The organism is Psychrobacter sp. UBA3480 (genome assembly GCF_002377945.1).
Lineage (GTDB): Bacteria > Pseudomonadota > Gammaproteobacteria > Pseudomonadales > Moraxellaceae > Psychrobacter.
Genome location: NZ_DFQV01000009.1, coordinates 1 through 57,671, shown reverse-complemented (window position 1 = coordinate 57,671; position 57,671 = coordinate 1). Strand labels below are relative to the sequence as shown.

The 57,671-nt window shown below is 43.5% G+C and carries 46 protein-coding genes, 2 tRNA genes and 1 rRNA gene (1 of these 49 running past the window's edge); 17 read left to right on the top strand and 32 right to left on the bottom strand.

What is annotated here, in order from left to right; all coding sequences use genetic code 11:
- Positions 1–962: the start of an alpha/beta fold hydrolase gene (locus B2863_RS02950; protein ID WP_296207397.1), read on the bottom strand. The gene continues 1,810 nt to the left of window position 1, outside the view; only the first 962 of its 2,772 coding nucleotides appear in the window; its start codon is at positions 960–962; its stop codon lies off the left edge, out of view.
- Between the two features lie 264 nt (positions 963–1,226).
- Between B2863_RS02950 and B2863_RS02945 the strand changes: the two genes are divergently transcribed.
- Complete coding sequence (locus tag B2863_RS02945; protein WP_296207396.1) at positions 1,227–2,138, top strand: lysine exporter LysO family protein; 912 nt, start codon at positions 1,227–1,229, stop codon at positions 2,136–2,138.
- A gap of 1 nt (position 2,139) precedes the next feature.
- Here B2863_RS02945 and B2863_RS02940 read toward each other — a convergent pair whose 3' ends face one another.
- The 3 genes from B2863_RS02940 to B2863_RS02930 form a co-directional block, all read right to left on the bottom strand.
- Positions 2,140–3,372, bottom strand: a complete 1,233-nt coding sequence (locus B2863_RS02940) for a PIN domain-containing protein (RefSeq protein WP_296207395.1) — start codon at positions 3,370–3,372, stop codon at positions 2,140–2,142.
- A 37-nt stretch (positions 3,373–3,409) separates the two neighbouring features.
- Positions 3,410–4,693: an FAD-dependent monooxygenase gene (locus B2863_RS02935; RefSeq protein ID WP_296207393.1), complete on the bottom strand. Its 1,284-nt coding sequence runs from the start codon at positions 4,691–4,693 to the stop codon at positions 3,410–3,412.
- A gap of 165 nt (positions 4,694–4,858) precedes the next feature.
- Positions 4,859–6,187: a UbiH/UbiF/VisC/COQ6 family ubiquinone biosynthesis hydroxylase gene (locus B2863_RS02930; protein ID WP_296207390.1), complete on the bottom strand. Its 1,329-nt coding sequence runs from the start codon at positions 6,185–6,187 to the stop codon at positions 4,859–4,861.
- 611 nt (positions 6,188–6,798) lie between these two features.
- Between B2863_RS02930 and B2863_RS02925 the strand changes: the two genes are divergently transcribed.
- Together B2863_RS02925 and ybeY are read left to right on the top strand one after the other, a co-directional pair.
- Complete coding sequence (locus B2863_RS02925; RefSeq protein ID WP_296207564.1) at positions 6,799–7,890, top strand: PhoH family protein; 1,092 nt, start codon at positions 6,799–6,801, stop codon at positions 7,888–7,890.
- 312 nt (positions 7,891–8,202) lie between these two features.
- Entirely contained in the window at positions 8,203–8,802 is a 600-nt protein-coding gene (gene ybeY, locus B2863_RS02920; protein WP_296207388.1) for an rRNA maturation RNase YbeY, read from the top strand.
- A gap of 45 nt (positions 8,803–8,847) precedes the next feature.
- On the opposite strand, the gene B2863_RS02915 is transcribed toward ybeY, so the two are convergent.
- Both B2863_RS02915 and B2863_RS02910 read right to left on the bottom strand, forming a co-directional pair.
- The gene (locus tag B2863_RS02915; protein ID WP_102092965.1) at positions 8,848–9,723 is read right to left on the bottom strand and encodes a mechanosensitive ion channel family protein; all 876 of its coding nucleotides are present in this window, start codon (positions 9,721–9,723) and stop codon (positions 8,848–8,850) included.
- A gap of 190 nt (positions 9,724–9,913) precedes the next feature.
- On the bottom strand, positions 9,914–10,801 hold the full coding sequence (locus tag B2863_RS02910; protein WP_296207385.1) for a TonB family protein: 888 nt from the start codon (positions 10,799–10,801) through the stop codon (positions 9,914–9,916).
- Between the two features lie 581 nt (positions 10,802–11,382).
- On the opposite strand from B2863_RS02910, the gene B2863_RS02905 reads away from it, so the two are divergent.
- Positions 11,383–12,162 carry a hypothetical protein gene (locus B2863_RS02905; RefSeq protein ID WP_296207383.1) on the top strand — a complete coding sequence of 260 codons (780 nt, stop codon included), beginning with the start codon at positions 11,383–11,385 and terminating at the stop codon, positions 12,160–12,162.
- Positions 12,163–12,250: 88 nt separating this feature from the next.
- Here the strand turns inward: B2863_RS02905 and B2863_RS02900 are convergent, their stop codons facing one another.
- The 14 genes from B2863_RS02900 to ndhC all read right to left on the bottom strand — a co-directional run bounded on the left by B2863_RS02900 (position 12,251) and on the right by ndhC (position 29,610).
- Positions 12,251–13,078 (bottom strand): ferredoxin--NADP reductase, encoded by an 828-nt coding sequence (locus tag B2863_RS02900; RefSeq protein WP_296207382.1) that lies wholly within the window; start codon positions 13,076–13,078, stop codon positions 12,251–12,253.
- A gap of 194 nt (positions 13,079–13,272) precedes the next feature.
- Positions 13,273–14,751 carry an NADH-quinone oxidoreductase subunit N gene (locus B2863_RS02895; protein WP_102091037.1) on the bottom strand — a complete coding sequence of 493 codons (1,479 nt, stop codon included), beginning with the start codon at positions 14,749–14,751 and terminating at the stop codon, positions 13,273–13,275.
- A gap of 3 nt (positions 14,752–14,754) precedes the next feature.
- Positions 14,755–16,380, bottom strand: a complete 1,626-nt coding sequence (nuoM, locus tag B2863_RS02890) for an NADH-quinone oxidoreductase subunit M (RefSeq protein ID WP_296207381.1) — start codon at positions 16,378–16,380, stop codon at positions 14,755–14,757.
- 3 nt (positions 16,381–16,383) lie between these two features.
- Positions 16,384–18,258, bottom strand: coding sequence for an NADH-quinone oxidoreductase subunit L (gene nuoL / locus B2863_RS02885; RefSeq protein WP_296207380.1), 1,875 nt, complete (start codon positions 18,256–18,258; stop codon positions 16,384–16,386).
- 4 nt (positions 18,259–18,262) lie between these two features.
- Positions 18,263–18,571, bottom strand: a complete 309-nt coding sequence (gene nuoK, locus B2863_RS02880) for an NADH-quinone oxidoreductase subunit NuoK (RefSeq protein ID WP_025653102.1) — start codon at positions 18,569–18,571, stop codon at positions 18,263–18,265.
- A gap of 98 nt (positions 18,572–18,669) precedes the next feature.
- Complete coding sequence (gene nuoJ / locus B2863_RS02875; protein ID WP_296207378.1) at positions 18,670–19,413, bottom strand: NADH-quinone oxidoreductase subunit J; 744 nt, start codon at positions 19,411–19,413, stop codon at positions 18,670–18,672.
- Positions 19,410–19,958, bottom strand: coding sequence for an NADH-quinone oxidoreductase subunit NuoI (gene nuoI / locus B2863_RS02870; RefSeq protein ID WP_010198902.1), 549 nt, complete (start codon positions 19,956–19,958; stop codon positions 19,410–19,412). The genes nuoJ and nuoI overlap by 4 nt, the downstream gene beginning before the upstream one ends.
- Positions 19,959–20,013: 55 nt before the next feature.
- Complete coding sequence (nuoH, locus tag B2863_RS02865) at positions 20,014–21,006, bottom strand: NADH-quinone oxidoreductase subunit NuoH (RefSeq protein ID WP_179798733.1); 993 nt, start codon at positions 21,004–21,006, stop codon at positions 20,014–20,016.
- A gap of 52 nt (positions 21,007–21,058) precedes the next feature.
- Positions 21,059–24,127 carry an NADH-quinone oxidoreductase subunit NuoG gene (nuoG, locus tag B2863_RS02860; protein ID WP_296207376.1) on the bottom strand — a complete coding sequence of 1,023 codons (3,069 nt, stop codon included), beginning with the start codon at positions 24,125–24,127 and terminating at the stop codon, positions 21,059–21,061.
- Positions 24,128–24,137: 10 nt separating this feature from the next.
- Positions 24,138–25,562 (bottom strand): NADH-quinone oxidoreductase subunit NuoF, encoded by a 1,425-nt coding sequence (gene nuoF, locus B2863_RS02855; protein ID WP_296207375.1) that lies wholly within the window; start codon positions 25,560–25,562, stop codon positions 24,138–24,140.
- Positions 25,559–26,068 carry an NADH-quinone oxidoreductase subunit NuoE gene (gene nuoE, locus B2863_RS02850; protein WP_057758927.1) on the bottom strand — a complete coding sequence of 170 codons (510 nt, stop codon included), beginning with the start codon at positions 26,066–26,068 and terminating at the stop codon, positions 25,559–25,561. Before nuoE ends, nuoF begins: the two co-directional genes overlap by 4 nt.
- Before the next feature lie 147 nt (positions 26,069–26,215).
- Positions 26,216–27,991, bottom strand: a complete 1,776-nt coding sequence (gene nuoC, locus B2863_RS02845) for an NADH-quinone oxidoreductase subunit C/D (RefSeq protein ID WP_057758925.1) — start codon at positions 27,989–27,991, stop codon at positions 26,216–26,218.
- Between the two features lie 152 nt (positions 27,992–28,143).
- Entirely contained in the window at positions 28,144–28,812 is a 669-nt protein-coding gene (locus B2863_RS02840) for a NuoB/complex I 20 kDa subunit family protein (RefSeq protein WP_101206265.1), read from the bottom strand.
- A 174-nt stretch (positions 28,813–28,986) separates the two neighbouring features.
- Positions 28,987–29,610 (bottom strand): NADH-quinone oxidoreductase subunit A, encoded by a 624-nt coding sequence (gene ndhC / locus B2863_RS02835; protein ID WP_102091044.1) that lies wholly within the window; start codon positions 29,608–29,610, stop codon positions 28,987–28,989.
- Between the two features lie 828 nt (positions 29,611–30,438).
- On the opposite strand from ndhC, the gene B2863_RS02830 reads away from it, so the two are divergent.
- The 5 genes from B2863_RS02830 to argB all read left to right on the top strand — a co-directional run bounded on the left by B2863_RS02830 (position 30,439) and on the right by argB (position 37,629).
- Complete coding sequence (locus tag B2863_RS02830) at positions 30,439–32,472, top strand: UvrD-helicase domain-containing protein (RefSeq protein WP_114700718.1); 2,034 nt, start codon at positions 30,439–30,441, stop codon at positions 32,470–32,472.
- A 156-nt stretch (positions 32,473–32,628) separates the two neighbouring features.
- Entirely contained in the window at positions 32,629–34,032 is a 1,404-nt protein-coding gene (mgtE, locus tag B2863_RS02825; protein ID WP_101206268.1) for a magnesium transporter, read from the top strand.
- 198 nt (positions 34,033–34,230) lie between these two features.
- Positions 34,231–34,695, top strand: coding sequence for a dUTP diphosphatase (gene dut / locus B2863_RS02820; RefSeq protein WP_296207370.1), 465 nt, complete (start codon positions 34,231–34,233; stop codon positions 34,693–34,695).
- Between the two features lie 136 nt (positions 34,696–34,831).
- Positions 34,832–36,640, top strand: a complete 1,809-nt coding sequence (locus B2863_RS02815) for a phosphomannomutase (protein ID WP_296207368.1) — start codon at positions 34,832–34,834, stop codon at positions 36,638–36,640.
- A 77-nt stretch (positions 36,641–36,717) separates the two neighbouring features.
- Positions 36,718–37,629 carry an acetylglutamate kinase gene (gene argB / locus B2863_RS02810; protein WP_057758912.1) on the top strand — a complete coding sequence of 304 codons (912 nt, stop codon included), beginning with the start codon at positions 36,718–36,720 and terminating at the stop codon, positions 37,627–37,629.
- Positions 37,630–37,742: 113 nt separating this feature from the next.
- On the opposite strand, the gene B2863_RS02805 is transcribed toward argB, so the two are convergent.
- Complete coding sequence (locus tag B2863_RS02805; protein ID WP_296207366.1) at positions 37,743–38,114, bottom strand: Spx/MgsR family RNA polymerase-binding regulatory protein; 372 nt, start codon at positions 38,112–38,114, stop codon at positions 37,743–37,745.
- A 226-nt stretch (positions 38,115–38,340) separates the two neighbouring features.
- Between B2863_RS02805 and leuS the strand changes: the two genes are divergently transcribed.
- From leuS to B2863_RS02770, 7 genes are all read left to right on the top strand, one after another.
- Entirely contained in the window at positions 38,341–41,028 is a 2,688-nt protein-coding gene (leuS, locus tag B2863_RS02800) for a leucine--tRNA ligase (protein ID WP_296207365.1), read from the top strand.
- A gap of 66 nt (positions 41,029–41,094) precedes the next feature.
- Positions 41,095–41,808 carry a hypothetical protein gene (locus tag B2863_RS02795; protein WP_296207362.1) on the top strand — a complete coding sequence of 238 codons (714 nt, stop codon included), beginning with the start codon at positions 41,095–41,097 and terminating at the stop codon, positions 41,806–41,808.
- Between the two features lie 162 nt (positions 41,809–41,970).
- Positions 41,971–43,071, top strand: a complete 1,101-nt coding sequence (gene holA / locus B2863_RS02790) for a DNA polymerase III subunit delta (protein WP_296207361.1) — start codon at positions 41,971–41,973, stop codon at positions 43,069–43,071.
- 302 nt (positions 43,072–43,373) lie between these two features.
- Positions 43,374–44,699: an efflux RND transporter periplasmic adaptor subunit gene (locus B2863_RS02785; protein ID WP_296207359.1), complete on the top strand. Its 1,326-nt coding sequence runs from the start codon at positions 43,374–43,376 to the stop codon at positions 44,697–44,699.
- Positions 44,700–44,986: 287 nt separating this feature from the next.
- Positions 44,987–46,936: a MacB family efflux pump subunit gene (locus B2863_RS02780; protein ID WP_198327634.1), complete on the top strand. Its 1,950-nt coding sequence runs from the start codon at positions 44,987–44,989 to the stop codon at positions 46,934–46,936.
- A gap of 194 nt (positions 46,937–47,130) precedes the next feature.
- Positions 47,131–47,206 (top strand) — tRNA-Lys (locus B2863_RS02775).
- A 159-nt stretch (positions 47,207–47,365) separates the two neighbouring features.
- Positions 47,366–47,441 (top strand) — tRNA-Lys (locus B2863_RS02770).
- Positions 47,442–47,543: 102 nt separating this feature from the next.
- On the opposite strand, the gene B2863_RS02765 is transcribed toward B2863_RS02770, so the two are convergent.
- Positions 47,544–48,332: an MBL fold metallo-hydrolase gene (locus B2863_RS02765; protein WP_296207357.1), complete on the bottom strand. Its 789-nt coding sequence runs from the start codon at positions 48,330–48,332 to the stop codon at positions 47,544–47,546.
- A gap of 333 nt (positions 48,333–48,665) precedes the next feature.
- Positions 48,666–50,753 carry a catalase gene (locus B2863_RS02760; protein ID WP_296207355.1) on the bottom strand — a complete coding sequence of 696 codons (2,088 nt, stop codon included), beginning with the start codon at positions 50,751–50,753 and terminating at the stop codon, positions 48,666–48,668.
- 560 nt (positions 50,754–51,313) lie between these two features.
- Here B2863_RS02760 and B2863_RS02755 point away from each other — a divergent pair.
- Positions 51,314–52,105: a dienelactone hydrolase family protein gene (locus B2863_RS02755; RefSeq protein ID WP_296207353.1), complete on the top strand. Its 792-nt coding sequence runs from the start codon at positions 51,314–51,316 to the stop codon at positions 52,103–52,105.
- Positions 52,106–52,233: 128 nt separating this feature from the next.
- On the opposite strand, the gene B2863_RS02750 is transcribed toward B2863_RS02755, so the two are convergent.
- The 9 genes from B2863_RS02750 to rrf all read right to left on the bottom strand — a co-directional run bounded on the left by B2863_RS02750 (position 52,234) and on the right by rrf (position 57,528).
- Positions 52,234–52,908, bottom strand: a complete 675-nt coding sequence (locus B2863_RS02750; RefSeq protein WP_296207352.1) for a DUF938 domain-containing protein — start codon at positions 52,906–52,908, stop codon at positions 52,234–52,236.
- A 112-nt stretch (positions 52,909–53,020) separates the two neighbouring features.
- Positions 53,021–53,485 (bottom strand): flavodoxin family protein, encoded by a 465-nt coding sequence (locus tag B2863_RS02745; RefSeq protein ID WP_296207351.1) that lies wholly within the window; start codon positions 53,483–53,485, stop codon positions 53,021–53,023.
- 1 nt (position 53,486) lies between these two features.
- Positions 53,487–53,900: an OsmC family protein gene (locus B2863_RS02740; RefSeq protein WP_296207350.1), complete on the bottom strand. Its 414-nt coding sequence runs from the start codon at positions 53,898–53,900 to the stop codon at positions 53,487–53,489.
- Between the two features lie 149 nt (positions 53,901–54,049).
- Entirely contained in the window at positions 54,050–55,159 is a 1,110-nt protein-coding gene (locus B2863_RS02735) for an LPO_1073/Vpar_1526 family protein (protein ID WP_296207348.1), read from the bottom strand.
- Positions 55,146–55,331, bottom strand: coding sequence for a hypothetical protein (locus B2863_RS02730; RefSeq protein ID WP_296207345.1), 186 nt, complete (start codon positions 55,329–55,331; stop codon positions 55,146–55,148). Before B2863_RS02730 ends, B2863_RS02735 begins: the two co-directional genes overlap by 14 nt.
- A gap of 100 nt (positions 55,332–55,431) precedes the next feature.
- A complete protein-coding gene (locus tag B2863_RS02725) occupies positions 55,432–56,262 on the bottom strand; it encodes a TIGR02391 family protein (protein ID WP_296207344.1) in 831 nt (276 codons plus the stop codon).
- A gap of 57 nt (positions 56,263–56,319) precedes the next feature.
- Complete coding sequence (locus B2863_RS02720; RefSeq protein ID WP_296207342.1) at positions 56,320–56,700, bottom strand: DoxX-like family protein; 381 nt, start codon at positions 56,698–56,700, stop codon at positions 56,320–56,322.
- Entirely contained in the window at positions 56,687–57,127 is a 441-nt protein-coding gene (locus B2863_RS02715; RefSeq protein ID WP_296207340.1) for a thiol-disulfide oxidoreductase DCC family protein, read from the bottom strand. Before B2863_RS02715 ends, B2863_RS02720 begins: the two co-directional genes overlap by 14 nt.
- A gap of 287 nt (positions 57,128–57,414) precedes the next feature.
- Positions 57,415–57,528, bottom strand: a 5S ribosomal RNA gene (gene rrf, locus B2863_RS02710).
- Positions 57,529–57,671 lie beyond the last annotated feature (143 nt).

The window sequence follows — 57,671 nt, the reverse complement described above, 5'->3', positions numbered from 1 at the left end:
GGCAAGTCAAAACCCGTATCATTTTTTGCGATTGTTTTTTGATCACTGCGTTGATCATTAGGTTGATCATTGCTAGGTGTGACGGGCATCGTATTGGACTCCGAAAAGGAAGTTTGAATAGTAGAATTTGATACTGACACATTCAATATTGAAACATTTAATAGAGAACTATCGCAGGATAGCTTATTAAGCTTACTAGGCTCAGTATGATGGCCAATGACAGAAACAGTTTTATCTGGCCGCAGCTGAGGTGGATTACGCATCAAGTATAACTCTGTCATATAACGTAGTCGATTGAGACAAGTCTTTAGTAGCATCACCTCTGTTAATATAAATAATTGACCCATTCTGACAGGAAGCGAAGACGTCTGCATTTTAATACCGACTGGCACTTTGGCTCTGCTACCCATAAAGGCACCAAGCACCCCTAATAGGAAGGCGCGGTCGCTTTTGCCCAAAGGCCCTTGGTTAGCACGAACACCTAACATGGTATTACTAGTAACGCCCAACAGCTCGGTGCCAATACTAAGGGCTATCAGAGCAGTGATATGATGCTGAGAAGTTGATATATTCGTTAGCAAGTTGGCTATTACCGTTTGCCGTTCTTTGTTATTGATATGAGGGGTCAGGATATGAGGGGTCAGGCTCGCTAATAGCGCCGTATCGGCAACCATATCACCTACCTCGTTTAACACGGCTCCTAGCGTTGATGCCTGGCCATGTTCACGGGCCATCATGCCATCGATGGCATTGAGTGCCATACGTACAAACAATGATAATGGTAATAAAAGCCACAGCCGCTGCTGTTCAGCCGCTGGTTTGGCAATGATATAGGCAGTACCGATACTTAATAAAACAGCGGATACCGTCACTTGGTTAGCGGTAATATTTTGCTCAACCAGCGTATTGCTTATCGGGCGTAGCTGATTTTGAAACTGAGTTTTGAGCTGATATAGCGACATGAGTCTAGCCAAATATTTCCAGTACTTTAATGTAGCAACAAAAGTTTGTAAGGTAAAGAATTACAAAGCGCTCAAAAACGTTCAAACATTTTTAAAAAGATATTTATTAACATCATTATAATCGTCTAATTTTTCCATTTTAGTCAACAATGAGCGATGATTTGCAATGAATCTCAGTAGCTCATATCAATACTGCTAACCTTATATGGTACAATCTTCAGCTTCTTAAAAACGCCTTATTAAAAATGCTGCGAGCCCTTTATCATGGAAAGCCTAGTCACCCTTGTTCTGGTATTAATGCCAATGTTTATTGGCTTTGCCATTCCGTCTAACCCTACTATGACAAAAGTGGCCGACAAAGGTCTATCATACTTGGTATTTATCATCCTAGCGTTGATTGGTATTGAGCTGTCACAGGTAGAAGGTCTAGGCAATCAGCTGGGTGAAATTGCACTGTATGTCACTGTATTATCAATACTGACAATTGGCACGGGATTGTTTGCGCTTATGGTGTTTGACCATCTGCGTCCGTGGCATGCCAAGAAACCAAGTGTAAAATCTAAAGAGCATCGGGTGAGCATTCGCGGTAGCTTGGCGCAAGTGGTTTGTGTGGTAATTGGGATGGTGATTGGCTATTTCTTGCCTGCTGATTATATGCCGCCTGAAAACTCTATGACCGTCATGCTAATGATTTTGATATTATTGGTCGGTATAGGCTTAAAAGGATCGGGCATCACCTTAAAAGAAGTATTACTGAATAAACGCGGCGTAGAAATGAGTATCATCTTTACGTTAGCGGTATTGGCAGGCGGGCTTATCTTTGCGCTACTATTTACGGATGTGTCATGGACGAAAGGCTTAGCACTATCGTCAGGGTTTGGTTGGTACTCGCTATCAGCGATTGTCATGACCGATGCTTATGGCGCGGTTTGGGGTAGTGTCGCGTTGTTTAATGACTTGGTACGTGAGTTCTTTGCATTAATCTTTATTCCGGTATTTATGCGTAAATACCCTTCCGCTGCGGTTGGGCTTGGCGGCGCGACCAGCTTAGACTTTACCTTGCCTATCATTCAGCAGTCAGGTGGTCTAAAAGTCGTGCCACTAGCGATTAGCTTTGGCTTCCTAATTAACATTGTCTCGCCAGTGCTGATGGTCTTCTTTTCGGCGCTTGGGTAAGCTATATTTTGTAGATCAGCTTATTCGTATTTGATATTACGATTATTTTATTACTAACCATCTGTTTAACTAGCTTATCAATTGCTTTAGTATCCTCATTACGTAGATAGCTTTTAAGATAGTTTATTAAGCTTGACTTTTTGGATGGTCGAGTACCTGCTGGTCTACTTTTTAGCTGTGCTATTGCACGTTGATATGTTGTAGCAGAGTCTTTGCTATTCTTATTATCATCTTGTGAAACTTTACTCGAATTTCCTTTGACATTATTGAAAGGTGAGTAATAGATAGCTTTGTTATCCTGTTTTATTATTTCCTTCTTTTTGAGGTAATTTATAACTAAATCAATTTGATCCTGACTATTTGCTTGGCGATAACTTGCAAGTTTTTGCTTGATCACATTATTCAATCCATCAATTTCTTTTGCCTTACTTCGTAAAACTTGATCAGTGACTAAATCTAATATTCCTTGACTGTCTACTTTATAACTTAGTTTTTCTCCATTTTCATCAAGTCTAATAAGTCCTGCTTTGATAAATTTTCCAAAAACCTGTTCAAAAATATAATCTTGCTCAGTACTATTAAATCTCTCTAGTACTGTCACTGGAACGTACTTCTTTATCGAGTACAATAGGTTGGATTTATAGCTCGGTAAAAAAACCTTACGATTGACAATGCTATCAAAAACCAATACGTAACACTCATGTATAACCGATTTGGGAACGCTTCCTTCAAGGCTTTGCGCTAAAGATTTCTTATTGTCCATGGCAACGCTAGTAACGTCATCACACAAAACATTATGACTGTCTTCGATGACAAGTTGGCTTTTTTTTATATCTAATGCATTTTCTATGTTTGACTCGTAAGCCACAGTTAGCTGATTAGCATTTTCTAACCGCATGATACTCATACCATCATAAGCACTATTGAGATGCTCAACCAAGATATCATAACCACTATCTCTTGCTAAAATACAAACATCAGCACTAGGATCAATTTCAGAGATTTTGCCAAGATAAAAAGACAAGTAAAAATCTAGCGCATTCTTCCCTGCATGTTGCATCTTAATAATGTGCACATTTTCATTATCAAACCTGAGCAAGTTTTCAACCAATTCAAGAGATAAACTCTTCTGCTGATTGATACCCAAAAACAGCCATACATGGCATTCATCCACCTCTACATTATCGAAGCTTTTAGGCTGAATGTTTTCATAATCAATTAAAATATGCTTCATCAAAATATTCTTATCATTTAATAAAAGTTACGATTACTTATACCCCACTCGCCTGCTTAGCAAACAAACGCATTAATGGCTTGATTTTGCTTACTCGGTACATGCCTTCATTACGTATCTGCTGCACGGGACGCACTTGTGCAAGCGACCCTGCAAATAACCAGTTAAGCGCAGAAAAGCTGTGCATCATTAGGCTATTATGCGGACGGCGCGAACGCTCATAATGACGTAGCGTTTGATTACTGCCCCAAAGCGTACCGCCACTACGTGTAAAGTCATGCGCTAATTGCTCACATAATACTTTCACATCGAGCATACCGAGGTTCAGTCCTTGACCTGCCAGCGGATGTACGCCATGAGCAGCGTCACCGATCAGCACCAAGTTATCAGCCACGTAGCTTTTCGATTGCTGTGCCGCTAATGGAAAACTAGCGATAGACTCAATCTGATCAATCGCACCTAGCTCGTAATTGCTGGCAGCTGCTAATTTATCAGCAATAAAACGATCTTCTTCCTCTATCAATGCCAATGCTTGATTGCGCGGCAATGTCCATACGATCGACTGCCAATGCTGCGGATTTGTCTTATCAGCATCGGTTATATCTGCTAATGGCAATAGTGCCAACGTACCTGTTGGTAGCATGGCTTGGCGTGCAGTTGCCTGATGCGGTTTCTCAGTCTGAATCGCACAGCAGATGGCAGTTTGGTTATAGTCAAGCGTATCTACGCCAATGCCTGCTTGCCGACGGACAAATGAACCGCGCCCATCAGCGCCAACTAATAGACGCGCATCAATCGCTTCGCCATTGTCCAGAGTGACACGGTAGCCTTGCTGCGCCCCTAGCCAATCCATATTGACAACTTTGTGACCAGCGATAAGGGTCAGATAGTCACTAACATCAGCTTCGTGCAAGCGTTGCCATAGTGCGTGCTCGATAACAGCAGGCTCTACCATACTACCTAATAATGTAGGCTCATGATTGTTACTACTATTATCCTCGGCGCCAATATCTTCACTTTCGCCAAATAATAACTCACCCATACCATTGAGCTGCCATACCTGCATTTGCGAGTAATCAGCCTTACGCTCAGAGCTAGCAATCTTTTGCCAAGCGCCAATATCATTGAGCAAATTAATACTAGCCATACTGAGTGCATAGACACGTGCATCACGTTTACTAAGTACATGTTGCCAAGCTGATTCATCACGCTCAGGACGAGCATCAATCAACGTCACCGGCATTTTTTCCTGTGCCAGCTTTAGAGCAAGCGTTGCCCCAACGATACCGCTACCGATAATCAGCGTATGGTTGTTTTTCATAAGGTGTCTCTCAATATTATTCAATATTAGAATGCTTATTATCAATCTTGATTACAGTTAGTTGATTCAGTTTAAAAGAGAGACGAGGCAACCGAGTGCAGATGTATAGGCAATACTTCAAGCGAGGTTAACGCTGTCACTCTTTTAAAGATGATTAATATAGCGCTATGATTTTAGACCCATCGCATAAGTGGCGACTAGTGGCTTGATATTTGGCAATTTATCAAAGGCCAACAACGCCATATTTCGCGCTAGCTTAATCGCTGGGTTAGGATGCGTGAAGCCGTGTACTACCGCATCACAAAAACGAATAACTCGCTTCTGGTCGGTTTGACGTGCTTTTTCATAACGCTTTAATAACTGTGTATCACCGATATCTGCGCCTTTGAGCACTTGTGAACTCATCATTTGTGCCAGCACATGTGCATCTCGCATACAGAGATTAAACCCTTGACCAGCGACAGGGTGTAAGGTATGAGCGGCATTGCCCATAATGACGCAGCGCCCTTCTACTTGCTTATTCGCTAGTACGCGGGTCAATGGATAGGCGCCGCGGCGACCAGCAGCGATAAACTTGCCAGCGCGTTGACCGAAAGCTTGCTGTAGCGTCTGCAAGAAATGGGCGTCGTTTTCTAAATATCTGGTTTCTTCACCTGTTGGGCATACCCATACGACAGAGCGTCTGTAACCCTGTTGATACTCATCATTGCCATCGCCTTCTGGATCAGTCAATGGGAGCACGGCAAGCGGGCCAGCTGGACTAAAACGCTCAATCGCTGCATGCTCGTGTGGCGTATCTGTCTCTACTACGCCGACGATGGCCGTTTGCTGATAGTCATACGTAGTTGTACCGATATCTAGCAATTGTCGTACCGTAGAGTCGCGCCCATCACAAGCGACTAATACGCTAGCTTGTAGCTGCTGCTCGTTTTCGGCTTCATCGTTGTAATTAAAGCTAAGTGTCACACTATCGGCCTGCTGCTGGACAGTCGTCACATTGGCATTATCTATCAAGGTAATTAGTGGCTCTTGCTGTGCGGCTAATAAAAGTTTACGACCCAGCCAAGCGTTTTCGATGACTTGCCCAAATGACTCGACCTTTTCCTCTGCTTTATTTAGCTGCGCACGCCCAAAACTGCCTTGCTCACTAATCTGTACGGTGTCAATACGGCAGGCATGGCTCTGTAATTCATCCCACAGGCCAATCTTTTGATATATCTGTACCGTGCGCCGTGATAACGCCGTATTGCGACTGTCTAAATAATGGCTGCGAGTCCTATCATCCGTTGGACTGATGGTTGGATAGCTGTTTTTTTCTAATAAGGTGCTCGCAATACCGTGATGGGCCAATAGCAATGCAAAGGACAACCCAACATGACCACCACCTGCGATAAGCACTTGCTGGTTAGTTATCGCTTCTTTGTTTTTAGAGATGCTGTCGAACTTTTTAGGTATGCTGTCAGCATTGGATAAATGTGAATCAGTATCTTGCATCGTTATTTTCCTAGTATAATTTTTTGGACAAGCAGTTTATTTATGATAGATAGCCGCTCGTCACTGACTTTATTTTATAATTTTTATCATGTCACTACTGTTGTTAGATAGGTTGCAGCAAACTATGGTATTGCCCATAGATTACCACAAATTGTCTATTCTGCCGTGGTCTTAACCGTAGACAAATCGTTTCTCCACTATCATCGTAAACGAGATTTATATTTATAAAACTCGAAAATCTTAATCTTATTAAAGCACTATCATATGGTGGGTAGCGATGAATTATATAGAACTGATAGCAACATCGAATCAATCTATAGAAAATCGCTGTAGCAGTTGCAATCCGCATACAAAAACAGCGTTATCTATCTGATGTATGGCTTGAAATTTAAAAATTCTCTACCATAATGAAGGCAAGACTTTCATTACTTTCATTTACCACCTTCCACAAAAACAACAATAATAACGCCGTCATTTTTATCATCTACAATCTTTGTATCACCTAAACACTGTAACGCCACTAACTATTTTATCTCTGCAACCCGCTACGCAATTAAAACCAAATCATAGCGTCGGGTACACAATAAAAGGATAATCGCTTGACTGATTCCATGAGCCGCCGTATAAAGTTTGAATCATTGACCCCAGCACAGCTAAAAACCGTGCTTGGTGAATACAATAATCACATGAAATATATCCAAGAACGCCTCGATATTAAAATCATGCAGCGTCAAGGCGATTTTTGCCTGAGTGGCGATGTGACCAATGTCGAACGCGGTGAACGTATTATCTACAAAATGGTAGATGAAGCACAGAACACTAAAGACATCAGTGCAGAAGAGCTGCACCTTATCATCCAATCTAGTCTCTCTCGTGATGAAGACATCGAAGAAGACGAGCAAGACTATGATGATATGGAATATGATGAAGACTTGGATGAGGCTAGCGAATTTACGCCCATCAGTTTACGTACACGTAAAGGCCGCATCGTTCCGCGTGGCAGCAACCAACAGCGTTACGTAAAAAACGTCCTGAGCTCTGACGTATCGTTTGGTATTGGGCCAGCTGGTACGGGTAAAACGTATCTAGCGGTGGCATGTGCCGTCGATATGCTTGAGCGTAATGAGATTGAGCGTATTTTGCTAGTGCGTCCAGCAGTAGAAGCTGGTGAAAAGTTGGGCTTCTTGCCAGGTGATTTGACCCAAAAAATCGATCCATACTTACGCCCGCTATATGACGCACTCTATGAGATGATAGGCTTTGAGAAAGTCGGTAAAATGATTGAGCGTCAGATTATCGAAGTGGCGCCGCTTGCCTATATGCGTGGTCGTACTTTGAATAACTCGTTTGTCATTCTAGATGAAGCGCAAAATACCACGCCTGAACAGATGAAAATGTTTTTGACACGTTTGGGCTTTGGCTCACGTGCTGTCATCACTGGTGACATTACTCAGGTGGATTTGCCACGTGGTCACAAATCAGGCTTGGCACAAGCGATGGATATTCTAAAAGATATTGAAGAGATTCATATCACAAAGTTTGATTCAAAAGACGTCGTACGACATCAATTGGTACAGCAAATTGTTGAAGCCTATGACGTATTTGATGAAGAGCAAATGGCTTTAGAAGAAAAACGTAAGTTTGAACGTATTAAAGAACAAGAGCGTAGACAAGCCGTCGCTAACGCAGCAGCCAATCTGTAATAATAAGCCAATAACTGGGCTATAGTAATTTGCTATAAGCATTTATCTTGCATAAGAAAACCGGATTACTAAAAGTAGTCCGGTTTTTTCTTACCGACAGTTTATTGAATTTAGCTCTTTCGCTACTAGTCGCCTACCAGCAACTTAGCTATAGTAGCCTCTATATGTTTTATACATGAGCCTCTATTTATTGGCCAATAAATTTAGCAATGAAAAACAGTAATCAAGCTACTTTTATGGTAAAAAACTGGCAAATAAATCACCTAGACGCTGCAGCGTTAGAAACACATTTATAATAAAAAGGACAGCAATATGAGCCAACCTGACAATACTAATTTCGATGACAAGATTGCTAGCAACCATGCCAGCTTAGCAGCACTTGATATCAGTGCAACCGACAGTATTGATGATGAAGTATTAGATACTTTTTATAATCACGAGCATTTACTATCAGTCATGATGGCGACTTTGGATTATATAGACGGTCGTATTAATAATGGTCTGACCCTATCCTATTTTGCAGATATTGATCCTGAGCTGTGGCAGGAAAAGTCTAAAACATTGGATATATATATCACTGATGAGGTCGAAGGCCGTGCTCTAAATCTAGAAGCACGCGGCAAGGACTATGCAACCAATATTTTGTCTTATCCAAGCGAATTACCTGCAGACGTCATTGAGCTGATGCCAACATTGCCTCTTGGTGAGCTAATTATCTGTCATGAAGTGATGGTACGTGAAGCGGCTGAACAGGACAAAACCGTGGCGCAGCACATCAGCCATTTGCTAATACATGGCGTGCTACACCTACTGGGTTTTGATCATGAGCTCGGACAAGCTGAACAAGATGAGATGGAGTACTTTGAAATTGAGATTTTGGCAGGCCTAAACCTACCAAACCCTTATATCTAAACTAGCACTGCTTTATTAAACAGTCTTCTAACTATTAAGCAGCTATCAATCTTTAGATAGTGGCAATTTTTGCGCTTGACCCATCTGATTAATCATATGATCCAAGCCTTTAACATGGACACTGCGCTGCGGGAATGGAATCTCAATCTTCTCATCATCTAGAGCTTGCTTGAACTGCTCTAGTAGCTCGCATTGCATCGACCACCAGTCGGCATTGGTTGTCCAAACGTTCAGGGTAAGATCTACTGAATTATCGCCTAGATTGGTCACTCGTACGATAGGCTCAGGATCAGTGAAAGCCAATGGATTGTTTCTTGCCAGACTTAACATCACGTCTTTAGCCGTTTTGATATCAGCATCGTAGCCAATACCGACGGTGATATCGACGCGGCGATTGGGTAGCGCTGTATAATTGACCACAGGTGAAGTCGTGATATCGCTATTAGGAATGATGATATCGTGATTGTTAATGGTCGTCAGATGGGTATTAACCAAGGTAATTTCTGTCACCGTACCTGTGTAGCTACTAATCTGTACATAATCACCGCGCACAAACGGACGAAATGTCACAATCATAATACCAGCGGCAAAATTTGATAGCTGGTCTTTTAGTGACAAACCAACGGCAACAGCGGCACCACCTAAGATTGCGACGACCGAAGTAGTCTGTACACCGACTTTGCTAAGTGCAGCTAAAATAACCACGACCAGTAGTACGCCATACAATAGACGACTTAAAAAACTAGCAACTGTCTCGTCCAGATGGCTACGCGTCATCAAGCGATCGGAAAAAGCGACTGCTTTTTTGGCAAGCCAACGTCCAACGATAAATATAAGTATTGCCAAAGCGACTTTAATGACCAGCTCTAGGGCATTGCTCGTTAAGGTAGCGACATCGACGGTAAAACCTAAAAATTCCATACTGACTCTTTATTTTATAGCTGTGTGTTATGAACTTGAGTATCTGTAATGATAAAAATAGTGCATTAAGCGTTATTCTTAACAGTCGTGTTTTCAGTGACATTTTTTCCAGCAACTTTATTTTCAGTAGCTTTAATTTCAGTAACTTTCTTCTTAGCACCTACCTTCTTAGTGCTTGAATACGTTAACCTTAGTACGTTACTTCGACTGTATCACTATAGCGGTAAGTACGTATCAAGCGCAGCTCGACGATATCGCTCATGTCTTCGGTGAACTTACCAAAGGGTGCTGCTTGTCGTACAGACTGCTTGGCCGCTTCATCCAATATCGTAGAGTTCGAGCTTTCAAGCAGTCGAATGGCTTTGATGTTGCCGTCGTTACTGATGATAACCATAAGGCGTACTTCACCCGTAATACCTTGGGCACGCGCTTGCACGGGATAATGCAAGTTGCCCACTCGCTCGACATGCTCACGGAATGTATTGATATAGTCTGCTGCCGCACCCCGTGTGGTCGAATTACTATCCATTGTCACGACTTTGGATTTGGTCGCGTAGACCTGCTGACGCTGAGATAGCTGAGCTTCTAAGGTTGCAATCTGCTTACGTAGCCGCTCTTCTTGTGCCATCGCATCATCTTGCGCTTGCTCGCTGTCATTATCCGACTCTACAGTGGCCTGACGCCAACTCAACGTCGTGCGTAGGTAGCTTTCTTGATAACGCTGCTGACGCACTTTACGCTGTAAGTTAACGATGTCTTGAGTCTCGCTTATTTGCTCAGCAGACATTGCACTTAGCTGATTGTTCTCTTGTCTTAGCTGCTCTTCTATTGTACCGCCGCCCTCTTGTGAAGCGTTGGCAATAAAGTGCGCATCTTCATTGGGCTGCATGTTATCGGTCAGCGCCTTTGCCACATCTTGCATCATAGCAGCTGGGTCTTTTCCCATAGAGAAGCTAATCCCGAAGATAATCAGCACATGGACAGCCACCGCAATAACAATAGCGACAGGCAAACTTATATCGCGCTTGGGAGCTTGCGCGGAAAAATGATAGCTCTGTGAGTCTTTTATATAGGCCACAATGAATCTCAGCTTGTGAGCACATCAGTACAAAGCACTATTTAATAAGTGTTGTAACGATAGGCATGATTTATACTGGCGCTATCATAACATGACATAGAATTATGTCGCCAGTATAAGCACTGAGACGGCATTTTGACATCTGCCATGCAGTATTGGTAACCTTATCCGCTGATTGAAAAACGCGCGCTTGAGAATATATAAGGCAGAAAAAACACTGTCTATAACAAATGAATTGCTATAAAACGCATGTGTTCATTTTGAAGCCACTGTATTTGTTATATACTGCTTTAGCACAATAGAATTAGTAGCACGTTACTTTGCAACAATCAGAACTGTGCATCGTCTTAATTAGGCACGGCAGATGGTCAAGCAGCACAGTAAATGTATATTCACTATGCACTAGTATCAGAGGTCAGTTTTTCGCTTTTGCTACCTATCAGTATAAAAATTACTAATGGTCGTAGATATTCAGAAATTATAGATAATTAGCTTTCGTTTAAATCAATGATAGCCTGCAAAGTTTGTTTAGCCATTTTTACGTCACCGATTGAATGACGCGCCCTATAAGGATAATAAGTTTGAGTGACTTTGATAACGTGAATAATTCAGACAATTTTGATGAGTTCTTCGAGAGTATTGGCTATCGTTTTGACGAGTCATTCGGCAGTGGTTGGGAGCGTATCGCCCAATCGGTTAAAGATATCTATAATAAGACGACGGACAAGTTCGAAGATGAGTTGTCATTACCAGTGGCACAGACTTACGTTAACGATGCATTACAAACATTCGTCACCGACAATGTAAAAGCCATTTTAGAGCTACGCGTCGAGATGCATGATGATTGGTTTCGTTTGTACTGCACTGTCAATGCAGGCGGCATCTATGCTGAGGTGGCAAGTAACTTTAGCTTAGTTCACGTTCAGCTCGATCGCAACGTGCAGCGCTTTGTATTTGGTCAGCAAACTTATACCGATATATTAAATCTGCGCTGTGAGTCTTTTATCAAACGTCAAGGTGTCAAACTGGCGATTTGGTTTTATCATAGCGTCCTCAAAAAAGACCCTTTAGGATTTATTCTGTCGTACGTCAATATTGCTCGCGCAAAAGACGAAGTGATTTATCTCGATATCCATCGTTGGTTAAAAAACAACAAGAAAATCATGAGCACCTTGCATAAGGTACAGATAAATTATGGTGAGCTAGAAGAAGAGCAAATGATCTTGAAGGCTCAAATCAACTATCGTGATTTACTGGCGGCCAGCAGTAACGAAGATATCATCGGTGATGATGACGATCCTGAATTGATGCAAGGCCCTATCAACCCTGTAGACGATGCGACTGAGCCAAGCCAAGAATAGCTCGCTAATGTTTTATCCCATAAAAAAACGCTGCATCTTAGAGGTTCTTGGCCTTATAGATACAGCGTTTTTTTATTAAAGTCATCAACTACCAGTAGTTCTCTACGGCAATATTACCCTCACCGCGGCGATTCATCACCAGTCCCAATGTTTTTAATGCCTCTTTGGTATCTTCTACCATATCTGGGTTGCCACATAGCATGACATGCGTAGTATCGATATCTAATGCGATACCTGCACGCGCTTGTAACGTACCCCCTAGTAGTAGCTTTGGCAGACGCTCTGACAATGCACCTTCGACAGGCTCACGAGTGACGATTGGGATAAAGATAAGCTTTGCTGGATTATCAACCAGTGTACCGAAGTCTTCTTGTAGGCTTTCGATTTTTTCAACGTACGCAAGTTCATCGAGCGAACGGGCACTATAAGCCAATACAATGTGTTCGTAATCTTCCCATGTCTTTAAATCTTGTAGCATTGACAAAAATGGTGCTAAGCCAGTCCCTGTTGCTAGCAGCCATAAGTCTTTTGGCAATGGTTTTTGGTAACGTGCTAACGTCAAAAACCCAAATGGCATGGTGTTGAGCAGCAGTTCATCACCCAATTGTAAATGCTGCAATTGCGAGGTAAATGCACCGTCAGGAATTACGATAGAAAAGAACTCTATCACCTCATCAAAGGGCGAAGAGACAATTGAATACGCGCGAAAGACATCTTCATTCAATGCGGTATCAGAGACTTCATCACTTGCATCAGTCTGTTGATAATATTTTAATTGACTAGGATTGACGCCTAAACGTACAAACTGCCCCGCTGTAAACTTAAAACTATCGGGACGGCTGACGGTAAAGCTAAATAAATTTGGCGTCCATGTGGTTTTGCTGAGCACCGTTACTGTTTGAATATTATCACTCATAATTATTCGTCACTTATACTTTATTAAACTATATTTTTATAAGATACCTTTGATAGGTAAAAGAAGACAAATACCAAAAAGGTAAGCATAAAAAAAGATGCGCCAAGCTTATCATAAAGCTGGCGCATCTTGGTTTTTTAACCGTAACAACAGATAGATCGCAGCGACTTATCTGCCGTATTAACTCAGCGACACTACCAAATGCGAGCCAAACTTGCCCACTCAATCATACTATTTGGCAAGATACCAAAGAATAGAATAATCGCAGTCACAGCAATGACCATGATACCACCGGTACGAATACCCCATTGCCCAGACACGTCAAACTCGATGAACTGCTTAGGACGTTTGAACAGCGTGAGTAAAACGCGTAAGTAGTAGAATAGACCAATCGCACTACCCAAGATAATCATCGCAGCCAAGAACCAGTTGGTACCTTGTACCGCAGCTAAGATAGCAAATAGCTTGGTGATAAAGCCTGCCGTCAACGGAATACCAGCCAATGACAACATCATGATGGTCATGACAGCGGTCAATACTGGACGGCGCCAGAATAGCCCTTGATAATGCGTCAACTCATCGGCTTCACCAGATAAGCGATACGGACTCGACATCAACGTCACTACGCCAAAGGCACCGATAGAGGTAAAGGCATAAACCGCCATATACATACTAGAGATACTATCAGCGGCTGAACCAATGCTAACAATTACGATCATCACATAACCCATATGAGCAATAGATGAGTAACCGAGTAGACGTTTCAGGCTAGTTTGACGTACTGCCAATAAGTTACCTACCAAGATAGATAAAGTAGCCATGACCATCAATAGCATTTGCACTGATGGCAATGCCAGCAAAGCAGTATCGATTAAGAAACGCACAGCTAGTGCCATCATCGCCACTTTTGATACTGATGCTAAAAAGGTAGCGATAGGCGCTGGTGCACCTTCATAAACATCTGGCGTCCACATATGGAAAGGAGCAGCCGATAGTTTAAAGGCGATACCAAACATCATCATTGCCGCGCCCAATATCAGTAGTGGCGACTCAAAGATATTGCCTAGTACCATGCTGATTGGCTTAAACGCTAGTGAGCCTACTTCTGCATAGATAAAGGCCATACCCATTAGTAACGTCGCTGATGCAGTCGCCGACAATACCAAATACTTCAATCCCGACTCAAGCGACTGGTTGCGCATATAAGTATAAGCAAGCAAACCATATAACGGTACTGACAGCATCTCTAAGCTCATAAAGAATGACGCCATATGCTGCGCGCTTACCATGAGTAATGCACCAATGGTCGATAGCAGCATGAGCAAATACAGCTCTTCTTTATTGTCTTTGAGATTGGCCAGATACGCATAAGACAGCGTACAACAAGCCAAGGCACAGATAAAAATCACCACCATATTAAACTGAGCAAAGTTATCTATAACAAATAGTTGCTCAGCGTTTGGCGCGATAGATCCGCTTTCAATCACACCGATCATCTGCCCGATAAGGGTAAATAGACCAATGTTTAATCCTGCCACCGTAATCGTACCAGTGACCATATGCGAGCGTTTAAAGGTAATCGCGATCATAACCGTCAGTACCGTAATCACTACGGCGATAATCGGCGCGTAAGGCAACAATCCTATCAAATCATTCATCGTAATATCATTCATGACTTAACGTGCCTCCATTACATCAAGTAGCTGCGACGCATCTACCTGTGTCACTTGACTGTATATATATGCGTTATTGATCCACTGCATAGCGTGACTTGAGGTATCAAGGAACGGCTGTGGATACAGTCCGAGCCATACCAAACCAGCAGCTAACATCAGTAGTAATGACAGCTCGCGCTTGCCCAAATCTTTTAGTTTACGTGCAGGCAAGCCATGTGACTTAGTCTCTCGCTCTGCCAATGCGGCGATGTTGTTTTCACCAAATAGTGCGCGATGAATCAAAATCAACGAGTAAAGACCTGCTAATACCAAACTGAATGTTGCAAAAACCACGAATACTGGATACTGAGCAAATGAGCCAAATAAAATCATGAACTCGCCAATGAAGTTACCCGTACCTGGAATACCAAGCAACGCCGCACAGAAGAACATCAATATCGGTGCGTAGTAGCGGAACTGCCCCCACATACCACCCATCAAGGTCAAATCGCGTGTATGCAAACGCTCATATAGCTGTCCTGCCATGATGAATAGTGCGGCTGAACTCAAGCCATGAGCAAGCATCTGAATCATCAGCCCTTGTAAGCTGAGCAATGTTCCCGCATAGATTGCCAATACCACAAAACCCATGTGCGAGATACTGGTATAGGCCAGCAAGCGCTTCATGTCGGTCTGCATAAACGCAAGCCAAGCACCGTAGAAAATACCAATCGTACCTAAGGTAATCGCTATCGGCGCAAACTCTTGTGACGCTGCTGGAAATAGCGGCAACACAAAACGAATCAAGCCATATGCAGCAGTCTTGATGAGCACCCCTGCCAAATCCACCGAACCTGCCGTTGGTGCCTGCGCATGCGCATCTGGCAACCAGCCGTGGAAAGGAATGATTGGCAACTTCACCGCAAAACCAATGAAGAAGCACAGCATGATTGGATATTCCCAGCCGCCAAGTGACGTACCGAGCAATTCATTATAGTTAAAGCTCACTACCCCTTTTTGGGCATAGCTGATAATGACCAATACCAAAATACCAATGAGCATGATAAGCCCAGACGCTTGGGTATAGATAAAAAACTTGGTTGCGGCGTATTCTTTGGTTTTGCCAACCACATCATGACCCCAAATCGCGATCAAGAAGTAGATAGGAACCAGCATCATCTCCCAAAAGAAGAAGAATAAGAATAGGTCAATCGCTAAGAAAACACCAATAACGCCGCCCAAACTCCATAGCAAGTTCAAATGGAAGAAACCAACGCGGCGCTGAATCTCATTCCACGAACAAGCAACAGCTGCCACACCAAGCAACCCTGTTAAGGCCACCATCATCAATGACAAACCATCTAGCGCTAAGTGAAAGCTAATACCAAAACTTGGTATCCATGGCACACTAAACTCTGCTACCCAAGGCACGTTTGTGCTTGGTGCAATGACTTGCTCACTCATACCGCTAAAATCGCCTTGCTGCCAAAGTACCAACGACAAAGCAAAGGTCAACGCCATACCGATTAAGGCAATCCAGCGCGGCAGACGTTTATTAAATCGCTCTACCAACCAGCATAGCAATCCTGCAATAAAGGGAATTGCGATTAATGCTGGTAGCATCCACGTTTGTTGTAACTCAATCATCTTTTACACCACCGTCATCATTACCAGCACCAGCAATACAGCCATACCCAAGCCAAAGCTTGTGGCATAACCTCGAAGAGACCCTGTTTGCGTCGCAGACAATACTTTATTACCTACTGAGGCCAGCTTAGGTAACAGCAACCACGTTTTATCGATAGGGTCGGCTTTAAGTAAGCGGCCGATGAACAAAAAGGGTTTTACAAAAATTACATCGTATAGCGCATCAAAGCCTAGACCATGGTAGCACCAGTGATACAGTGCCCCACCAATACGTGAGCGCTTAAAGCTAGTAAGCATTCTGCCCTTATTGACGACATACAACAGTGCTGCCAATATCAAACCTGCTGCCATTCCACCCATCGCGATATACTCTGCTGTATGCTTAGCATGAGCTTGACCTGCGACTTCTAATAGATGACCAACACTCTCTGGCAACACACCGTCTAATGGCGGTGTAATCCAAGCACCAACGGCTGTAGATAACACTAGTAATACAGTCAAAGGTAACCAGTACGACACACCTGATAGCTTATGCGCATGGGTTTTTTCTTCACCGAAGAATATGATCCAAATCATACGGAACGTATAAATCGCGGTTAAGAAAGCGCCGAATACACCCATATAGAACAATACTAGATGACCTGTGGCATAGGTCTCCCAAAGAATCGCTTCTTTAGAATAAAAACCAACCGTAACCCAAGGTATCGCAGCGAGTGCACCACCACCGACGATATAGCACCAAAATACCAATGGAATCTTTTTACGCAGACCGCCCATCTTAAAGATGTCTTGCTCATGGTGTACCGAAAGGATGACCGCACCTGACGATAAGAACAGCAATGCTTTAAAGAAAGCATGCGTCATCAGATGGAAAATCGCGCCTTGCCACGCACCCACGCCAAGTGCCAAAAACATATAGCCGATCTGACTCATTGTTGAATAAGCGAGGATACGTTTGATGTCTGTCTGCGCGAGCGCACAGAATCCAGCAACGACCAACGTCAATGCCCCTACACCGCCAACCCAATACAATAAGATACCTGGCGTTAGCTCAAACAATGGATGTAAACGGGCAATCAAATAAACGCCTGCTGTTACCATCGTTGCGGCGTGAATCAGTGCCGATACAGGTGTTGGACCTGCCATCGCATCAGCGAGCCATGTGTGTAGTGGCAACTGCGCTGATTTACCCATCGCACCGCCGACCAACATCATCGTAGTAAGCATCATCGTTGGATTGTTGATATCAAACACTTCTGGCGCACGCGTAATAATTTCTTGAATATTAAGCGTACCGAATTCGCGGAATAATAAAAACAAACCAAAGGCTAAGAACACATCACCGACACGTGTGACGGTAAAGGCTTTCATAGCAGCGCGACCATTGGCTCTATCATGGTAATAATAACCAATCAATAAATACGAACAGATACCAACGCCTTCCCATCCGAGATATAGCAAGAACAAGTCATCTGCTAGCACCAGTAACAACATACTGGCCACGAACAAGTTCATATAGCTAAAGAAACGGGCAAAGCCAGTGTCACCTTTCATGTACCAAGCGGCAAACAGATGAATCAAAAAGCCAATCCCAGTGATGACACCAGTCATGGTCAATGCTAGACCATCAAAGCTCAAGCCGAAATGTGGGGCAAAATCACCAACTTGGAACCACGTCCATAGCGGAACTTCAATTACCGTTCCAGCTGGATTGGTGGTCAAAAAGGTATAGCTAACCACCAGCGTACATAATGCTGATAACAGCATGCTACCCACACCAACAATCGCTGCGACCGTTTCTGATAATTTGTCGCGCATAAAGGCTAAAATCAAAAAGCCAATGAGCGGGAATATAAAGGTTAATGGTAATAAACTCATGACATCATCCTTTCATCTCATTGGCGCTATCGACATCGAGATGCCCACGCTGATGATAAAAACGCAATAATATTGCCAGACCAATTGACGCTTCAGCCGCGGCCAAGGTCAAAATAAAGATAAACATAATCTGTCCGTCTGGATCAACCCAGCGACTACCTGCTACTACAAATGCCAATGCTGCCGCATTCATCATGATCTCAAGACTCATTAGCATAAATAGGAAGTTACGTCGTACCATGACGCCGCACAGACCGATAGCAAATAAAATACCTGCCAAAATCAGTCCATGACTCATGGGTATCATACCCAGTACATTTTGCGCCTCAGCAACTGGCTGTACTAAGCCTGCCACCTCGTGGGCAAACGGCACGTTTGACACATCTTGTGCCACGCTTGCTGCTAGTACCATTAGTCTGACTCCTTGCGCGTAACTTTGTTCGCACCTACTTGACTGCCTACTTTCATGCCTACCTTCATACCGACATAGTCATGCGGGTCAACATCTTTATATTCGTAAGGCTTAGCCATTTCTACGCCGTCATGCTGTGTAAGCGTACTATCATTGTCGTATTGTTTGATACTGCCTACGCTTGGCTTAAAATTTTGGCTATCATTACCGATGACCTCATCGTCGACTGTCTCTTTACCTAAATGATAAGCGGCGACCAAGGCTGCCAATAATAGCAATGCTGCTACTTCAACCAGCATAATGTATTTGGTAAATAGCACCGTACCAACTGCTTTGGCAGAGATAGTCGTGCCACCCATCATGACAGCTTCATCATGATTGAGACCAATCATCGCGTAAAGCACAACGGCAATAATTATCGTCAATCCTGTCGGTATCGCCCAAGTGCCTGCATCGAGCCAACGCTCTTCGCGCTCGTCATTACTCATGCCCAAGTTGAGCATCATGATAACGAAAACAAATAGCACCATAATGGCACCAGCATAGACAACAATCTCTAATGCTCCTGCAAACGGCGCACCTAATACAAAAAATATCCCAGCAATTGCTAACAACGACACAATCATCGATAAGATAGCGTGCACTGGATTGGCCTGAGTCACTACGCGCAGACTGGCAAATATTGCCACTGCTGCAAGCGAATAAAACCCAGCCAGTTCAGGATGGTTCAAAATATTCATCATGGTAGCAAGCTCCTTAGATCAATCGGTGCAGATTCGTTTTGTGCTGCACCTTTTGGTTTATCTGCTACCGCCATACCTGTCACACGATAATAGTTATAATCAGGGTATTTACCTGGTCCTGAAATGAGCAAATGCTCTTTTTCATAGACCAAATCTTGGCGCTTATATTCACCCAGCTCAAAATCTGGGGTCATTTGAATGGCTGTCGTTGGACACGCCTCTTCACACAATCCGCAAAAAATACAACGCGAAAAGTTAATTCTAAAAAACTCTGGATACCAGCGACCGTCTTCACGCTCGGCTTTTTGTAATGAGATACACCCTACCGGACAGGCCACCGCACACAAGTTACAAGCGACACAGCGCTCGTCTCCATCAGGATCACGCGTTAGGACAATACGTCCACGAAAACGCGGCGGTACAGGTACCGGCTCTTCAGGATAAAGGATGGTGTCACGCGGTCTGAGCGCATGACTATTGACCATCCACATGCTGCGGACAATGGTAAATATACCAATGACGGTCTTTTTTATGGTAGTAAACATGGGATTATTATCCTTATCAGCTTTACCCTAGTTCATCAGTGATGGCTAGTAATGACTATAACGTTGGGGAAAAGATCAAAATGACCGCAGCCGTAATCAACAGATTGATCAAGGTTACGGGCAGACATACTTTCCAGCCAAAGTTCATCACCTGATCATAACGCGGACGCATGAGTGAGCCTCGAGCCAAAACAAACATGGTCATAAAGAACAGCGTTTTAATCATGAACCAAAAAGCTGGTGGAATAAATGGAATATCTAAATTGAACGGCGCAAGCCAACCGCCAAAGAACAAGCAAGTCATCAAGGCAGAAATTAAGACAACGTTGACATACTCACCAATGAAGAACATACCAAACTTCATGCCAGAATATTCGACATGATAACCTTCAGCCAGTTCTTGCTCTGCTTCTGGTTGGTCAAATGGATGTCTATGCGTAACGGCCACACCAGCTACCACAAAAGTCAAAAAGCCGAAAAACTGCGGAATGATATACCAGCCGTCCGCTTGTGCTTCGACAATAGCACGCAAGTTAAACGAACCTGTCAAGGCAACAACGCCCATCAACGACAAACCCAAAAACACTTCGTAACTGATTGTCTGTGCAGCTGAGCGCAAACCACCAAGTAGCGAGAATTTGTTGGCAGATGCCCAACCGCCGAACATCACCGCATAGACAGCAATACCAGCCATGGCAAAGAAAAATAGAATACCAATATCCCAATCAACCACGCCAAGCGTTGGCGAGATAGGAATGATGGCAAATGAAGCCAAGGCAGTAAACATCGCTACCGCAGGTGCCAAGGTGAACATAAACTTGTCGGTAAAGTTTGGTGTCCAATCTTCTTTAAAGAAGATTTTGAGCATATCGGCGACCAACTGCAACGAACCAAAAGGCCCAACACGGTTTGGACCATAACGATCCTGCCACAAGGCCAACATACGGCGCTCATAGATAATCATCATCGCGGCAACCAATACCACGACCAAAAAGATGACTAGCGATTGACCCACCAAAAACAGAATAGACCAAGTATCAAAACTCATGCTATTGGCCAAAAAGCTTGGCACATCAGGGATAATACGGGTAACTTGCATATTACACCTCCTGTGTGATGGTCGGCGCTGCGTTTATTTGCGCAGTATCGTTATCGTTCATCATATCGTTAGCCATGCTACCCATCATCGTTACTGGTGCATCCACTTTACGTACCGACGCTGGCATTGATGGGTGAATGATGCTCACCTGCCCAACGGGGTAACCGATACAGCCTTCTGCCAAATAACCGACCAGCTGTACTGGCAAGGTAATTTGTTGCTTATCGATTTCTATCGCCAAGTAATCACCAGCAGCAATCTTCCAGTCTTTGGCATCGTCTATACCGATACGCCATGCAGCAACAGGTAGTTGCTCTGCGACGATTGGGCTACGTGATGCCATCATTGAGCTGGCATAGATGTTGTGAATCGGGACCAGTTTGGCTTGGCCTTGTTGTAAGTCAGTTGTATTCGAAGACATCGCTTCTGGCGCCACATATTGACGAGTGGCTAGGCGCTCTAGCTGATCGAACAAGCGCACACCTGGATCACCATTTTTCAGATGACCACCGACTTTGTCTTGGTATTTGTTCCATGCTTGAGGTGAGTTCCAACCTGCCGCATTGGCAAAAGGAATCATCGAGCTTGGCGTTTCTTTACCGCTATAACCTTCCATTGAGAAAGTTAGACCAGTGTCCAAATCTTTCGGCTGCATTGGCTCGTGCACTGAGATTGGCGCACGCATAGCAGTACGACCTGAATAACGACGCGGTTGACGCGCGATTTTCAGACCCGTTATACGGTAATCAGCATCAGGCGCAGCGCCTTTGATACCTGCAAGTTTAGGATGGGTGGCAATCAATGCATTGATAACATCATCTAGCTGCGTCCAGTCGACATCACGACCTTCAATGCTGCTATGCACAGCATGTATCCAGCGCCAGCCTTCTTTAATGCTGCTCATTGGATGGTAGTATTCGTTATCGTAAACTTGGAAGAATCGCTGCGCACGACCTTCAGCCGATACCAATGTACCATCTGCTTCTGCAAAACTAGCCGCTGGCAATACGATATCGACGTCTTTGTGCCAATCAAGTAGCTGATGATCCAATGCAATGACTGTTTTATCAGATAATAACTGCGTCAATTTATTAGCATCGATGGCATCAGTCAGCTGATTTTCAGCGACGATAACTACATCGAAATCAGTCGCCAGTAATTCTTCGACTGACTGACCGCCAAGCATACAAACGCCCATGCTATTGGCATCAGGAACCGTTAGATAGATACCTGCTTGTGCTTGATATTTATCATTAATTTCTTTTAATTCAAGTTTTTCAGCAGGCTCACGCTCGACATCATCTTGCGCTTCTGCATTTACACCCGTTTCAGGTTTGTTTGGCTTGGCAGATAAATCTTGGTCTTCTTCAGGCTGGTCATTAGCCGCTTTTGCTTGTGCTGCCTGTACTTTGGCATTATGTGCCTCGACCTGCTGTTGCTCAATCGCTTTGATTGCTGCGCGTTTTTGGGTCAACGCTTGGGTAATCTGTGCTGCTGCTTCTATCAATACGGTAGAAGATAAGCTGCTACCCGAAACAACTAACGGCTTATCAGCTTGAATCAAGTCATAAGCGATTTGCTGCGCCAATGCTTGCATACCGTCAGTTTCAGCACTTGCATCAGCTGCTTGTGGATCTGCTATGTCTGCTAAATCATCAGCGAAATTAGCGATTTCATCAGCAACCTTGAAGCCAAGTTTAGTGATGTCTTCAGGGGTCGCCACTACGCTCACTTTACTGATATCTTCTAGCTTGGTTTGCGTTACATCGATGACATAGACTGGGCTTAGCGCATCTTGAGCGATACGCTTAACAGGTTCAGCAAGCCACGGTTGCGTCTGTAATGCCGCCGCCATTTTCAAGCCTTCATTTTTTGCCGCTTGACGTACTGACAGCGCGACACGTGATGAAGTTTGCGTGATATCTTCACCTAATACGAGCACCGCATCATGCGTTTCGATATCGGTCATGCTAGGGTTATAAATACCTTCAGTGCTAAGCACTTCGATGCATTTATTGACCAGTGCTTGCTGCTGATGATTCAAACCTGTTGAAAAGTTATCAAAGCCAACGAGATTTTTTAGCGCAAAGTTGGTCTCTAGACTGGCACGTGGCGAGCCAATCCCGATGACTTTTTTATCTTTGATACGTTTGATGGTTTCATCAAGTGCGTAGTCAATATTGATTTTGACATGCTTATCATTGATACGTTCAAGCGCTTGGGTTGGACGATCATCACGATTGACATAGCCATAACCAAAACGGCCACGGTCACATAAGAAATAGCGGTTTACTTCACCGTTATAGCGGTTTTCGATACGACGCAATTCACCATAACGTTCACCCGGTGAGATATTACAACCAGCCGAGCAGCCATGACAGATGCTTGGTGCATACTGCATGTCCCATTTACGGTTATAACGTTCAGAATGCGTTTTATCAGTAAACACACCCGTTGGGCAGACTTCAGTCAAGTTGCCTGAAAATTCGCTTTCAAACTGCCCATCTTTATCACGGCCAAAGTACACGCGGTTGTTTGAGCCATAAACGCCTAAATCTTCGCCGCCCGCGTAGTCTTTATAAAAACGTACACAGCGATAGCAAGCGATACAACGGTTCATCTCATGCGCGATGAATGGACCAAGCTCTTGGTTGTGGTGCGTACGTTTGGTAAAGCGATAACGACGACGGCTATGACCTGACATATAGGTCATGTCTTGCAAATGACAATGTCCACCTTCTTCACAAGTTGGACAGTCATGTGGATGGTTGGTCATGAGTAGCTCAACCATCGACTTGCGGAATGCTTTGGCTTCATCGTCGGTGACCGAGATGTACATATCATCGCCAGGAGCGACCATACAAGACATCACAAGGCGACCGCGACCCGCTTCCATATCTTCTTTATTTTGGAATTGCTTGACTGCGCACTGACGGCACGAGCCTACTGAGCCAAGGGCTGGATGATAACAAAAATACGGCACCTCAATGCCGAGTGATAAGCAGGCTTGTAGCAAGTTATCTGCGCTATCTACTTCGACAGTGGTTCCATCAATATGTATGACTGCCATGCCGCTCTCCTTATTTCACTACTGGCTGTTGGTTGGCTGCAGCATCAATAACATCGACACCAACCGCCTGCGCGATTTTTTGATCAAACTCTGGACGGAAATATTTAATCGCACTCATTAGTGGTTCCATCGCACCTGGGGCATGCGCACAGAATGTTTTACCAATCCATAAATCACGCGTCAGGCCTTCTAATTTTTCTACATCGCCCACTTGCCCTTCACCATTATTAATGGCGGTAAGCAGCTTGACACCCCACGGTAGACCATCACGGCATGGTGTACACCAACCACATGACTCGCGCTGAAAGAAAATCTCAAGGTTGCGCAGTAATGGCACCATGTCTTGTGATTCATCGACGACCATAATTAGACCAGTACCCATACGGCTACCAGCGTTTTGAATGGTGTCAAAATCTACCACCACATCCAAATGCTCTGCGGTTAAGAAGTCAGTCGATGCGCCGCCCGGTAGCCATGCTTTGAGCGTTTTACCATCTTTCATACCACCCGCTAGATCTTCAATGATTTCGCGAGCTGTATAACCAAATGGTAATTCCCAAAGGCCTGGATCATTGACCAATCCTGAGCAGCCGAATAGTTTAGTGCCTGGCGTTTTACTTTTGCCTTTAATTTCAGATAACGACTGATACCATTCAACACCATGATTCAAAATCGCTGGCATATTACACAGAGTTTCAACGTTGTTGACAACAGTTGGACGACCCCATGCACCAGAGATTTGTGGGAATGGCGGCTTAGTACGTGGGTTAGCTCGGCGGCCTTCTAGACAGTTAATCAACGCCGTTTCTTCACCGCAGATATAACGGCCAGCGCCCGTATGCACATGCAGATTAAAACTAAAATCTGAGCCTAAAATATTGTCGCCCATGAGATTGTTGGCAAAGCACTCTTCGATGGCAGCGACCAAACGCTCAGCGGCCAAGATATACTCACCACGGATAAAGATATAACCGTCAGTGGCACCAATCGCATGAGCGGTAATGAGCATACCTTCGATCAGCTGAAACGGTAGACGCTCCATGAGCAAACGGTCTTTAAACGTGCCCGGCTCCATTTCATCAGCGTTACAGATGAGATAACGCGGCAAACCGTCTGGCGGCGACATAAACGACCATTTAAGACCAGCGTTAAAACCTGCACCGCCGCGACCCCTGACATTGGCCGCTTTAATCATATTACCGACGTCTTTAGGCGACTTAGATAGTGCTTCTTTTAAACCCGTAAAGCCTTTTAGAGACTCATAAGTGGCGAGATCGAGTACCGCATCATGATGCGCCAAACGCCAAGTCAAAGGCTTGGTTTCGCTAGTGGCTGTCGCTTTATCACCATAGATTGGAACACGCTGTGCATTTAGCTGGCTTGGCGCTTGGCCTTGACCGCGACGAGCAATTTGCTCTGAAATCGTTAAACTCATGCGTATAGCTCCAATAATTGCGCGACCTCAGATGGCTGGACAGGGCCGTAAGTGTCTTCATCAATCAGTACCGCTGGTCCCTTATCACAGTTGCCCAAGCAGCAAATTGGCAATAGGGTAAAACGTCCATCAGCAGTGGTTTGACCGTACTCTATACCCAGCTGCGATCTGATCTCAGCTGACAGCGCTTCATAACCTGTCAAATAACAAGCCACAGAGTCACATATGAGAATCACATGGCGACCGACAGGCTGGCGATAAATACGGTTAAAGAAAGTCGCAACCCCATCCATATCTGACATCGGAATATCTAGGATGTTAGCAATAGCGTTTGCTTGCGCATCATCGACCCAGCCGTTACGCTTTTGCACAATTTTTAGCGCATCTAGCGAGGCGGCACGCGCCTGTGGGTAATGGTGCATAAACTCATGAATGGCAGCGATTTCATCACTGGTGAGAATGCTTTCCACATCTACTTTTGGCATTTTGTCGGAAACAATTTTCATAATCTTCTGTCTTTCCTCACTCATCCTGCTCTATCACAAGCCAATATCAGTATGATTAAAACTGTGGTTATATTGGCGAATGACAGCATTTTGGTGTGCCATCAGGCAATAATATATTGATGAACAAATACTTTTGAAGCAGCGGCTTTAACGATCACAATCCGCCATCACAATATCAATCGATGCTAGGTACATAATGGCATCAGAAACCAGCGAGCCATTGATGACCGACGGCATCTGTTGTAAATGCGCAAATGTCGGCGTACGAATACGGGTACGATAGCTCATCGTGGCCTTATCTGAGGTGATGTAATAGCTGTTGAGACCTTTGGTTGCTTCTACAATCGTAGTACACTCGCCCGCTGGCATCACAGGACCCCAAGATACTGAGATAAAGTGATTAATAAGCGTTTCGATATCATTTAGCGTACGGTCTTTTGGCGGTGGTACGGCCAATGGATGATCGGCTTTATAAGGGCCTTGTGGCATGTTATCCATACACTGGCGAATAATACGCAATGACTGACGCATCTCTTCGACTTTTACCATACAGCGATCATAAGCATCACCGTTGTAACCGACTGGCACTTCAAAGTCGTAATTCTCATAGCCCATGTATGGACGCGCTTTACGCAGGTCGAAGTCAACGCCTGTCGCACGCAGACCTGCACCCGTGACGCCCCAAGCCAATGCTTGCTTGGCATTGTACTGAGCAACCCCTTGGGTACGGCCTTTGAGCACGCTGTTTTGCAATGCTGCTTTGACATATTCGTCCAAGCGTTTTGGCATCCAATCTAAGAACTCACGCACCAAACGCTGCCAGCCACGTGGCAAATCAGCAGCTGTACCGCCGATACGGAACCAAGCTGGATGCATACGATAGCCAGTCACCGCTTCGATAACGTCATAAGCTTTTTGGCGATCGGTAAACATATAGAATACCGGGGTCATACCGCCCGCATCCTGAATGAACGTACCGACGAATAGTAAATTATTGGTAATACGGAAAAACTCGCTCATCATCACGCGGATGGTTTCAGCACGCGGTGGAATAGTGATTCCAGCCAACTTTTCGACCGACATGATGTACGGCAGCTCATTCATTACGCCGCCCAGATAATCAATACGGTCGGTATAGGGAATAAATGAATGCCAAGTTTGGCGCTCAGCCATCTTTTCTGCACCGCGATGGTGATAGCCAATATCAGGAATACAATCGACGACTTCTTCGCCATCTAGCTGTAATACCAAACGGAAGGCACCGTGAGCAGAGGGATGGTTAGGACCGATGTTCAAGAACATAAAATCTTCATCACGACCTGAACGCTTCATGCCCCACTCTTCTGGAACAAAACGCAGGTTCTCTTGCTCGTATTGCTGCTTGGCGGTATTCAAAAAGTACGGAGTAAATTCCGTCGCGCGCGCATGATACTCTTTACGCAGTGGATGACCTTCCCAATATTTTGGCAATAAGATACGGGTCAAATGCGGATGACCTGTAAAGACAATACCGAACATGTCCCACACTTCACGCTCATACCAATTGGCATTTGGCCAAATATTGGTGGCGCTCGGTACATTGACATCGTCTTCGCTCAGCGCGACCTTGATACGTACGTCACTATTGCGCTCAAGCGACATTAGGTGATAAAACACCGTAAAATCACTGTCAGGCAAACCTGCGCGATGCTGACGTAAACGCTCATCTATCGCTGACAAGTCAAATAGCATGACGTAAGGTTTAGGCAGTTTGCGCAAGAATAAGAGAATATCTAATAAATCAGCACGCGCCACCCAAACCGTTGGAATCTCATCCACAGTCTGCTGCACGACAAATTTACCAGCATACTTTTGCTCCAGCTCTGTGATGACTGCTGGGACGGGCTTGATCTTAGGATCTATGTTTTCGACTACCGTGACCATGAATGATGTATTCCTTCATTAATCATAACTGAACTATGTTAGTCATAACCGAACTATGTCAACCATAACTAAGCTATGTTAATCATAACCGAACTATGATAAGCGCATAAAATATTGAAACTGTTGCTATAAGTCTAAATGCTGTTTGAAACTTAAATACTGTCTGGGCTGCGCAAGTTTTTGACAGCGATACGATCTGCCTGCTTGCGGTCACGCTCAGGCGTCATTTGCGGCTGATAGATACCCTGCTCATTGACATGGATACCCAGCGGACGACGCTCTTTAGTAATAGATTCTTGTAACAACATCAAACCCTGAATAAGCGCTTCTGGACGCGGCGGACAACCTGGCACATACACATCAACAGGGATAATCTTATCGACACCTTGTACGACAGAATAAATATCGTACATGCCGCCCGAGTTGGCACAGGCACCCATAGAGATAACCCATTTTGGCTCAAGCATTTGCTCATATAGGCGCTGGATGACAGGTGCCATTTTAACGAAGCAAGTACCAGCGACGATCATGACATCCGCCTGACGAGGCGAGGCACGAATAACCTCTGCCCCAAAACGTGACAAATCATGAACGGCGGTTAAGGTAGTAGCGTATTCAACATAACAGCAAGAGGTACCAAAGTTAAATGGCCAAAGTGAGTTCTTACGCCCCCAGTTTGCTGTTGAATGAACGAGGTCTTCGAGACGACCCATAAAGACGTTTTTATTCACTTCATCTTCGATAGGGTCGTTGACCGTTTGACTGGTCTGTGCAGGATAGGTATCTGCATCGGGGTTGGCTTTTGTTAATGTGTATTTCATAACATACAACCTTCATATTAGGCTTGGCGTGGCAATCATCTTGCTCGCGCTGTCGCCATAATTTTATTATTAATAAGTGGCTAATCATCAGCGATCATTAATACAAACAGAACTGACGCCTTCATGCTTTGCTGCTCATTTTTGCAAACGCTATAAGCTGAGCATCAACTGCTATTAACGTTCAGTTTTGTCCTGCTGAGCAGACGTCGCAAAATCCACAGAAGTAACGTTACCCGTGGTATTAATATGATCGATGTTTTGTAGATGACGACGATTGGTCTCAATATTGTTTGAGACATTGATTTGACCGGATGACTGCGCGGGTACTTTACCTGTCGGATCGACCATTAGCTCATGAGCACCATCAAACTTGGTGATGTCTGCCAAATTAAAGCCTGCAGGCGCCGCATACAAGCGTGCTTTTTTGCGTAACTTGTCAGCAGGTGCCCAGTTCATCGCACCCAAGCTCAGCTCATAAATCAAACCGATAATCAGAATAGTGATAAACGTGCCAGCGGCGGCAAAGCCAAGCCAACCCGCCTCTCGTACTGACACAGCATAAGCGTAGAGATATAGCGCCTCTAAATCAAAAATTACAAAGAAGATTGCGACCAAATAAAATTTGGCAGACAAACGAATACGGGCGTTGCCAGATCCGACAACACCCGCTTCAAATACTTCTTCCTTTTGTGAGCCTTGAGAGCGACCGCCAAGTAAGCGCGGTACGACCAGCATAAAGACAACTAGCCCAATGGCGGCTAAGATAAAAGCAATGGCTGACCAATTAAAAGCAGACATGATAATACGTGCTCCTCACCCAATCGAGTGTTAGACACAGCGCAAGCACTGACCCACTCAGGCCATGTTGCGACAGGTATAACGCAGACGAAAACACAAAGTGACTTTATTTAAGTAATTGTCACTGCACTTCAGCAACTGTCACTGTGTTTAAGTAACTGTCATTGAGTCACATGTTAGGTATTTTGCTGGTAACAACCAATTATCAAGCTTATTGACGACGATGTCAGACGTGACCAACTGTAGAGATTCCGGTATGCGCGCGGATAAAGGCTGGTCGCCCAACGCATCTTCTAACAACGTAAGATCAACGTATTAAATCAATATCATATCTGACTGCTTACTTAATTGATTTAATAGCTCATTACACGTGGTCAACAATGACGTGACAACTGGCATAAATTATTTACGTACTATACGCATATCAGTGCCTAAAAGCTAGTTTTTAACTGTATTGAACGGTCACTTTCTATGTAAAAAAAATGTGTTTTTTTTACTATGAATTATGATATAGACCTTACCTTATATTAACCCCAAATCCGTACTTTTGACTATGAACGAACACTGCCACGCTATTTGTCAAAAATCAAGTGTCCAAATACCCCATTTTCATCACCCAAGTCCTCCCCCAAAGTGGGCATTTTTGCTTTATAATGACCCACCAGATTTTTATGATATGCCATCATCAAACCTTAAATTCTATTATTCTTACAATAAAGATTATTAAAATATCGCAACGATACGAATTTTGATGATGCACGCTGCGTTTATCTATCTTTTTCATATCAGCGCTACCCTCTTTTTTGCTTTTGTCTTACAGGTCACGTTATGAGTCAACTCAATCCCAAACAACAAGAAGCCATGCTCTACGTATCTGGTCCATTACTTGTACTTGCAGGTGCTGGCTCCGGCAAAACCTCTGTGATTACGCGTAAGATTGCTTACCTAATCCAAGAATGTGACATGCCAGCTGAGCGCATCACCGCCGTGACCTTTACCAATAAAGCGGCACGTGAGATGAAAGCGCGGGTAAGCAAACTGCTACCAAGCGAAAAAATGCGCGGGCTAACGGTGTCGACCTTTCACCAATTTGGTCTACAGTTTTTGCGCTATGAGCTGATTCATACCCCGCTAAAAGGCAACTTTTCCATCATGGACAGCGATGACAGTAAGCGCCTCTTGATGGAGCTGATGATGCGTGACAACTTAAGCGGCGCTGAAAGTCGCGAGTTGGTCGGTAAAGCCATCAAAATGATTTCGGATTGGAAAAATGACTTGGTCGAGCCTGATAAGGCGATGGAAACGTTAGACGATCCAGAGGATATGATTTTCGCGACGTTATATGCGCTTTATGAGCGTAACTTGCGGGCCTATAATGCCGTCGATTTTGATGACTTGATTGTATTGCCAACCAAAATATTGCGTGAAAATAGAGAACTGCGTGACAAGTGGCAGAACCGTATTCGTTATCTATTGGTCGATGAGTATCAGGATACCAATACCGCCCAGTATGAGATGATTAAGTATTTGGTCGGACCGCAAGGTCGCTTCACCGTGGTAGGTGATGATGATCAATCTATCTATGCATGGCGCGGGGCAAAGCCCGAAAACATGGCGCTACTAAAAGAAGATTTTCCAAAACTGAAAATCGTTATGCTTGAGCAAAATTACCGCTCAACCACACGTATCTTGACTTCTGCCAACGCCGTTATTCTTAATAACGAGCATTTATTTGAGAAAAAACTGTGGTCAGATAAAGGTCAAGGCGAAAAAATCCGCATTATTAATTGTCGTAATGACGACGATGAATCCGAGCGCGTGGCCAAAGAAATCGTCACGCATAAGCTGCGTTTTGGCAATGAGTGGGAACAGTATGCCGTACTGTACCGCAGTAACTTTCAAGCACGTATGCTAGAGGCACAGTTGCGCCAGCTGCAAGTGCCTTATAAGTTATCAGGCGGTCAGTCATTCTTTGCGCGTAGTGAAATCAAAGACATCATGGGGTATCTGCGTCTGATTCTGAATCCCGAAGATGACAGCGCGTTTTTGCGTATTATCAATACACCCAAGCGCGGTATGGGACCCGCCACGCTAGAAAAACTCGGCTTATTTGCGCAAGAGCACAGCATATCGCTATTGGCTTCTTGTACCCATGCTGGCCTGACTCATGTATTGCCGTCAAAGGCTTATGGTACGATAAAAGAGTTTGGTGAATTCATCGAGCACTATACGCGTGAGCTGGATCAACACCCAGACCCTGTGCCGATCGTACGCCAGATGATTGATGAGACGGGTTATATTGATTTTGTCCGTAGCGATGCCAAAACGCCGCAACAAGAAAAAAACCGTATCGATAATATCGATATGCTCTATACCAGTATTCAGTCCTTGATTAATCGTGCTGAAGAAGACGAAGACCGAACGATTGATACCATCATTCGTAAGCTGGTTTTGCTTGATATGCTTGAGCAACAGCAAGAAGAAGAGAACACTAACAAAGTTAACTTGATGACCTTACATGCCGCAAAAGGTTTGGAGTTCGATTTTGTTTATATCATGGGGCTCGAGGAAGAGATGCTACCGCATCGCAACTCCATTATGAGTGAGACGGTCGAAGAAGAGCGCCGTCTGATGTACGTGGGCATTACTCGTGCACGTCGTGAACTAACATTGACGCTCGCGACCCAGCGCCGTGCCGGTGGACAGATGCGCGTTACCTCAGAATCAAGATTTTTGGATGAGTTGCCTGAGGATCATATTGATTGGCCTGCCAAAGCGAAAAAGAAAAAAGCGACCAAAGACCCAGAGGCCGTCGCTGACGAATATCTGGCCAATATTCGAGCGTTACTGGGTAAGCGTTAATCTTAATCAAGACATTTAAGCACCTGAGTAATAAACACCTAAGTAAAATGCTTACGAGAACATGCTTTAGACTGCGCAAAAGGCGATTGTTATAATCGTCATTGTTATTGTTCTTTATATACTATAAAAAACTGACTGTAAAAACTTGGAACACTTATGCCTACCCCGACGCCTAATCAGGAACGAACTGCCATGCTGTCAGGAGACTATAATTCGGCTGAATATAGTGCCGAATATAAGCTTCTGTATCTGCAGGGTTTGGTTGCTGATAAAGCATACGAGGCCATTACAGAGTTTTTGGAAAAGCAGTCCGAATACGAGATTGCCAACCTACTAGAGTCCTTCCCAACTCAAAACCGTCTGTTGATTTGGGCGCAGGTGCCAGAGCATATCAAAGGTGAAGTGCTTGCCGAGCTAGATGTCGATACGCGCCAGCCGTTGATGGAGAATATTTCTTCTCAAGAAATCTCCTTGTTTACCCAAGATCTTGATGCTCAAGATATCTCTGAGATTTTGGACACTGTCACTGAAAGCGTACGTACCTCAGTCATGGCAACGCTGGACGAAGAGACTCGGGTCCAAGTCAATAAGCTTGATACTTATGCCGACTGGGAAGTGGGTAGCTATATGGATCCCGATATTATCCAGATAAGGGATGATATCTATTTGGCGGATGTACAAGAGTGGCTGCGTGAAAACGACGACCTGCTCGATGACGAGAGCCAAGAGCTGCTCGTTGTCGATCAAAGCCAACAATTACTAGGGCTATTGAGTCTAGTAGACTTAATTAAGCATAAACAGAATACATTAGTTTCGGAGCTGATTGATACTGCCATTACAATTAATGATCGCTTGGATATTCAAGATGCCGCCGCGATTTTTCGTTCAGAAGACATCCGTTTTGCGCCGGTAATCAATAGCCATGGCGAGCTAGTCGGTCAACTAAACGGTGAGGACATCATGGAGATTATCCAAGATGATGTCGACAGCACCATGAAAAACCTCGCTGGTGTTAGCCAAGATGAAGAGCTATTTGCCCCGATTCTAACCAGTGCCAAAAGCCGTAGCGTTTGGCTAGGTATCAATTTATGTACCGCCCTTTTAGCAGCAGCAGTGATTGGACAATTTGAAGAAGTACTAGCACAAGTCGTGGCGCTAGCGATATTGATGCCAGTGGTCGCCAGTATGGGCGGTATTGCTGGTTCGCAAACGCTGACGGTCGTTATTCGAGGTATGGCGATGGGTCAAATCGGTGGTTCTAACCGTGTCTGGCTGTTGAATAAAGAGCTGTGGGTGGGCGCAATCAACGGTATCATCTGGGCGATAATTATGGCGTTTATTGCTCAGTTATGGTTTCATGATATTAAGATCAGTGCCGTCATCGGTTTTGCCATTGCGATCAACATGACTGCAGCTAACGTCTCGGGGATCAGCATACCGCTGATGCTAAAACGGATGAATATCGACCCTGCTCTATCTGCTTCGGTTATCCTAACGACCGTCACAGATATCGTCGGCTTTATGTCCTTTTTAGGATTGGCTAGCGTGCTGATACTTTAGTTTTTTGCTGAATTACTGAATTACTGAATTACTGAATTACTGAATTACTGAATTACTGAATTACTGAATTACTGAATAATTAAAATATAGAATTGTTATTTGTATAAAAATTTCGAATAAGATTTATTTAGACCTTAGTTCAAGGCCTTAGTTTTAAATCATAATTTAAAAACCATCAAATCGTTAAGTGAGTGTGTTATGCAAGCTGTACAAGTTAAAGTGGTAAACCCTAAAATTACTGAAGACGAAGCATTTTCTCTACCAACTCGTGCCACCGATGGCAGTGCAGGTATTGACTTGCGTGCTTGTATTGACGAGCCATTAACGATTAAAGCAGGTGAAACCCATTTAATTGGTACAGGTCTTGCCGTTTATATTCAAGATCCTAATTATGCAGGTATGATTTTACCGCGTTCAGGTCTTGGTCATAAGCACGGTATCGTCTTGGGTAACTTGGTTGGACTAATTGATGCCGACTATCAGGGCGAGCTGATGGTTAGTATTTGGAACCGCAGTAGCGACGACTTTGTTCTTAATCCAGCTGAGCGTATGGCACAGTACATCGTGGTACCTGTTGCGCGTCCTGAGTTTGAAGTGGTTGCAGAATTCAGTGATGAAAGCGTACGCGGTGCAGGCGGGTTTGGACACTCAGGTCGTCAATAATAGCTATTTTGACGGTCAATTCTGCTAGTAATTTTTAGATAGCCTTCAAGGTTTTGCTTAAGCTATATATAAAACCTTGCGCTATTTATTTTTATTTACCATTGAACATCTATCACGGTTATAAGGAGAATAAGCAATGCCACCTTTTGCGGCGCAGCAATCCTTATTCCGTGCTTATGATATTCGTGGTACCAACCAGTATTTTACTAGCAGTTTTATACAAGCGCTAGGCGATGCTTTTGCTGTTCTCTACAATGCGCAGAACGGCCAACCGACTCAAAACATCAATGCTAATGCCTCTAATGCTAGTACCTCTGTTGATACTAAGCAAAATGTTGTCGTTGTTGGTTATGACATGCGCATTGGCAGTGAAGCCATTGCACTTATGCTCTCTACTGTACTAGCTCAGCAGGGTTTACGCGTAATCCAATTAGGTCTGGTTACCACGCCGATGATGGCATTTTGGGCAGCGCAATATCAAGGCCATGGCATAGTCGTAACAGCGAGCCATTCCGCTAAAGACATATTAGGTATCAAATGGTTGGTGAATAACAAATCCCCTAGTAGCTCAGAGATACAGACGCTTTATCATCAGCTAACCGCTCATCATAGTTGTCACGCTTATCCCGATAATCAAGCTAACAATCCTATCTTGCATTCAGAAAACATTGATAATAACTACGACTCAAAATTACCAATTGATTTGCTTGAGCAACTACCTACTCATCAAGTAGCAAACGTTTATATTGATGCTATTGAGCAGGTATTTGAACAATTATTTCAGCACAATCACTCGGCAACTAAAGCCAATCAGAAAAACGCTTATAAACTTGATTTAGTCATAGTTATTGACTGTATGCATGGCGCAACTGGGAGCATCGCTCAACGCTTGTTTGAACGTTTTTGCCAGCATGTTATTTTTCTCAATGACACACCTGATGGTAATTTCCCTCTTGGTAATCCAGATCCTACCGAACCAAACCGCTTAAACGAATTGCAACGAGCCGTTGTTTTGCATGCAGCAGATATAGGCTTGGCGTTCGATGGCGATGGCGATCGTTTGATGATCGTTGATAACAACGGCAAAATAGTTACGCCCGATCATTTGCTCTATTTATTGGCACGTATTGCTATTACTGAACATCCTAACTCTCTTAACGATTCTTTATTAGCATCTGAAGTTCTTTTCGATATTAAGTGCGCCCATCATTTGCCAAGGCTGTTATCTGAGCTTGGTACTACACCTGTGATTAGCAAGACTGGCAGCAGCTTTATGCGCCAGCAGGTACAGCATCCTGACAATCAGATTGTCTTCGCTGGTGAATTATCAGGGCATTTCATCTTTAATGACAGCCGCTTTATCCCTTATGATGATGCGATGTATGCTGCATTACGGTTGCTGCATTGGCTTGACCAAACTCATAATGATATTAATGATAAAAAACCGCTAGCAGATATCATCCAAAGCTTGCCCACTATAGTCAGTACTGCTGACCATTATTTGCCAATGCCGCAAACGGCTACTACCGACTGCTCACTCGTAGAGCAATTAACGAGATTTTGTCATTACTTGCAGTATCTAGTAGATATGTCTGCTCATACTGACTCTTCATCTAGTCAGCAGTTAAAAGATACTTGCCTGCCCGCCACAACATGCAAGTCATCAGTGTGTACTTGCGCTACTGCGAAGGCGCAAATAGCATTAAAGCAGACGCATGAATTATTACCTCTGGGAACCAAACTGAGCTGTATCGATGGTGTGCGCTTGGATTTTGCGCATGGCTTTGGCGTACTGCGCCAATCAAATACCAGCAATAGCCTGACCGCGCGCTTTGCAGGTGACAGTGTAAATGACCTAAAAGATATTCAGGCAACATTTGCCGCTTTATGCCGACCATTTAACGCAGCGCTAGCAGAACAGATTCTTGTTATTCCTGCGGAGTAGCCTCATAAAACATATAACTGTCTCATTAGACATAGTAAAAAAACAACCAATTTAAAACCGGCCCTTAGGAGTTTGTAATGACGCTTAATTTAGATGATGCCAAAAACACCGCTGAAGTATTGACCACTGCTCTGCCCTATATCCAGCGTTTTGTTGATAAACTCATCGTCGTAAAATACGGCGGCAACGCCATGACCGACCCTGAGCTTGAGAGCTCATTTGCTCGTGATATTGTTTTGCTAAAAACAGTCGGTATGCATCCAGTAGTCGTACATGGTGGTGGCCCGCAAGTTGACAACCTCCTAAAAGAGCTCGGTCGTCAATCAGACCGTATCGATGGGATGCGAGTCACTGACAAAAGCACCATGGATATCGTAGAAATGGTCTTGGGCGGTAGCGTCAACAAATCGATTGTTAGCTTAATTAATAAGCATGGCGGTCGCGCGATTGGTCTTACAGGTAAAGATGCCAACTTGATTCAAGCAAAAAAACTGATGATGGAAAAAATTGGCGCAGACGGCATCGCTGTACCAGTTGATTTAGGATTCGTCGGTGATGTGGTAAGCGTCAATAAAGACGTGATTAACATGTTGATTGCCTCAGATTTTATTCCCGTAATCGCACCACTTGGCGTTGACGCTGAAGGCAATACCTATAATATCAATGCGGATTTGGTCGCGGGTAAAGTAGCGGAGTTTTTACAAGCAGAAAAACTGATGCTATTAACCAATATCAAAGGCGTATTGGGCCGTGATGGCGAAGTGGTGACTGGACTCACGCCAAAGAAAGTCGATAGCTTAATCGAAGACGGTACTATCTCAGGCGGTATGATTCCCAAAATCCAATGTGCGCTTGATGCGGTACGTAGCGGCGTCAAAAGCGCGGTAATCGTTGATGGCCGTGTCCCTCATGCGACTTTGCTTGAGATTTTCACCAACGAAGGGGTTGGTACGCTCATTAGTCGCGAGATAGACTCATCATTGAGCTAGCAAAATCTAGCAATACTAAATGTAAAAAAGCCCGAGTTAATATAAGCACTCGGGCTTTTTTGTGCATTTTTATATTTAAAAAATAAGCCTAGCTTAATTTTTATAAATTAATTTCACGAAAAAACTTTATCAAACTCAGATTCATCGAAGCCGCATAGTAATACTGCTTGATCTTTATCTGCCACCTGACCTTCTACAATCGGACGTTTGATCATGCTGGTATTTTCCACGAGTAAATCTATCGCGTTGTCTACATTAGCGTCAGCCGCTTGCTTTTGACTGTCGTCTAGCTTGCGCCATGTTGTACCACGCTTATTCAGCACTTTGTCGATACCTAGCTCATTTACCCAGCGCTGTACTGTTTCTTTCTCTATACCTTGTTTCTTATAATCGTGAAAATCATAGCTGACATCTAGATCGTTTAGCTTAGTGAACGCTTTTTTCATCGTGCTACAAGACTTGATACCGTAAATGGTGATGGTCATGATAAATCCTCATAAATATTCATTAATTTGTCTATTATACCTAAGGCTGACTGGATATAGAGAATGCATTACTTTTAATCGCCAAACCTAGTAAGCAACTGCATCATATCGTCGCAATTTTCGCCAAATTACGCTATGCTATGGCATTGTCAAATTCCACCTATTTTGACCAGTATTAAACAAATTCATATTAAACAAATCAGTATCAACCAATTTCGAGCCGACTATGAGCAACGCCGTGACAGCAGACCAAACAGAAAACAATTATTATAACCCACAAGCGATAGAAGCCGCGCAGCAGACCAAATGGGCAACTGACAAGCGCTTTGAAGTAAGTAATGAGCCAAGCGACAAGCCAAGTCGTTACATGCTATCAATGTTCCCTTATCCAAGTGGCAAGCTGCATATGGGCCACGTACGTAACTATACGATTTCTGACGTATTGAGCCGTTATTATCGTCTCAAAGGCTATGAAGTCATGCAACCGATGGGCTGGGATGGTTTTGGCTTGCCAGCAGAAAACGCAGCGATTGCTAACCAGACGCCACCTGCGGCATGGACATTTGCCAATATTGACAGCATGCGTGCGCAGCTTAAATTACTAGGCCTGTCTATTGACTGGTCACGTGAGTTTGCCACTTGTAGCCCTGAGTATTATCAGTGGGAGCAGTGGTTATTTTTGCAATTGTACAAAAAAGGCCTAGTCTATAAGAAGCTGTCGACGGTCAACTGGGACCCTGTTGACAACACCGTGTTGGCAAATGAGCAAGTCATCGATGGCAAAGGCTGGCGTAGTGGTGCTGCAGTCGAAAAACGCGACATCCCAATGTATTACTTCAACATCACTGATTATGCCGATGAGCTATTAGATGATTTGGATCAGCTAGAAGGTCATTGGCCATCTGAAGTACTAACCATGCAGCGTAACTGGATTGGTCGTAGTGCTGGTATGGAAGTGCACTTCCCTTATGAGCTTGCTGGTGAAGAAAACACCTTAGATGTGTTCACTACTCGCCCTGATACCTTGATGGGTGTGACTTATGTCGCTGTTGCCGCAGAGCATCCACTTGCACAGTATGCTTCTGAGAATGATGACGCAATCGCTCAATTCTGTGCCCTTTGCAAAAAAGGCTCAGTCGCTGAAGCGGACTTGGCCAAAGCTGAAAAAATCGGTATGGATACAGGCCTCACTGTGACGCATCCTCTGACTGGTGAAGAAGTGCCAGTATGGGTTGCCAACTACGTATTGATGAGCTACGGCTCAGGCGCAGTCATGGCGGTACCTGCTCATGATGAGCGTGATTATGAGTTTGCGGTTAAGTACGACCTGCCGATCAAACAAGTCATCAATGTGCCTGACGGTTATTTTGACGAGCTAAAAGCAGATGCCAAAGCGAACGATAGTGAAGTCAATCTTGCTTATACTGAACGCAACACTTTGGTTAATTCAGGTGAGTTTGACGGTCTAGACTTTGAGCAAGCGTTTGAAGCAATGCTTGCCAAGCTTGAGCCAAAAGAGCTGGCTAAGAAAAAGATCCAGTATCGCCTACGTGATTGGGGTGTATCTCGCCAGCGCTATTGGGGTTGCCCTATCCCAATGATCAACTGTGAGCATTGTGGTACGGTACCTGTTGAAGAGCAAGACCTACCAGTTGTATTGCCAACCGACGTCGTACCTGATGGTCGCGGTAACCCACTTAAAAATATACCAGAATTTGTTAATACTACTTGTCCTAAATGTGGCAACCCTGCTGAGCGTGAGACCGATACCTTTGACACATTCGTAGAGTCAAGCTGGTACTATGCACGTTTTGCTAGCCCAAATGACGCACAAAACATGGTCAATAAATCTGCTGCTAACAAATGGTTGCCTGTTGATCAATACGTTGGCGGTGTCGAGCATGCGGTAATGCATCTATTGTATGCACGCTTCTTCCACAAGCTGATGCGCGATGAAAACTTAGTCACAGGCGACGAGCCATTTGCCAATCTAATGACCCAAGGTATGGTGCTTGCTGGTACGTTCTACCGCGTCAATGCGGATGGCAGTACGACTTACTATTTTGCAGAAGATATCGATATTGACTTCAACGAACGCGGTCAACCCATTAAAGCTATCTTGAAGTCAGACGGCCAGCCAGTGACGATTGGCAAAATCGAAAAAATGTCTAAGTCAAAAAACAACGGTGTCGATCCACAGCTAACCATTGACAAATATGGTGCTGATACGGTTCGTCTATATACGCTATTTACTGCGCCTGCGGATCAAACGCTTGAATGGTCAGATGACGCGCTAAAAGGCCCTTATAACTTTGTGAAAAAAGTATGGCGCATTGCAACCGATCATATGCAAGCGCTAACGGCCGCCAATATCAGCATTGATACGCTGAACAGTGCTACCTTGAACACAGACGGGTTGAGCAAAGAAGCCAAAAACTTACGCCGTAAAACGCACGAAACGATTGCTAAGATTGATAGTGATTTGGGTGATCGTCTGGCATTGAACACGCCAGTATCAAGCCTGATGGAACTTGCTAATGAGCTGACTGGCTTTAACGCGAGTAATGAGCAAGAGCTGCACGTCAAACACGAAGCGTTGACCAATCTGCTGATTATGCTGTCTGTCTATGCGCCGCACGTCGGTGAGCATTTGCTTGAGCAATTGGGTCTTGATACCTTAACTTTAGACTACCCAACCGTGGACGAAAGTGCGCTGGTACAGGACATGATCACGATGGTGGTACAGGTCAATGGTAAGATGCGTGGTAAGATGGATGTCGCACCAAACAGCGATCCTGAGCAGCTAAAAGAGCAAGCTCGCACTATGGAAAGCGTGGCAAAATTCATCACGGGCGAGATCAAAAAAGAAATCGTCGTTCCTAATAAATTGGTTAACATCGTGGTTGTAGGCTGAGGTATCTTGAGCTAAGTATTTTAGGCTTAGTGCTCTAAGCCTTCTTATCATATGAGGATAGCGTTTATGTCATACAAGCATCGAGCTGAGCAGGCGCAACCAGAATCAAGCGCACACAGCCTAGCTAACAAAAAGTCCCATGGCCAAAAGCTCGGAGCAGTCTTACTTGCCACGCTGCCAATGTTTGCAGTGGTAGGTGCAGCCGCTGCTCTTAGCGGCTGTGGTTTCCAGCTGCGTGGCTACGACTCAGCGATGCTGCTTGACGTCGAAAAAACAGCGGTCATCATCGAAGACAATCGCACCTCCTTCCCGCTGAAACTACCATTGACGCGTCGCCTAAAGACGTTAGGTGTCGATGTTATTAGTAATATGAGCTCAGAAGAAGTTGCCCGCAATAACCAACAAGCAGGGGCTGAGTCTATTGCCGCTATCGACATCCGTAATGTACGTTTTAAACGTTACGAATTGGTTGGCGTATTAACAGAGATTCGCTTGGTACTATCAGCAGATGTCAGCTATCAAACGATGGAAAATGGTAAGCCTGTAACACTAAGCAACCCCATTCAGGTCGAGCGAAGCTATCAGTACAACGAAGCCTCTGTTAGTACTGACGATCAGCAAGGCGATCAGACTCGCGATTGGCTCTATGATACTTTAGCTCGCCGTATCACTGACCAGTATGTTGCTATCTCGCTTCCTAAAGTCGCACCTGCTGCCAAACAATCTCTGCAAATGAATAAAGGTGTGACACCAACCGTTGTCGTCGTACCACAACCGTAATAGTTAGTCGTTCTGATTATCAAACGATACCATCCCTAGAAGTATGAGTAGCAAACTAAGCGAGTGTAAGTACTACCTTGAGTAGACTGGGCTAGCTTAATATTGTTAAGCATATTCTTGGAATTGGTATTACCTGCTCATCAACCTGTGTAACACCACGCTATGCAAGATACTTTCATAAAAGCCTATCCAAAACTACTGCAGCCTTCCGTTGCGGTAGCGGGCTTGTGGCTGGCGCACGGTGACGAGCCATTACTCAGTCAATGGTTGATAGATGCACTGCGTCCACACTGGCGCGCACAGAACTATGCAATCAAACGTATAGAGCTGATTTCTGTCAAGAGTTGGCAAGAAGTACTGTCAGAGCTTGGTAGTCAGTCTTTATTTGATGATGCCAGCGCCTTGATCGTGACAGGCAATCATAAACCTGATAAAGCAGTTATCGCTGAGTTGGAACGTTTTGCGGTCGAGGCACAAGCTGGCACACACGGCCATAGTGTGTTGTGGCTCACACCTAAGCAAGACAAACGCAGCCAGAGCAGCAAATGGTTTGCTCCTTTTGCGCAATATGGCAATGTCATTGATTGCAATTTATACAATGAGCAGCAGCGCCAACAGCTACTACAGATACAAGCTCAGAAGTTTGGCTTACGACTGTCTCAAGAAGCATGGCAACTACTCATGTCACACACTGAGCATCATTTGCTAAGTGCTTATCAAACCCTATGGCGACTGTCTTATCTGTTTGCACCGCAGCTAGTTGCTAATAACAGTACTAGTGAAGATAGTGCTACTGACAACAGTACCGAACAATCTAATAGCTTTTCACAACCTGTGAATAATGTGGCATTGGATATTGCAGACCTACAAGCAGCGTTGGTCAGCGATGCGCAGTTTAGTGTGTTTGATTTGTCTGATGCGATGCTTGCGGGCAATAGTACGCAGGTCGCCAAAATCATATTTCAGCTAAAGTCGACCGATGAGCCCACTACTTTAGTGCTCTGGGCTATTAGCAAAGACATGCGTCAAATCATTCAACTTATGGACGGTCAAGACCCTCAAGCATTAGGCATTTGGCGTAGTAAGCAAGGGTTGTACCAACAAGCCTGCCGTCGTCAGTCAAAACAACAAACGAGCGAATGGCCTGCCCTGCTTTACCGCTGTGACCAAGCTATCAAAGGTCTTATTCGTCAGCCAGCATGGGAATTATTATTGCAAGCGGCACTAGAGCTCGCAGGTAAGCGTTTATTTGCTATGCGCTAAGACTGAGCCACTTGTCACCACCTTTTATTGTTGCGCTTAGCCACGAGTTATCCATCTCTTCTCTTACTGATCTATACGTTTTTCTTATTGGTTTATACGTTTAAACGCTATAAATCCAGATTCTACTACCCTATCTTATTCTCCTATAATCTCCGTTTTATTGATTTTTAGTAAGCATTTCTTTTCTGTACCTGTCTCTATTATTGGCTACCTTAACCTTTCGTAAACTAATTTCCATTCCCTTTTGTAGGTGAAGTCTCTACTATATCTACACTTGATTTAATTGTGATTGGATTGTTGTCATGCGCAAAATAAGCAAAAAGTCTGCTATCAAATGGGGTGTTATTGCCTTAATTATCGTAGCATTAGGGGCTTTGGCCTATACTTTTTTAAAACCAGAAGAAGCCACACCTAACTATTTAACCGCAACAGTCGAAGTCGGTGATATTGAAAACAATGTCATGGCATCCGGTAAAGTAAAAGCGTTAAATACCGTCGATGTAGGGGCACAGGTGTCTGGTGAAGTAAAACGCCTGTATGTTGAAGTCGGTGACGAAGTTAAGCAAGGCGATTTGATTGCGCAGATTGATCAAGTGACTCAGAAGAACAGCCTGAGCAATGAACAAGCTAGTCTTGAACAAAGCGAAGCTGCGCTACAAAGTGCTCAAGCAGAATCGTTAAGCAAACAAGCCAGTCTAAAAAGTGCCTATGCTGATCTTGCCAGCCGTCAGTCTGAGCTCAAACAAGCACAGTCTGATTTTGCGCGTTTGCAAGACTTAGTCGCTATCGACGCTATCTCGCAGCAAGAATATGACACGCAAGCAACCAGTGTCGAGACCGCAAAAGCAGCGGTTGCCAATGCACGTGCAGCTATCGATACAGCAAAAGCAGCGATTGCGACCACCGAAGCCAATATCAACAGCCAACAAGCAGCATTACGCAAATCACGAACCAACGTCAGTACTGCTGAAGAAGATTTGAGCTATACCACGATTCGCGCCCCGATATCAGGTACTGTCGTTTCTATTACGACTGAGCAAGGCACTACGGTCAACGCCAACCAAACAGCGCCTACACTAGTAACGCTAGCAGATTTATCGACCGTACGTATCAACGCGCAAATCTCCGAAGCTGATGTCATTAACGTCAATGCTGGTATGCCCGCTTATTTTAATATCATCGGTAATCCAGACCAGCAGTATGATGCGACGTTGACTGCTATCGAGCCTGCTCCAGAGCAAATCAGTAGTACCAGCTCAACAGACGCTGCTATCTATTATGTCGGCTACGTAGAAGTGCCTAATCCTGACCGCTTATTCCGCATTGATATGACCGCGCAGATTTATATCATCGTTAACGAAGCCAAAAACGCCCTGTTAGTACCGTCAACAGTGATACAAGAAAAACGCTCTAAAGGTAAAGAAAAAAGCAAAGCGGCCACTGGCAAGTTTGTACGTGTATTAAAAGAGGATGGAACCGTAGAAGAGCGTACTGTAGAAGTCGGTATCGATAACCGAGTAAATGCGCAAATCTTAAGTGGTTTGAAAGAAGGAGAAGAAGTCATCATCAGTGAAGAAAGTGGTAAGAAATCAGGTAGCGGCCGTATCCCTGGTGGACCTCGAATGTAACTTGTTCTTTGACTATGTTGAATAAAAAGGGGCTTGTTGAACATAGCAGCCCTTTCATAACAACACTATAACGCTTATTAGCCTTTATTAAAGACACTGCTATGACTATATCTCAATCTCCTAAACCGTCGACTGAAGATAGCTCTGAAAGTAGCACGGCTCAAAACTTAGGGTCACACACTTCTGCTAACCCTTCAAACAGCTCAAACAACTTAGATAATTCAGATAACTTGAATAATTCAGCAAAAATCAATACCGTTAATCACCCTGCACCAGGCAAGCCCATTATGGAGTTGTCTGGCATTATCAGAGAGTTCCCTGCTGGTGAGCAAACGATTCGCGTTTTGCATGATATCAATCTAACTATCAATCAAGGTGAGATGGTCGCCATCATTGGACAGTCAGGCTCTGGTAAGTCCACCTTAATGAATATCTTAGGTTGTCTAGATCAAGCCACTGCTGGCGATTATAAGATCTATGGCCAATCCGCGCGTAAGCTTGATGCCGATCAGCTAGCAGAACTGCGCCGTGAGCATTTTGGTTTTATTTTTCAACGCTATCATTTGCTTGGTGATATCAGTGCCAAAGACAACGTCGCTGTCCCTGCCGTGTATGCTGGCATGGATACCGAAGCACGCACAAATCGTGCTGAGAAGTTACTAACGGATTTGGGGCTTGGTAATAAGGTCAATAACCGTCCCAATCAGCTCTCAGGTGGACAGCAGCAGCGCGTTTCTGTTGCTCGTGCACTGATGAATGGTGGTGACGTGATCTTGGCAGATGAGCCAACGGGTGCCCTAGACAGTAAGTCTGGCGAAGACGTCATGGCAATTTTGCATGACCTCAGTGCACAAGGTCATACCATTATCATGGTCACTCATGATCCAAAGCTAGCAGCGCAAGCGGAGCGTGTGATTGAGCTAAAAGACGGCTATGTCATCGCTGATTATCAAACTGAGCATTATAAGCACACCGACAAAAAACCAGAATCTATCCTTGGTGAACATCGAAAAAGCGCCTTTGGTAGCTTTATTGATCGACTGCTTGAAGCGTTTAAAATGTCTTTGCTTGCCATGCGCGCGCATAAAATGCGTACCCTACTGACTATGCTCGGCATTATCATCGGTATCGCTGCGGTTGTATCTATCGTAGGTCTTGGACAAGGCTCTCAGCAGCAAATCCTTGCCAATATTAGCTCGCTAGGTACTAATACCATCACCGTCAATGATGGCTACCCTAGAGGCGACCCTAGACGCCGCTATAACGATGACAACTTGACACCAGAAGACGCAGAGGCGGTCGGCAATCAGCCCTATATTATCAGCGTCAGCCCTCAAGTAAATGCTAACTCTAGCGTGCGCTATCGTAGTATACAAGAGGATGCTACCGTCAACGGCGTTGGCGAAGACTATCTAACCGTCACTGGTGAGACGTTGGCATTGGGCCAAGGGTTTGATGCGAAAAGCGTTACATTACGTAGTCAAGATATCATCATCGATGACAATGCTAAGCAGACCTTTTTCTCAGATATTGATAACCCTGTTGGCGAAGTGATATTGGTTGGTAGTGTGCCTGGACGCGTGATTGGCGTCCTCGAAGAGAGCGATGGTGGCTTTGGACCCAGTGTGACGACGCCTACTATCTATATGCCTTATACAACGGTGATGTCGCGTGTCACGGGTAGTACCAATATCGATCGCTTTGTAGCGTTATTAGACGATAGTATCTCTTCTAGCGCCGCAGAGACGGCCATCTCTGACTTGATAGAGAGTCGCCATGGCAAAGATGACTTTGAGTTGCGCAATTCAGACTCTATTCGTCAAACGATCGAGTCGACGACAGGCACGATGACCCTGCTTATCTCATCAGTCGCGGTTATTTCATTGATCGTCGGCGGTATTGGGGTGATGAACATCATGCTGGTCTCTGTCACCGAACGAACTAATGAGATTGGTGTACGAATGGCAGTAGGTGCACGTCAGAGCGATATCATGCAGCAGTTCCTCATTGAGGCCGTTCTGGTCTGTATTTTAGGGGGACTGATTGGTATTGGACTGGCATTTGCCATTGGCGAGCTGATCAATAGTGTGGGCGGTGATAATTTCAAAGTTATCTATTCATCAACCTCTATTATTGCTGCTTTTGTTTGTTCGACGTTAATTGGTGTAGTATTTGGATTCTTGCCAGCACGTAATGCTGCCAAATTAGATCCTGTTGAAGCACTTTCTCGAGACTAATAATCGATTATTGACTCGCTTTAGCCAAAAATAGAGCAGTCAATATCGATATAATGACGAAAATTTAAATAAACTGGAATAAATTGGCAATTTTATAAGAGAATTACACTTTTTTTATCATGTGGGGTTGTAATTGTCATAATTATATATATAATGTGCTCTCACGTTTAGGGATACAAACACTTTAAACGTTAGGGCTGTTAGCTCAGTTGGTAGAGCAGTTGACTTTTAATCAATTGGTCCCGCGTTCGAGTCGCGGACAGCCCACCATATTTAGTTTAATCTTTATTAATCGTTCTGCCCTATCCGGTAGTAGACTAATAAAGATAAGTTTAAAAGACATCGTTAAGATGTTTAGTTTTAAAAAGTTCTTTAGTTAGAATTTTCTCTTGCAGAGTTAAAAAGCATTGCTTTTTTATATACTCTTCAGGGCTGTTAGCTCAGTTGGTAGAGCAGTTGACTTTTAATCAATTGGTCCCGCGTTCGAGTCGCGGACAGCCCACCATATTTAGAAAGCCCAGTTACTATCTTAGTAACTGGGCTTTTTTTCGTCTGGGCTTTTTAAACGTTGTTTTTTAGCTATTAGTTTCTTAACTTTTATATACCTCTATTTATTATGCTTGCGTTTAAACAGTCGAAAGTTATCTCTCTTGCGCCATAGTAGTTTATGTCTGATCGTATCCTTGATGGTACGTGGATGCTTGGGCGCATGAGCGATAAACTCATCAAACTCTGCCTCACTCATCGCTAGCTCTCGTCCATGTGCCATCATCACCATTGACGGTTGCAATGCCCTGATTTTTTTTAACGATTGGACATAAGCTTTAGGGTAATAGACAGGAAATGGCGCTACAAACTTGTGGCGCAACTTAATGATTAAATCAGCGGTGTATACTTCACGACTAGGCAGATGAAACAATGATAAATCACGATCCGTATGACCTGGCGTCTCTAATACTTGCCACTCATCGAACTTTGGCACAAGCTCACCATCTGTGACGGTGATATCCGGTTTCAGACTTGCCGAGTAATATAGGTTTTTAAATGTTTTACCTTGACGTCTGGCCACATAATATCCTAGATGTATATCTACGAAGTGCATCGTGTGCCCGCCAATACCGCTATACCACTGCTTTTTTTCATCCGCTGAGACAATCAGACAGCCAGTCTTTTCTCGAAATTTATTCGCACCGCCTGCATGATCCGGATGCATATGCGTGACCACTACTACTTTTAGGTCGGTGATGGGTCGTTTTAACGTTGTCTTAATATAGTCGAGCACCATCGGTACATCAGCACGGCAGCAACCATCTAACAGCATTATTTTATCTGGATATACTGCCAGATAACTACTTTGAATATATCCTTCTAAACGTACAATTTCACATAGACTCATTGGTGTTCCCTACCTCATTCGTCATTATTATTGTGAGGCTTTTGTTCAGTTTTATAGCCAATCTTTAGTATAGCGCCCGTCACGATAAATAAAACGACTTTGAGTGAACGCTTGTGACTATATACAAGAGTAATGCGACATACAGAGACGATGCGGCTAATAACTAACCATAGACAACTCACTATTAATAACCGCATGTACGGTTCTATCCATGCCATGACAATTCTTACTTTATTAGCAAAAAGCAAAAACCCAGCACTTAGGCTGGGTTTAAGGAAATATTTAGTATCTTATTTATCATTTTAGATAATTCGTAAATTACCTACTTATCGACTATGCAAGATCACGAACCTTTGGCTCACGTTCCCATAGACGAGACTTAGCATTACTGATAAAGGCATCTAGCTCAGCCAATGGCGTCACAAACTCATCTTTTTCAACTGGTAGTTTACTTAAGATAAATTCATCAGTCGCACCGCAATATGCGATGGCTTTGCAATGATTGTACGCATCGTTGAACCAATCTAATGCTGAGCTGTCTTTTGCGAGCTTTTTAGCTTGGTCAGGCATGATGATACTAACGACGGCATCAAACATCACTGACGGACCACCAGCGAGGCGCTCATCAGCTTGTATGCGTGTACCATCATCCAATACGACTTCTTTGTTAGGCGCTACGATTTTAACACTAGCACCTTGCGCTTTGGCAGCATCTTCGAATTTTTTGACTTCACTGCTATTAGAACCTTCTGCAACTAAGATACCAATCATACGGCCTTTTAGGCTATCAGGCGTTAGGCCAATCGTTTGTACCGCTTTAGAGGTTCCCAAGTCTTGAACAGGTGCAGCTGCATCAGCTGGCTCTGGTAGCTCCATACCCAATGCCGTTGCTACGCGATTGGCCAAGTCTTCATCGATATGAATCAAATGGCTAAGCATACGCTTACGTACATGGGCTGTATCTACTTTACCTAGCTCAAATGCATAAGCAGTTGCTATATGGGCTTGCTCAGTTGCTGTCTGACTACGATAGAACATACGTGGCTGGCTATAATGATCTGCAAAGCTCTCGTCACGTACGCGACCTTTTACGCCATCATCTAGTTGCTCATGGAATGAGTTGAAACCACGTTTAGCGCTTTCACGAGGACGAGTTGGATCTAAGCTTTGTGGCTCATAAAGTACACGTGTCTTAGGCACTTGCATTTGCATATGACCATCTTGCTGATTGTTAGCAAACGGACATTTCGGTGCATTGATAGGAATCTGGGCAAAGTTTGGCGAGCCTAAACGTGATAGCTGCGTGTCCAAGTAACTGAACAAACGACCTTGTAATAATGGGTCATTACTAAAATCAACACCCGGTGGCAGATGCGATGGGCAGAATGCTACCTGCTCAGTCTCTGCAAAGAAATTATCTGGATAGCGGTTCAATACCATCTTACCCACGACTTTTACTGGTACCAATTCTTCTGGAATCAGTTTGGTTGCATCAAGATGGTCAAATGGGAACTCATTGGCATCTTCTTCGGTAAATAACTGTACGCCAAATTCCCACTCAGGATAGTCACCGTTGTTGATTGACTCAAACAAATCACGGCGATGATAGTCAGGATCAGCACCTGAGATTTTCACTGCCTCATCCCATGTGGTTGACTGTACGCCCAATACTGGCTTCCAATGGAAACGTACAAAGGTACTCTTACCGTCTTTATTGATTAAGCGATAGCTATGAATACCAAAGCCTTCCATCATACGTAGGCTACGTGGTAGACCGCGATCACTCATTAGCCAAATTAGATTGTGCATGGTTTCAGGGCTTAGTGAGACAAAATCCCAAAACGTATCATGAGCAGATGCCGCTTGCGGGAAACCGCGATCTGGTTCTGGTTTTACCGCATGAATCAAATCTGGAAACTTCATCGCATCTTGGATAAAGAAGATTGGCATGTTGTTACCAACGATGTCCCAGTTACCTTCTTCTGTATACATTTTCACAGCAAAACCGCGTACATCACGTGGCGTATCTTTTGAGCCTTTGTTACCCGCTACCGTTGAGAAACGCGTAAATAGTGGCGTTTGCTTACCTGTTTCGGTCAATACTTTGGCAGTCGTATATTCTTCTAGTGACTCTGTCAGCTCAAAATAACCGTGTGCTGCGCTACCACGAGCATGGACGATACGCTCAGGAATACGCTCATGGTCAAAATGATTGATTTTTTCACGTAATACAAAATCCTCTAACAACGTAGGCCCACGTGAACCTGCCTTTAGAGAGTTTTGGTTATCAGCGATAGCCACACCTTGCTGCGTGGTTAATACTTTGGTGTCGTCGCCTGCGCGCTGATGGGTTTCACCACCATTGCCACGTTCCGTATTCATGTTTTTGGCGGGGTCCGTATGATCGATATTATTATTCATAAAAAGTCCTAGCTAATAGATTGAGAATGCTCTTTTAAATCATTAAAAGAGTGCCTACACAGGTTTGATATCCTTTGAGGTAGTGGTGACTTCATCTGTCATTTATTTGTCTGTGTTTTCAGCATTGCCGAGCGTTAAATTGATGCCGCACTAAAATTCGTAAAGGAATAATAGGCTTAGGAGTTATACTACCCAAAAAATAAGTCAAATATAGTTGCGTATATGGTAAACCTTGTTGATGTTTGGTTAAGGTCTATAGACGCTATAAACCAGCTACTTTAGATAGTTTTAAAGGTGCATAAACGTTAACAATAGAATCTTGTAATGTAGTTATTCTTTAAGGTATGCTTTTTATGCAGTACTAGAGACTATTGATAAATAAATTGGCAGGGTTTTAGCCTTATATTTATCTTTTTTATATCATTGGATTCAGATAATTTCGATACAAGAGAACCGAGCGCAAACTATACATTAGTATGGTTAGCGAAAATGACGATGTAGCGGGTTTATAGGAATTTGACGATGCGACTATTTTTTATATAACTATAAGGCTACCTACCATGTTACCAACTCTAAGCTCCCCAACTAAAAAACCTTATCACTCATTGCTAGTAGGCGCATCAATGGGTCTAATGGCATTAACGTTCAGTCAAACAGCTGCTGCTATCACGACCAAAAACGTGACCTATACGGTCGATGATAAAGCGTACGAAGGCTATTACGCCAAGGCGGACAAAGCTAACGCACCTTTTATCTTATTGATTCATGATTGGGATGGTCTAACTGACTATGAGCGCAAACGTGCTGATATGTTAGCAGCTGAAGGCTACAACGTATTGGCGGCCGATATGTTTGGACAAGGCATTCGCCCCACTTCTATCGAAGAAAACAAACGCCTAACTGGCGAGCTATATGATGATCGTAATAAAATGCGTCGCATATTGGCAGGGGCATTAACAGCAGGACAACTACAAGGCAATGATGTGCGCAAAGGCACGACTATGGGCTATTGTTTTGGCGGTACGGTAGCATTAGAGCTAGCACGCTCAGGCTTTGAGCAAAAAGCCTTTGTACCTTTCCACGGTGCATTCGATATTCCAACCGGTCAAAGTTATGACAAAACTACGGGAGAAATCCTAGTATTCCACGGCTCTGCTGACCAATCTGTCTCGCTAGAGAGCTTTGCCACTTTGGGTAAAACATTAGAAGCAGCCAAAGTCCCTCATGAGATGGTTACCTATAGCGGCGCGCCACATGCCTTTAGCGTATTTGGCAGCGATAGATATGACGCCCGCGCCGATGAGCGCTCTTGGAAACGCTACTTGGATTTTTTAGCAGAAGAATATAAATAACCTAGCAGCACAAGTTGAATAAGTAATAATATAAGCAAGCCCAAACAAAAAGACACCTTAATAAGATCTAATAATGATCCATCAAGGTGTCTTTTTATTTATTTAGTTTTTGCTGACGCTTTAAAAAATTAGCGCTTCTGAAATACCAATAGTTGATTATTAGCAGGCATCGCATACGTTTTAGAAAGTTGTAGATAATGAGCGTTTGCTAGACTGACGATGTCTTCCTTATCGCGAATGCCGCTGTCAGGATTGCCTGCTCTCAACATCGCATCAAATCGCTGATTCCCCTCACTGGTATATTTGCCATGCTCATTAAATGGGCCATAGACAATCAACTTACTGTCCACAGGTAACGCATCACCAGCCAATGCAATTAATCGCTCGACCAAAGCCCAGCTAATAATATGCAAGGTATTGGCGGTAAATATCACATCATAAGGTTTGACCATATCACTGCTATTTAAATGACTACTAACAGGTACTGAGTCTTGTGCCAAATCAAACGTTAATGGCGAATATAAATTAGGTGCAGGATAAGCAGTATGCCAAGCAATGATATGGCGATGGTTACCAGTGACATCGCTGGTTTGCCACCGTATCTCAGGCAGATTAGGTGCAAAGTAAACACTATGCTGCCCCGTTCCAGAGCCAATTTCTAATACATGATTAAAGCCTTGTAGCTCCGTTTGAAGAACTTCTAGAATAGGCTGTTTATTATTTTCACACGCTTGAGAAAACGGCAACGTAGAAATATCTGCTTTATTATTTGGATTATCACTATCCAGATTATCGTCATGCATCACTATACTCCCAGACCGTTTGTTATGCTAAGCGTTGGTAGCAGTAGATTAACAAGCACTGTCTAATACTGCCCTAGTGACTACCAAACAACTCACTACTCACAACTCACAACTAATAAATACCTGCCTCTACCCCAGCAGCCAACGTCATAGCAAGCTCTTCTACTTGCTCAGCAAAGCTATCTTGCCAATCACCTTGTAGTATCAGTGCCTCTTGAATCCATGACCAACGTAACCCCGTTGTAATCGTTTTGAGCGCAAGCTTGGTACCTGTACCATCATGCCCTGCGCGTATATATACCGCAAATGGCATGCCTTGCTTCTCTTCTAATACAGGATAGTAGCAACGATCAAAAAAGTCCTTAGTCAGCCCTGCCATATACGCCAGATTTTCAGTCGTGCCTAACAGCAACGCATCAGCAGCCAATACATCCTCAGGCCGCGTATCCTGCGGTGATTTCAAAATGACAGTGATATCTATATCAGGATGATTGGCACCCTCGAAAGCCGCCTGTGCCAATTTCTGCGTATTGGGCGATGGCGCATGAGCGACGATGAGTAAAGTCTTAGTGGTCATATTAGGCATCTGTGCCGTTGTTAAACACTAAGTTTTGAGTAATGGCAGGATCCAAGCTATTGCCTACTGGGCAGGTCAACGCAGTTTTATAAAATCGTTTTAAGGTGCTCTCATCCAATGCTTTTGAAAAATTAACTATTACATGTATCTCACTTACCCGCCTTGGTTTGGCAGCCATGACCTTGGTGACTTCTGCGGAAGTACCTGAGATATCGATATCCATCGCTTCGGCTTTGATACCAATAATCGTTAAAATACAACTGCCCAAACTGGTCGCTAGCAAGTCAGTCGGAGAAAACGCTTCGCCCTTACCGTGGTTGTCCGTCGGTGCATCAGTGATGATTTGATTATTCGACTGTAAATGGATAGCTTGGGTACGTAAATTGCCTTGATAGGTTACTTTTGAGGTGGTCATGGGGTTCTCTTTTGTGTGTGTCGTTAAACTACTGGGCTTTAAAAACTCTTAAGTAGCTAATTCATAGAGAATTAAAATTTTAGTATTATCAGTCAATAATATGGGAATTTAAGTTCACATATTCTCATATATAGAACCTATATATTATATTAGTCAAGTGAGGGAAGGTCTTTATCACATCTCTGCGCATTAGATTGAGCTAGTACTCTTCCTACAGAAGTAACCTGTATACCTAAGTCTAAGTTATTCCACCATTTCTTGAGAATATTCAAACTGGCTCTTTCATCCCATTTTTCCATAAATATACGAATATTTTCACTCTTAATATTTGAATCTTGTGAATAAAGATCATATATCCTATTGATAGCTTCTTTCTGTCCTTCTGTTAAGGCTACAGAATTAGGAATAAAAACTCCTTGATGAAAAAACTGCTGTGTAAAGGTAAGAGATTCAATTTGCCGCCTATTTGAAATAGGTAGCCTTACAAATTCAGAGTTTAGAGCATGATCAACTAAAATATTTTGAGGTAATTTATTATCTTTTATAATATCTATTGCTCTAGCAAAATCTTCAGAATTTTTTCTTATGCCTACATCGACGTAGCCATATAGCTCTTTAGAATAATACTCATCTAACTTTATTAAGCCACCAAACGAATTTAAACGTACTGCATCTAATATATCTAAGTGATCTAGCCAATCTCTACCTGTAGGCAATTTTCCGTAAAAAATATTTCCAAACAATTTATCTAACGTATCTAACCCTTTATATATCTCTCCTGATGCTGGAAAGAAGTGATTTACAGCATGAAAAGCGGTTAGACCAAGTAAAGCATCGTCAGAAATTTCATCTACGATTTCAACAGCACGATTGACTCCTGCTCTTACAATACGATTTTCACCTTTCGCAAACCTATGAACCAATAGTTCTGAAAGAAGATCGTAGTCGGCAGGTCTTTCTGTAGATGCAGCTGTTTTTTGAGCTTCTGAAAGTAGGATTTGAAAGCTAGGATCAGCAAATGCCTCAAAAGCACCGTCCATCTTTTCCATTTTTGGTAACAAAATACTTTCAAACTCACTTACCCTTGAATTTGCAATCTTTAAGGCCTCTTGCGCAAACTCTTCTTTCAGTTTCAAACTCATTTCTTGATATACTTCACGGGCACGTTTTTCATCTATGCCAGAAATGACCGTTATATTTTGAGCTTGATAATTAGTAGAACTATCGCCTCCTTCTTGAGTTTGTCTACTCATCATCATTTTTGTTCCTTATATTTAAACTTCCCCCGACCTGTATATTAGTTGAGCTATCGCCACTTTTCTGAACTTGCTTGTTTTTTTTATTGGATACAAACAATCCTAACAACGCAAGAGGTACAGCAACCAGCACTCCACCAAAAAGCCATTCTTTATTTTCTATAATCCAATCCATAGGTAAATCCCTAATAGTTCAAGACAATATCTTACTAGATAATAGTGTTATTAAACGACAAAAACTCTACTCAAATATAGTTTATTAAGATTTTATTTATTTAATCATTCCTAACCATTGCCTCACCTTCTAAAACAAACAACTGATTAATAAGCATAAACTCTCGGATATCCTCGTTTAAATTGTGACGGGGTTCTTGATGTGCTCGATTGTTGCGATAAGCCATAAATACACTAGCAAACAAGGATGCCCTTCCTTTAGATTCGCCTGAATCTAGGTTTCCCCAATACAAAATTGAATCATCACCTTGAAAAGCTTTTGCAAACAGCTTAGTACTACTTTCATTATCTAAGCCAGTTCGCTCTCTGACGATAGATTCCAGCTTTCGGTATGCACTTATAATTGCATTGTCTGGATTCTTATCAAAATCCAATGCTAGCTCGATCAAGCGTGGGTCAAGCAATGCCATAGGAATAGTAAGCGGAAACTCACTAAAGATACTACCTACACGTTCCTTATAGAGATAAGCAGAATCATGCCATCTAGAAGGACGCACTGACCTAATACTATTGATATAGTCTAAATCTTTCACGGTTAAACTTGAATTGGATATACGTTCAAAAATCGATTTTGAAATGATGTACTCATTAATATTGTCTGTATAGTTACGTAATAGGTTTAAGACAAATGCGTATCCTTTTGGTGCCTCTCCATTATAGCCAGAGGCAAAACCACCTTTAACAATGACCTGAGTATCGTATCTGAGGGTTAACAGTAGCGCATGAGTATTTGAACAAGTTTCTTCAAAGGTTAGTATTTTCACGTCATTTACGTCTTCACCAGCATGTATAAGCTGTATAACTGCCTCTTTACAGATTTGTGTGACACCGCTGTCGCCTAAATATTGAATACCTGCAAGTTTAGCTCTCACTTTTTTTCCTTACCTTAATTTCTGAGTACTGCTAAAGACAGCAAAGCAGCATTACATTTATGCTTTACCTATAAATAAAATCAGATAGCAAAAACCCAGACCTAGAATATTGGTCGTAACGGGATTAAATGCACCTATCAAATACATTGGACTTGCTACAGCTACAAAGAGTAATAGCAAGAGTAGAATAGCCGCGGCTATATACACAGGAGTGTTAAACTTATTGAGAAATATGATTGCACAACCTAAAACTATCTCACCAATACCCGCTAATGGTGAGGCTATCTTAGCAGGTACACCAAGACCACTAATCGAGACCAAGTGTACTTCGACTGCACTCAACCATAATATCTTGGGCACCAAGCCGTGATAAATAAATAAAAACCCTAATAGAACTCTGCTAATGAACGAGACATGAGCAAGCTTATCTTTTTGCATTTAAAAAACGTGCCTCATTCTCTGGCAATGGTAGAGCACAGTAGTCATATTTACCAAACAGACGATAACGATTCAATGCGATACGGTCATACATCCAATCTCGTATAGGTGTTGGAATAATCTTAAAAATACAAACCCATTTCCATGGATAACCTAATTTTGACATTACTTGAAAAAAAGCATTACTTTTTTGGAAGGACTGGTTACCTTCTACATAGAGCATGGTTTCATAAGCGTCAGTAGGTAGCCCAAAATAAAGCAGTATTTCTTGGCCCTCTTCTGATTGCACACTGCACAATTTGAAGGTCTGCTTGCTATCATACTTAAGGATAAAATTACTCCATACGTTACATAGCTTACAAACGCCATCGAAGAGAATGACTTTATCTGAGACACCAACATTGGGAGGGAGTTTATCAGTACTCATTTTTTACTCTTTCAAATAACCACTTATTGTTGAGTAAATTTAACACTAATATGGATAAGCAACAATCTAAATATAGAAGTAGAGTACAGTCTGATAATTTCTAATAATAGATAGCTAAAATTGGATCAATAAAAAAATCAGAAAACAAGAGATGTAATAATGCGAAATATAGATAGGGAAAGTGATTGAGTAGCATTAGCTAATAGAATTAATGTATTAAAGATAAAAAAGATAGACAAAGAAAAGCCCCCTTAGCAATTAAGCTAAGGGGGATATTCAGAATAGAGAGCTGACGATGACCTACTCTCACATGGGCGAACCACACTACCATTGGCGCTACGATGTTTCACTTCTGAGTTCGGGAAGGGATCAGGTGGGGCCATCGCGCTATTGTCGTCAGCAAAGGGGGTTAGATATGAGTCTGTTGTTGTTTTTATTGTTTGACTATAAATGTTTAGTTTATGGTCGATCAACTTGTAACCTAACTGAATCAAGGTTAAAGGTGATATCGAAATATTCTTTCTTTATTCTATAGCCTGAGCTA

Bases quoted from the DNA above. Each gene is read 5' to 3' on its own strand.
- B2863_RS02945 (WP_296207396.1), top strand. From the start codon at position 1,227: ATGGAAAGCCTAGTCACCCTTGTTCTGGTATTAATGCCAATGTTTATT.
- B2863_RS02940 (WP_296207395.1), bottom strand. From the start codon at position 3,372: ATGAAGCATATTTTAATTGATTATGAAAACATTCAGCCTAAAAGCTTC.
- B2863_RS02935 (WP_296207393.1), bottom strand. From the start codon at position 4,693: ATGAAAAACAACCATACGCTGATTATCGGTAGCGGTATCGTTGGGGCA.
- B2863_RS02930 (WP_296207390.1), bottom strand. From the start codon at position 6,187: ATGCAAGATACTGATTCACATTTATCCAATGCTGACAGCATACCTAAA.
- B2863_RS02925 (WP_296207564.1), top strand. From the start codon at position 6,799: ATGAGCCGCCGTATAAAGTTTGAATCATTGACCCCAGCACAGCTAAAA.
- ybeY (WP_296207388.1), top strand. From the start codon at position 8,203: ATGAGCCAACCTGACAATACTAATTTCGATGACAAGATTGCTAGCAAC.
- B2863_RS02915 (WP_102092965.1), bottom strand. From the start codon at position 9,723: ATGGAATTTTTAGGTTTTACCGTCGATGTCGCTACCTTAACGAGCAAT.
- B2863_RS02900 (WP_296207382.1), bottom strand. From the start codon at position 13,078: ATGAGTGATAATATTCAAACAGTAACGGTGCTCAGCAAAACCACATGG.
- B2863_RS02895 (WP_102091037.1), bottom strand. From the start codon at position 14,751: ATGAATGATATTACGATGAATGATTTGATAGGATTGTTGCCTTACGCG.
- nuoM (WP_296207381.1), bottom strand. From the start codon at position 16,380: ATGATTGAGTTACAACAAACGTGGATGCTACCAGCATTAATCGCAATT.
- nuoL (WP_296207380.1), bottom strand. From the start codon at position 18,258: ATGAGTTTATTACCATTAACCTTTATATTCCCGCTCATTGGCTTTTTG.
- nuoJ (WP_296207378.1), bottom strand. From the start codon at position 19,413: ATGATGAATATTTTGAACCATCCTGAACTGGCTGGGTTTTATTCGCTT.
- nuoI (WP_010198902.1), bottom strand. From the start codon at position 19,958: ATGTTTACTACCATAAAAAAGACCGTCATTGGTATATTTACCATTGTC.
- nuoH (WP_179798733.1), bottom strand. From the start codon at position 21,006: ATGAGTTTTGATACTTGGTCTATTCTGTTTTTGGTGGGTCAATCGCTA.
- nuoG (WP_296207376.1), bottom strand. From the start codon at position 24,127: ATGGCAGTCATACATATTGATGGAACCACTGTCGAAGTAGATAGCGCA.
- nuoF (WP_296207375.1), bottom strand. From the start codon at position 25,562: ATGAGTTTAACGATTTCAGAGCAAATTGCTCGTCGCGGTCAAGGCCAA.
- nuoE (WP_057758927.1), bottom strand. From the start codon at position 26,068: ATGAAAATTGTTTCCGACAAAATGCCAAAAGTAGATGTGGAAAGCATT.
- nuoC (WP_057758925.1), bottom strand. From the start codon at position 27,991: ATGGTCACGGTAGTCGAAAACATAGATCCTAAGATCAAGCCCGTCCCA.
- B2863_RS02840 (WP_101206265.1), bottom strand. From the start codon at position 28,812: ATGAAATACACATTAACAAAAGCCAACCCCGATGCAGATACCTATCCT.
- ndhC (WP_102091044.1), bottom strand. From the start codon at position 29,610: ATGTCTGCTTTTAATTGGTCAGCCATTGCTTTTATCTTAGCCGCCATT.
- B2863_RS02830 (WP_114700718.1), top strand. From the start codon at position 30,439: ATGAGTCAACTCAATCCCAAACAACAAGAAGCCATGCTCTACGTATCT.
- mgtE (WP_101206268.1), top strand. From the start codon at position 32,629: ATGCCTACCCCGACGCCTAATCAGGAACGAACTGCCATGCTGTCAGGA.
- dut (WP_296207370.1), top strand. From the start codon at position 34,231: ATGCAAGCTGTACAAGTTAAAGTGGTAAACCCTAAAATTACTGAAGAC.
- B2863_RS02815 (WP_296207368.1), top strand. From the start codon at position 34,832: ATGCCACCTTTTGCGGCGCAGCAATCCTTATTCCGTGCTTATGATATT.
- argB (WP_057758912.1), top strand. From the start codon at position 36,718: ATGACGCTTAATTTAGATGATGCCAAAAACACCGCTGAAGTATTGACC.
- B2863_RS02805 (WP_296207366.1), bottom strand. From the start codon at position 38,114: ATGACCATCACCATTTACGGTATCAAGTCTTGTAGCACGATGAAAAAA.
- leuS (WP_296207365.1), top strand. From the start codon at position 38,341: ATGAGCAACGCCGTGACAGCAGACCAAACAGAAAACAATTATTATAAC.
- B2863_RS02795 (WP_296207362.1), top strand. From the start codon at position 41,095: ATGTCATACAAGCATCGAGCTGAGCAGGCGCAACCAGAATCAAGCGCA.
- holA (WP_296207361.1), top strand. From the start codon at position 41,971: ATGCAAGATACTTTCATAAAAGCCTATCCAAAACTACTGCAGCCTTCC.
- B2863_RS02785 (WP_296207359.1), top strand. From the start codon at position 43,374: ATGCGCAAAATAAGCAAAAAGTCTGCTATCAAATGGGGTGTTATTGCC.
- B2863_RS02780 (WP_198327634.1), top strand. From the start codon at position 44,987: ATGGAGTTGTCTGGCATTATCAGAGAGTTCCCTGCTGGTGAGCAAACG.
- B2863_RS02765 (WP_296207357.1), bottom strand. From the start codon at position 48,332: ATGAGTCTATGTGAAATTGTACGTTTAGAAGGATATATTCAAAGTAGT.
- B2863_RS02760 (WP_296207355.1), bottom strand. From the start codon at position 50,753: ATGAATAATAATATCGATCATACGGACCCCGCCAAAAACATGAATACG.
- B2863_RS02755 (WP_296207353.1), top strand. From the start codon at position 51,314: ATGTTACCAACTCTAAGCTCCCCAACTAAAAAACCTTATCACTCATTG.
- B2863_RS02750 (WP_296207352.1), bottom strand. From the start codon at position 52,908: ATGCATGACGATAATCTGGATAGTGATAATCCAAATAATAAAGCAGAT.
- B2863_RS02745 (WP_296207351.1), bottom strand. From the start codon at position 53,485: ATGACCACTAAGACTTTACTCATCGTCGCTCATGCGCCATCGCCCAAT.
- B2863_RS02740 (WP_296207350.1), bottom strand. From the start codon at position 53,900: ATGACCACCTCAAAAGTAACCTATCAAGGCAATTTACGTACCCAAGCT.
- B2863_RS02735 (WP_296207348.1), bottom strand. From the start codon at position 55,159: ATGATGATGAGTAGACAAACTCAAGAAGGAGGCGATAGTTCTACTAAT.
- B2863_RS02730 (WP_296207345.1), bottom strand. From the start codon at position 55,331: ATGGATTGGATTATAGAAAATAAAGAATGGCTTTTTGGTGGAGTGCTG.
- B2863_RS02720 (WP_296207342.1), bottom strand. From the start codon at position 56,700: ATGCAAAAAGATAAGCTTGCTCATGTCTCGTTCATTAGCAGAGTTCTA.
- B2863_RS02715 (WP_296207340.1), bottom strand. From the start codon at position 57,127: ATGAGTACTGATAAACTCCCTCCCAATGTTGGTGTCTCAGATAAAGTC.